The organism is Dactylosporangium sp. NPDC049140, from assembly GCF_040648435.1.
Map to the genome: position 1 here is coordinate 57672 of NZ_JBEZDS010000025.1, position 56858 is coordinate 114529.

The window sequence follows — 56858 nt, forward strand, 5'->3', positions numbered from 1 at the left end:
AGGCCGGGGTCGACCTCGATCGACACGCGGCCGTCGACGCCCTTGCTGGCGTCGGCGGCGGGCTTCATCACGTCGCAGGCCCAGCGCACGTCGTACGTCATCATGGTGCGCATCGCCTCGTTGACGGCCGCGTCGCGCAGGGCCAGGTCCTTGACCTGGCCGGCGTAGTCCTCGGCGGCGCTGAGGGCCTTGGCGAAGATGGTGGGGTTGGTGGTCACCCCGACGACGTGCTGCTCGCGGCGGAGCTTGTCCAGCCCGCCGCTGCTCAGCCGCTGCCGGGAAAGGTCGTCAAGCCAGATCGCCACGCCAGCGGCGGCGAGCTCGGCCAGCCGATCGGAACTCATCGCGGTCTCCTTAGAACTTCAGTTGCCGGTGGTGCTGCCGGTGATCTCGCCGACCTTGGCGAGAGAGGCGTGCGCGGCCGCGACGACCTTGTCGACGGTGAAGCCGAACTGCTCGAACAGCACCGTGTAGGGGGCGCTCGCGCCGTAGTGCTCGATGCTGACGGGGACGCCGGCGTCGCCGAGGATCTTCTGCCAGGACATCGCAATGCCGGCCTCGACCGTCACGCGGGCCTTCACGCCCCGCGGGATCACCTGCTGCTGGTAGGCCGTGTCCTGCTCCTCGAACCACTCCTGGCACGGCATCGACACGACCCGGGTCGCGGTGCCCTCGGCCTCCAGGCGCTTCTGGGCCTCGACCGCGAGCTGCAGCTCCGAGCCGGTGGCGACGAGGATCACCTGGGGCTGGCCGTCGGAGGCGTCCTTGAGGATGTAGCCGCCCTTGGCCACGTTGTCGGCCGGCGCGTAGACGGTGCGGTCCAGGGTCGGCAGGTTCTGCCGGGTGAGCGCGAGCGCCACGGGCTGGTCCTTGCGCTCCAGCGCCGCCTTCCACGCCTGCGCGGTCTCGTTGGCGTCGCCGGGGCGGACCACCGCGAGGTTGGGGATCGCGCGCAGCGCCGAGAGGTGCTCGATCGGCTGGTGCGTCGGGCCGTCCTCGCCGAGGCCGATCGAGTCGTGCGTCCACACGTAGATCACCGGCTGGTGCATGAGCGCGGCCAGGCGCACCGCGGGGCGCATGTAGTCGGAGAAGACGAGGAACGTGCCGCCGTAGGGGCGGGTCGGGCCGTGCAGCTTGATGCCGTTGAGGATCGCGCCCATGCCGTGCTCGCGGATGCCGAAGTGCAGGGTGCGGCCGAACTCGTCGCCCGGGAACGCCTTCGTGGCGAACTCCGACGGCAGGAACGAGGGCTCGCCCTCCATCGTCGTGTTGTTGCTCTCCGCGAGGTCGGCCGAGCCGCCCCACAGCTCCGGGAGCACCGCGGCGAGCGCGCCGAGGGTGTCGCCGGAGGCCTTGCGGGTGGCCACGCCCTTCTCGCTGGCCGGGAACTCCGGCAGCGCCTTCTCCCAGCCGTCCGGCAGCGCGCCGGCGAGCAGGCGGTCGAGCAGCGCGGCCCGCTCGCCCGAGTCCTCGCGCCACTGGACGAGGCCCTTGTCCCACTCGGCGTGCAGCGTCTTGCCCCGCTCGATGGCGCCGCGGGTGTGCGCGAGGACCTCCTCGGTGACCTCGAACGTCAGCGCCGGGTCGAAGCCGAGGACCTCCTTGGTGGCCTTGACCTCGTCGGCGCCGAGGGCCGAGCCGTGGATCTTGCCGGTGTTCTGCTTCTTCGGGGCCGGCCAGCCGATGATGGTGCGCAGCGCGATGAACGACGGCTTGTCGGTCACGGCCTTGGCGGCCTGGATCGCGTCCCACAGCGCGTGGATGTCTTCGTGGTAGACCCCGTCGCCGGCGTCGTGGCCCTTGCGCCAGTCGACGACCTGCACGTGGAAGCCGTAGGCCTCGTAGCGCCTGGCCACGTCCTCGCTCTTGGCGACCTTGGTGTCGTCCTCGATCGAGATCTCGTTGTCGTCGTAGATGACCGTGAGGTTGCCCAGCTTCTGGTGCGCGGCGAGCGCGCTGACCTCGTGGCTGATGCCTTCCTCGATGTCGCCGTCGGAGCACATCACGTAGACGTCGTGGTCGAACAGGCTCTGGCCGGCCGCCGGCTCCGGGTCGAACAGGCCGCGCTCGCGGCGGGCCGCCATGGCGAAGCCGACCGCGTTGCCGATGCCCTGGCCCAGCGGGCCGGTGGTCGTCTCGACGCCGGCGGTGTGGCCGTGCTCGGGGTGGCCCGGGGTCAGCGAGCCCCACTGCCGCAGCGACTTCAGATCGTCGATGCTCAGCCCGTAGCCGGCCAGGTACAGCTGGATGTACAGCGTCAGGCTGGAGTGGCCGCAGGAGAGCACGAAGCGGTCGCGTCCGAGCCAGTTCGGATCGGTCGGATCGTGCTTCATCACCTTCTGGAAGAGAAGGTAGGCGGCCGGTGCCAGGCTCATCGCGGTGCCGGGGTGCCCGTTGCCGGCCTTCTCGACGGCGTCCATCGCCAGCACCCGGACCGTGTCGACGGCGCGCCGGTCGACGTCGGACCAGGAAAGCTCGGGACCCTTGACCTCTTCATCGCTCACGGCGGTGCTGCTCCTGTCGAAACGGCGAGGTGCGTACAGTCCTCGACGGGGGTTATTCAGGCTTCGAAGGGTTATCAGGTCGACCCTACCCACGTTCGGGTGGCCCCACGCGCAGTCGACCATGTTTCGGACATCGGCGACACTGCCTGCGGCAACCGTAGTCGATTGGCGCATCCGGCCTCAGGGTCCCGGAGAGCCGCTATGCGGGCAAACCTGGATCGGTTCAGCTCTGAGCGAAAACCCGCGCCGGTCCGGGGCCGTGCCGGACGGTCTCCCGGGGGCGCCGTCCGACCTGCCCTGATCCTGTTCTACGATGCGGGAGCCCGCTGATCTCGGCGGTGTCCCTCGCTCCGCCGCATGGCTTCGCCCCGGGAAGGTGGCAAACCAGACGTGACGCAAATCGTCGACCACGGTGTCGCTGACCAGCTCACGTCCGCCCCGGTCCGACCGACCTCGGCGGCCGCGCTGGCCCGGGTGCAGAAGGCCCAGAACCCCGGCTTCGGCGCGGTGCTCAAGGCCTATGTCTCGCTGACCAAGCCGCGCATCGTCGAGCTGCTGCTCGTCACGACCGTCCCGGTGATGTTCCTCGCGGACAAGGGCCTGCCCTCGCTGTGGCTGGTCCTCGTCGTGCTCGTCGGCGGCTCGCTCGCGGCCGGCGCCGCCAACGCGCTGAACTGCTACATCGACCGCGACATCGACCAGCTGATGAAGCGCACGTCGCGGCGGCCGCTGGCCACGCACACGGTCTCGCCGCGCAGCGCCCTGATCTTCGGTCTCACGCTCGCCGTCGTCTCGACGGTGCTGATGGCCACCTTCACCAACCTGCTCGCCACGCTGCTGACGGCCGGCGCGATCGCCTACTACGACCTCGTCTACACGATGTGGCTCAAGCGGACCACGCCGCAGAACACCGTCTGGGGCGGCGCGTGCGGCGCGGCGCCGGTGCTCATCGGCTGGGCCGCGGTCACCGGCGGGCTCTCGTGGACGGCCTGGGTGCTCTTCGCCGTCGTGTTCCTGTGGCAGCCGCCGCACTTCTACGCCCTGGCGATCAAGTTCAAGGCCGACTACGCCCGGGCCGGCATCCCGATGCTCCCCGTCGTGCGCAGCCTGCGCCGCGTCGGGCTGGAGACGGTCATCTACAGCTGGCTCACGGTCGGCGCCTCCATCGCGCTCTGGCCGATGGGGATGACGCCGCTGTACGGCGTGGTGGCGGTCGTCACCGGCGCGCTGCTGCTGGTCGAGGCCCACCGCCTGCACGGCCGCGCCCGGCGCGAGGAGCCGCTGAAGCCGATGCGGCTCTTCCACTGGTCGGTGACCTACCTGACGCTGCTGTTCGCCGCCGTCGCGGTCGACGTGTTCATCCAGTAACCCCGCAATTTTCAGGCCTCGCCGACGGCAATCGGGAATGGCCGCAACCCCCGGTGATATGGGGGCCTAAGCGAAAGTTAAGGCAGAAACGCCCGATTTTTTGGCACATCCGTTCAGGGGTCGCCCGGCGTGACCCATCTCTCGCTTTCGGTCGCACGGCGCCTCGAAAAAAATCCGGAAATTTACGGACATAGTCGGGCCAATCGATCGGTGTTGCCCTTAAACGCGTCAGTAAGAACGATCACAACGGGCCCCGAGTTCACCGGCGCGTCGCAATTCGTCCCTCTACTGTGGCCCTCATGGCAGATGGTTCCGATACGACGATGACCCTGAACCGCCCGGCCCCGGGCGGCCTGATCGCGGGCCTCAAGTCCTTCGCGGACGATCACGGGGGCGCGAAAGCGGTCATCGAGTACGTCGGCCGGCGCGGTGCTCGCATCGTGCTCGTCGGGGAGGACGGCGTCTGGGGCGACCAGTTCGCCGAGGGCACGGACATCGCACGCTCCGCCTGCACCCAGGCCGGCGTCACGATCGAGAACGCGTGGGAGCGCGAGCTACTCGAGCACATGCGGCCGAGCAACGACCTCTGGCGCTCCATGGGACGCCGCACGCTGTCCCGTTAGGACCCGAACCCGCCCGTCGCGGGTATCTTCGCTGCGTGAACCAAGATCGTTCCTTTGTCAACGCGACCCGGGCCGCCGCCCGGGTCGCTCTCGTTACCTGCGCCGACCTGCCGGAGCTCGACGACGACGACCGGGCCCTGATCCCGGCCCTCGCCGCGCAGGGCGTCACCGCCGAGCCGGTGGCGTGGGACGCCCCCGGCGTCGACTGGGCCGCCTACGACCTGGCCGTGGTGCGCAACACGTGGGACTACGCCAAGCGCCGCGCCGAGTTCGTGACCTGGGCCCGCTCGGTGCCGCGGCTGGCCAACCCGGCGAAGGTCATCGAGTGGAACACCGACAAGCGGTACCTGCGCGAGCTCGCCGCGGCCGGCATCCCGATCGTCCCCACCACCTGGGTCGAGCCCGGCGACGCGTTCGTGCCCGAGGGCTCCGGCGAGATCGTGATCAAGCCCGCGGTCAGCGCCGGCAGCATCGACACCGGGCGGTACGACCTGGCCACCCAGGCCGGGCTGGCCGTCGCGCAGGTCCGCGCGCTGCAGGCGGCCGGGCGGCTGGTGATGATCCAGCCGTACCTCGACGCCGTGGACACCGCGGGGGAGACGGCGCTGCTGTACGTCGACGGCGCGTTCAGCCACGCGATCCGCAAGGGTGCCATCCTCACCGGCCCGTACGTCGAGGGCGGCCTGCTGTACCAGAACGAGGACATCTCGGCGCGCACCCCGTCGGCGGCGGAGCGCGCGCTCGGCGACCGCGTGCTCGACGCGCTGCCGGTGCCGCCCGGCGACCTGCTGTACACCCGCGTGGATCTCCTGCCCACTCCGGACGGCCCGGTGGTCATCGAGGTCGAGCTGGCGGAGCCGTCGCTGTTCTTCGGCCATGCCGAGGGCTCGGCCGAGCGGTTCGCCGCGGCCGTGCGGCGCCGGGTCGCGCTCAGGTAGGCCGCGCCCGTGCCGATGTGACAGCGGTGACGTGACGCATCGGCGCGGGCCTGGCCCTCGTGCCCGGCCTGGCAGGCCGTGGCCGGCGGGGCCGGGTGCCATCGCGTCAGCGCGACCGTCACCAGGCTGAGCTCCCAGGTCGTGCTCAAGAAGTACGAGTCGCCGCCCCCTCGGAGCCGGAGGTGGCCCGCGGCAACGCGACAGTCATGCTGTAGGGCATGGGCACCCACCGCGCACCAGAGCTGACCGAGCCGAACCTGCTGACGTACCACGACGCCGCCACCGGCGAGCACACGGCGCTGAGCGCGACCGAGCTGGGCGGCTGCGCGGCCCAGGTCGCCGGCCTGCTGCGCGAGGGCTGCGGGATCGCCGAGGGCGGGCGGGCCGCGGTCATGCTCCCGCCGCACTGGCTCACCGCCGCGGTGCTCATGGGCGCCTGGTCCGCCGGGCTGCAACTGTCGCTGCAGGGCAAGGCGACCGGCGGCCTGCCGGTGCTCGAGCCGGGCGCGGACACGCCCTACGACGTGCTGTTCGTGGCCGGCGACCGGATCGGCTCGTGGCTTGAGCACGTGCCCGACGCCAAGCAGCGGTTCTCCGTGTTCGCCGAGGAGGCGCCGGAGGGGTACCGCGACCTCGAGGCCGCCCTCGACGAGTTCTCGCCGCACCTGCCCCCGCCGGCGCGCACCCGGGCCGGCGACGCCGCCACGCCGGACGGCACCAGCTACGGCGCGTGGGGCGCGATCGCCATCGAGATCGCCGGGCAGATCGGGCTGCGGGCGGGGGACCGGCTGCTCGTCGACGCGGCCGTGCACGAGCACCCGCTGAAATGGCTGCTCGCCCCGCTGTCCGCGGGCGCGTCGGTGGTGGTCGCGGCCAACGCCGGCCCGGAGGTGCTCGCCGCCCTGGCCGAGTCCGAGCGGGTGACCCACAAGCTGCAATGACAACCTTCTGGTTGTTAAAACACTCGGTTGTCGGTACCGTCGGGGCATGGTTGTCACCGACGAGCTGAGCCTCGTCTTCGCGGCGCTGGCCGACCCGACGCGCCGGGCCATCCTGGAGCGGCTGGCCGAGGGCGAGGCGACGGTCCACCAGCTGGCCGAACCCTTCGCGATGACCCAGCAGGCCGTTTCGAAGCACCTCAAGGTGCTGGAGAAGGCCCGGCTCATCTCGCGCACCCGCAGCGCCCAGGCCCGCCCCTGCGCGCTGGAGGGCGAGCGCCTGGCCGAGGCGGCCGGCTGGATCGAGCGGCACCGGGCCCTGTGGGCGGACCGCCACGACCGCCTCGCGTCCTACCTGGAGCAGCTGTGAGCGACCTGACGTTCAGCCGGGTCCACCGCGCCTCGCCGGAGCGGCTGTTCGACTGCATGACCCGGCCCGAGCACCTCACGCACTTCTGGGGCCCGACCGGCACCACCACGCCGCTGGACGGGATCGTCGTCGAGCTGCGGCCCGGCGGCCGGTTCGAGACGACCATGGTGGGCGGGGACGGCTCGGCGTACACCATGCGGGCCCGCTACGCCGAGATCGACCGCCCGCACCGGCTCGTCTGGATCGAGCCCGACGTCGAGGGCGGGATGCGCACCGAGATCACCTTCGCCGACCTCGGCGACGGGCGCACCGAGGTGACCACCCACCAGACAAACGTCCCCGAGGCCTATCTGAGCGCGCAGGCGCGGGCCGGCTTCAACACCAGCCTCGACCGCTTCGACGCCTACCTGGCGACCCTGTAGGAGGTTCCATGCCCACCGTCACGTCCGCCGACGGCACGCCGATCGGCTACGAGGCCACCGGCTCCGGCCCGGCCCTGGTGCTGGTCGACGGCGCCTGCTGCTTCCGCGCCTTCGGCCCGATGCGCCCCCTCGCGGCCCTGCTCCAGGAGCATTTCACGGTGTACTGCTACGACCGGCGCGGCCGCGGCGAGAGCGGCTCCGTCCCGCCCTACGCCGCGCCGCGCGAGACCGAGGACCTCCAGGCGGTCATCGCGGCCGCGGGCGGCTCGGCCGGCGTGTACACCATGTCCTCGGGCGGGGCGATCGGCCTCGCCGCCGCCGCGCTCGGCTCCGGGATCGAGGCGCTGGCCGTCTACGAGCCGCCGTACGTCGGGCCCGACCCCGCCTACACGTCTCGGCTGCACGAGCTGCTCGCCGCGGGCCGCCACGGCGACGCCGTCGAGCTGTTCCAGCGCCGGGTCGGGATGCCGCCGGAGGCGATCGCCGGGTTCCGGGCCTCGCCCGGGTTCGCGGTGCTGGAGGGCATCGCGCCGACCCTCGCCTACGACGACGCCGTGCTCGCGCCCGGGCACCTGCCGCCCGAGGTGGCGGCGGCGGTCGCCGTGCCCACGACCCTGGTGGCGGGCGGGGCGAGCCCCGCGTTCCTGCAGGAGGCGGCGCGGGCGACGGCGGCGGCGATCCCGGGCGCGCGGTTCGAGGTCCTGGAGGGCCAGACCCACGGCGTGGACCCGGCGGCCCTGGCGCCCCTGCTGGTCAAGCTGCTGCGCTGAGCCGGATCGGCGCGTCAGGTGAGCCGTTTGGCCGCGTCGTGCGGCAGGTCGGACTCGATCCGGGCCGCGGTCTCCAGCAGCGGGGGGACGAGGTCGCGGCGGACTTCGGCGGCGGTGCGCCGGCTCGCCGCGGTCGACAGGTTCACGGCCGCGATGACCCGCCCGGCGCGGTCGCGGATCGGCGCCGCGACCGAGCGCAGGCCCTCCTCGAGCTCCTGGTCGACCAGAGCCCAGCCCTGCTCCCGGGCGCGTCCGATCTCGGCCCGCAGCGCTTCCGGGCCGGTCACCGTGCGCGGGGTGAGCGCCGCCGGCTCGACGCCCGCCACGTACCGCTCCAGCTCCGCCGGCCCCAGCCCGGCGAGCAGGACGCGGCCCATCGACGTGGCGTACGCCGGGAAGCGCGTCCCCACCGAGATCATCACGGTCATGATCCGCGAGGTGGGCACCCGCGCGACGTAGACGATGTCGCCGCCGTCGAGCACCGACACCGACGAGGACTCGTTCACCTGGGCGACGAGCGCCTCCAGGTGCGGCTCGGCGATGGCGGGCAGGGAGAGGCCGGAGAGGTACGCGTACCCGAGCTCGAGCACCCGCGGCGTGAGCGAGAACTGCCGGCCGTCGCTGCGTACGTAGCCGAGCTCGGCGAGGGTGAGCAGGAACCGGCGCGCGGCGGCGCGGGTCATGTCGGTGAGCGCGGCGACCTCGCTGAGGGTGAGCTCGGGGCGGGTGGCGTCGAAGGCCCGGATGACGGCGAGCCCGCGCTCGAGCGACTGCACGAAGTCGGCGCCCCGCGGATCGCTCACGAACCGGCCGCCTCATCCCCGGCCGCTTCGCCGCCGGTCGCCTCGTTCCCGGCGGCTTCATCTCCGGCCGCCTCGTCCAGGGCGGCCAGCACCCGGGTGGCCGTCGCGAAGGCCGCGTTGCCGGCCGGCGCGCCCGCGTACACGGCGGTGTGCAGCAGGATCTCGGCGATCTCGTCGCGGGTCACGCCGTTGCGCAGCGCCGCCTCGATGTGCATCGCCAGCTCGTCGTCGCAGTGCAGCGCGGTGAGCGCGGCGAGCGTGATGCAGCTGCGGGTGCGCCGGTCCAGCCCGGGCCGGTCCCACACGCCGCCCCAGGCCGCCCCGAGCACCCACTCCCGGAACGGCTCGCCGAACGCGGACGGCGGCCGGTCGGCCATCGGCCCGAGCACCTCGCGGCGCACGGCCGCGCCCCGTTCGCGGCGCGACCCGGGTGACCGGTCCGGTCGTCCGGGCTCGTGCGGGGCGGGCGGCCCGTCCGGTCGTCCGGGCTCGTGCGGGGCGGGCGGCCCGTCCGGTCGTCCGGGCTCGTGCGGGGCGGGTTCACGGCCGGGGCCGGTCACTGCTTCGTTCCGAAGGCGTCCAGGGCCCGGTCGACCAGGGGCCCGGTGCCGCCCAGGTCGCCCGTGAGGCCGCTGCGCTGCAGGTTGTCCCGCATCACGTCGGGGTGCACCAGCAGCCGCTCCAGCGCCGCCCGCAGCCACGACGCGGCCGAGCCGGTCGTGACCAGCAGTTCGCGCAGCGGCCGCCACTCCGCGTGCCAGGCGCCCGCCGCGCGCTCGTGCTCGTGGGGCATCGCGGCGAGCAGGTTGGCGACGAGGCCGGGCGCGGACGCGGCGCAGCCGAACGCGCACACGGCGGCGATCGGGTTCCGCTTGTGCGCCATGGTCGAGGAGCCGCCGGGGGAGGAGTCGGAGACCTCGTCGACCTCGTTCTGGGACAGCAGGGTGATGTCGCGGGCCACCTTGGCCACCGCCCCGGCCGCGCCGCCCAGGGCTCCGGCCAGCTCGGCGATGCGGGTGCGCTCGGTGTGCCAGGGCAGCGCGGGCTCGGTGAGGCCGAGCACCGAGGCCAGGCCCTCCAGCAGCTCGGGGCCGGCGTCGCCGAAGGGGGCGAGGGTGCCCGCGGCCCCGCCGAACTGCACCGCCAGCCGCTCCGCCCGCACCTGGTCGAGGCGGCGGCGGGCGGCGTCGAGGCCGGTCAGCCAGCCGGCCGCCTTGAGGCCGAAGGTGGTCGGGACGGCCTGGCGCAGGAGGGTACGGCCGATCATGGGCGTGTCGCGGTGCTCGCGGGCCAGCCGGGCGGTGAGGTCGGCGGCGGCGCGCAGGTCGGCCAGGAGCGGGCGCAGCGCCCGGGCGGCGACCAGCATGCCCGCCGTGTCGATGACGTCCTGGCTCGTGGCGCCCCGGTGCACCGCCTCGGCGTGCTCGGGCACGGCGCGGCGCAGGGCCTGCACCAGCGGTACCACCGGATTGCCGCTCTCGGCCGCCGCCCGCCCGATCGCCACGACGTCGAAGGCCTCGGGGCGGGCGCAGGCGGCGCCGATCGCGTCGGCGGCGGACTGGTCCAGCAGCCCGGTGAACGCCTGCACCTCGGCCAGCGCGGCCTCGACCTGCAGCATCGCGGTCAGCCACGCGTCGTCGGCGACCGCCGCGGCAACCTCGCCACGGGCCAGCACCTCGCCGAACAGGTTCGAAGTCGGTTCCATGCGTTCCCTGCTGTGAGTAGAGGGGCACGTAATGCTACCGAGCCGCCCGGTCGCGACCGGCCACGTTGCCGAACCTTGCGGGCGCCCGGGCATCGCCGAACAATTGTGCGCTATACGAACGCGGAGGTGCGAGATGAGTTTTCTGGTCGAGAAGCCGCTCGGGACCGGGACTAGGGACGTGATCGAGCCCGCGACCGGCGCCGTGCTCGGCACCGTCGGGCTGGCCGCGCCCGGCGACGTGGGCGCGGCCGCCGCGGTCGCGGCCGAGGCGCAGCGGGCCTGGGCCGCGACCCCGTTCGAGGAGCGGGCCGGGGTCCTGCGCCGCGCGGGCGCGCTGTTCGAGTCGCGGGCCGCGGAGGTGCAGGAGTGGCTGGTCCGTGAGGCCGGCTCGATCCCGCCCAAGGCCGGCGTGGAGACGCACGTCGCGGCCCAGGAGTGCTACGAGGCCGCCGCCCTGGCCTCCCGCCCGCTCGGCGACATCCTGCCCAGCGCCCTGCCCCGGCTGAGCCTGGCCCGCCGCTCGCCGGTCGGGGTGGTCGGGGTGATCGCGCCGTTCAACTTCCCGCTGATCCTGGCCATCCGCGCGGTGGCGCCCGCGCTCGCCGTCGGCAACGCCGTCGTGCTCAAGCCCGACCCGCGCACCGCGGTCGGCGGCGGGTTCGCGATCGCGGCCCTCCTGCGCGAGGCCGGGCTGCCCGAGGGCCTGCTGCACGTGCTGCCGGGCGACGCCGCGGTCGGCGCGGCGCTGGTCGCGGAGCCGCTGGTGCGGGTCGTGGCCTTCACCGGCTCGACGGCGGCCGGGCGCAAGGTCGCCGAGTTGGCCGGGCGGCACCTCAAGCGGGTCCACCTGGAGCTGGGCGGCAACTCGGCGCTCATCGTGCTGCCCGACGCCGACCTGGACCGCGCCGTCTCCGCCGGGGCCTGGGGTGCCTACCTGCACTCCGGCCAGATCTGCATGACCACCGGGCGGCACCTGGTGCACGAGTCGATCGCCGACGAGTACGTCGAGCGCCTCGCCGCCCACGCCGAGGCCCTGCCCGTCGGTGACCCGCACACCGAGCCGGTCGCGCTCGGCCCGCTCATCGACGCGGGGCAGCGTGACAAGGTGCACGCGCTGGTCACCGCGAGCGTCGACGGCGGGGCCCGGCTGGTCGCCGGTGGGCGCTTCGACCGGCTGTTCTACCGCCCGACCGTGCTCGACGGCGTGGGCCCGGACGCGCCGGCGTACGCGAACGAGATCTTCGGCCCGGTCGCGCCGGTGGTGCGGTTCTCGACCGAGGACGAGGCGGTCGCCCTGGCCGCGGGCTCGGAGCTGGGGCTGTCGCTGGGCATTCTCACCGGCGACGCGATGCGGGGGCTGGCGCTGGCCGAGCGGATCCCGACCGGGATGGTGCACATCAACGACCAGACCGTGAACGACGAGGCGGTGGCCCCGTTCGGCGGGGTCCGGGACTCCGGCACGGGGGCGCGCGCCGGCGGCTCCGGAAACATCGACGCGTACACGGATCTGCGCTGGATCACCATGCGCGGTTCGATCCCCGAATATCCGTTCTGACCGCGGACGGCGCCGGCCCCGGTGGCCGGCGCCGTGGCCGGTCAGAGGAAGTCGGTGAACCCGGGCCGAAATCGGTCATCGGGCTTGCCGAATGTCGTGAACGCCAGGCCGCCCCGCGGTTCGACGCCCGGCAGATGTTCGATCATGCGATCGTGTTCAATCACACACGCCAATGCTTGTGTGAGATCGGACTCGAGCTGGTGGACCGCCTCTTCGAGGTCCTCCTCCCGCCGTGACCAGTCGATGTCAGCCTCTCGCAGCTGCTGACCGGCCAGCTTCGCAACGGCCTCCAGGTCGGTGACCGCAACCTCCAGGCGGCAGTAGATCTGCATGATGAGCGGTTCCGTTTGCCCCATTGAAAGAGACTTGCACATCGGCCGTCCGGCACCATAGAAAGTGCAGATGAATTTACAACTTGGCAATGATGGGTAGGGCTGATGGTCGCGTTCATCCGCAATGTGTCGTTCGACGCCGGTGATCCTTTCGCGCTCGCGCAGTTCTGGAGCGGCGTCGTCGGGCACCCGGTGCACCCCGAGTGCGGGCCGGGCGACGCGGACGTCGTCATCGAACCGCCGGGCGGCCCGCGGCTGTACTTCCAGGGCGTCCCGGAGACCAAGACGGTCAAGAACCGGGTGCACGTGTGCCTCCAGCCCGGCGACCGTTCCCGCGACGAGGAGGTGGAGCGGCTGCTCGGCCTGGGCGCCACCCTGCTCGCCGACCACCGCAAGGGCCCGGACGACGGCTGGGCGGTGCTGGGCGACCCGGAGGGGAACGAGTTCTGTGTGACCCGGGCGGGCAGGTGAGGGTCCGGTGATGATCCCGTGGAGGCGGCCGCTGGAGCCGCCTTCCCGGGGCAGCATCGGGCCGTGCCTTCGACGCTGCCGACGCATCCGCTCGCCGTACTGCCGCTGAAGCTCTGGCGGCCCCGCTGGTTCGACGGGGTCGCCCTCGCGACCGGGGCGTGCGCGCCGGACTTCGCGTACGCCCTCGACGGCCCCGGCATCCGCATCCCCAGCCACACGATCCCGGCGCTGCTGTGGTGGAGCCTGCCGTGCGCGCTCGTGGTCGCCCAGCTGTGCCGCTGGGGCGCGCCGGCCGTGGCCGCTCACCTCCCGCCGTGGTTCGGCCTGCGCGACTACGGCGTGCTGGGCCGGGTGCGGCACCGGTGGTGGATCGCGGCGTCCTCGGCGCTGCTGGGCGCGGTCAGCCACCTGCTGTGGGACCTGGTGACGCACCCCGGGCCGGTCGCCGCGTGGTGGCCGATCCGCGAGGCCAGCGACACCGCGGCGTGCTTCCTGCTGCCGGTGTTCGTGGTGTACGTCGGGATGCGCCGCAAGCTCCGCGAGTGGCACGGGGCGCCCCCCGAAACACCGGTGCGCCCGGCGCGCTTCTGGGGCGTGACGCTCGCCGTGCTGGCCACGGGCTTCGCGCTCACGTGGGCGCTGGGCGATCGGCAGTACTACGCCGGGCACCTGCACGTGTTCTTCGTGCGGCTGATGGTCGCCGGGGCGCTGGCGCTGCTGGCCGGGGCTCTGGCCGTACAGTCGGCTGATGTTGCTGACCGAGCGCCTCTCGCTGCGGCCGTTCCGCGTCGCTGACGCCCCCGTGCTGTCCGCCTATCGGTCGGACCCCGAGGTGGCGCGGTACCAGGGCTGGGACGCCCCCTTCCCGATGGAGGCGGCGCTCAGGGTCGTGGCGGGGCTGGAGGGGCGCGACCCGCGGGCCGAGGGCTGGTTCCAGTACGCGCTGGAGCTCACCGACGGCGGCGCGCTGATCGGCGACGTCGGCGTGAACCGGCACGACGAGGGCCGCCAGGCCGAGATCGGGTTCACGCTGGCCCCGGCGTACCAGGGCCGCGGGTACGCCGCCGAGGCCGTCGGGCGCGTCGTCGGGCACCTGCTCGCCGAGGAGGGGCTGCACCGGGTGCACGCCTCGGTCGACGCGCGCAACGAGCGCTCGGCGCGGCTGCTGGAGCGGCTCGGCTTCCGCCGCGAGGGGCTGGAGGTCCAGAGCCAGTGGTGGAAGGGCGAGTGGACCGACGACGCTCGCTACGCCGTGCTGGCCAGCGAGTGGTCGCGGTCCTGAACCTCTTCCGCCGCCCCGGGCCGGGCCGTGACCCGGGCCAGGAGGTTGAGCGTCGCCGTCCAGACCAGGCAGGCGCCCAGCATGTGCAGGATGACGACCTGCCAGGGGAGGCCGGTGAAGTACTGCACGAAGCCGACCACGCCCTGGGCCAGCTCCACGGCCACGAGGATCGCCGCGGCCCGGGTGACCCGCAGCGGCGCCCCGAGCGCGCGCAGCCCGAACCACATCGCCACCGAGAGCCCCACGAGCACCATCACGGCGTCGGTGTGCAGCTGCGACACGGCCTCCGGGTCGAAGCCGGTGCGCGTGGCCTTGGTGTCCCCCGAGTGCGGCCCGCTGCCCGTGACGATCGTGCCCAGGACGAGTACCACCGCGGAAACCACCGTCACGAAGACCCCGGCGGTCCGCATGGCCCGCGGCGCCGTCCAGCGCGGGAGGTCTCCCCGGGTGCGGTCCCACAGCACGAAGACCAGCGCGATGAGCGCGATCGAGGCCAGGAAGTGCACCGCGACGGTCCACGGGTTGAGCGTCATCCGCACGGTGATGCCCCCGAGCACGCCCTGCGCGGCGATGCCGGCGAGCACCCAGGCGGCCCCGCGCAGAGCCTTCCGCGAGCGCGCCCGCTGCCGCCAGGCGGCCGCGATCGCCACGAGGGCGAACACGCTGAGCACGCCCGTGAGCGTGCGGTTACCGAACTCGATGACGCCGTGGTACCCCATCTCGCGCGTGGTCACGTACGAGTCGTCGGTGCACTGGGGCCACGTGGGGCAGCCCAGCCCGGACCCCGTGAGGCGCACGAGCCCGCCCGTGCACACGATGCCGATGTTCGCCACGAGCGAGGCGAGAGCCGCCCGCCGCAGCGTCGTCGGCCGGTCCAGCCACTCCTTCACCCAGCTCACGCGGCGATACTACGCGAGGCTACATATCGCGCCGGAACTGGTGCGGTTGGTGAGGGCGCCGCGCACGACGAGTCCGGATCTCTGTCGCTGGGGAAGGAGTGAAACGACCGCGAAACTCAGCTTAGGGTTACCTTCCGTGCGGTGGATCACCCGAGCGGTGGTTTGCCGTGGTCCCCCGATTTACGTAACGTTGGTGTTGTGAAAAACGGCGAAGCACTTGATGTGCGGACCCGTGATCGCCTCACCGAGCTTCTGCTGCAGGAGGGGACCGCGACCGCGACCGAGCTAGGGCAGGCCCTCGGGCTGAGCCCCGCCGGCGTGCGCCGTCACCTCGACGCCATGCACGCCGAAGGGCTGGTCGAGTGCCGTGAGCGGCCCGAACGCGGCCCGCGTGGGCGGGGCCGGCCCGCGCGCGTGTTCACGCTCACCGCGGCCGCTCGCGAGACGCTGCCGCACACGTACGACGGGCTGGCCACGGCCGCGCTGCGGTGGATCGCCGAGCACGGCGGGCCGGTCGAGGTCGCCGCTTTCGCCGCCGCGCAGGTCGCGGGGCTCGAGGAGCGGTGCCGGACGGCCATGGCCGAGGCCGGCAACGATCCGCTCGCGCGGGCCGAGGCCCTCGCGAGCGCCCTGACCGCGGAGGGTTACGCTGCCGGCGCGACGACGATCGCCACCGGCGGGCAGCTGTGTCAGCACCACTGCCCGGTGGCCCACGTCGCCGCGGAATTCTCCCAGCTGTGCGAGGCCGAGACCCAGGTGATCTCACGCCTCGTCGGCACGCACGTCCAACGGCTCGCCACCATCGCCAACGGCGACGGCGTCTGCACCACCCACATACCGGCCCGGGTCCAGCCCGGTGCCCGTCCCGATAGGCAAAGGATCGTGAGATGACGACTGCCGATCAGCTTGCCGGCCTCGGCCGGTACGAGTACGGCTGGGCCGACTCCGACACCGCCGGGGCCTCGGCCCGCCGCGGCTTGAACGAGGAGGTTGTGCGCGACATCTCGGCGAAGAAATCCGAGCCGCAGTGGATGCTCGACCTGCGCCTGAAGGGCTTGCGCCTGTTCGACCGCAAGCCGATGCCCGCGTGGGGCGCGGACCTGTCGCACATCGACTTCGACAACATCAAGTACTTCGTGCGCTCGACCGAGAAGCAGGCGGCGAGCTGGGACGAGCTGCCCGACGACATCAAGAGCACGTACGACCGGCTGGGCATCCCGGAGGCCGAGAAGCAGCGGCTGATCGCGGGCGTCGCGGCGCAGTACGAGTCCGAGGTCGTCTACCACAAGATCCGTGAGGACCTCGAGGAGCAGGGCGTCGTCTTCCTCGACACCGACACGGCGCTCAAGGAGCACGAGGAGCTCTTCAAGGAGTACTTCGGCACCGTCATCCCGGTCGGGGACAACAAGTTCGCCGCGCTCAACACGTCGGTCTGGTCCGGCGGCAGCTTCATCTACGTGCCGAAGGGCGTGCACGTGGAGATCCCGCTGCAGGCGTACTTCCGGATCAACACCGAGAACATGGGCCAGTTCGAGCGGACCCTGATCATCGTCGACGAGGGCGCCTACGTGCACTACGTCGAGGGCTGTACCGCGCCGATCTACTCGTCGGACTCGCTGCACTCCGCGGTCGTCGAGATCGTCGTGAAGAAGAACGCGCGCTGCCGGTACACCACGATCCAGAACTGGTCGACGAACGTCTACAACCTCGTCACCAAGCGGGCGGTCTGCCACGAGGGCGCCACCATGGAGTGGATCGACGGCAACCTCGGCTCCAAGGTGACGATGAAGTACCCGGCCGTGTACATGATCGGCGAGCACGCCAAGGGCGAGGTCCTCAGCGTCGCGATGGCCGGCGAGGGCCAGCACCAGGATGCCGGCGCGAAGATGGTGCACGCGGCGCCGCACACCTCCTCGACAATCGTGTCGAAGTCGATCGCCCGCGCGGGCGGCCGCACCTCGTACCGCGGCCTGGTGCAGGTCCTGGAGGGCTCGCACCACTCGAAGTCGACGGTCAAGTGCGACGCCCTGCTCGTCGACACGATCTCCCGCTCGGACACGTACCCCTACGTCGACATCCGCGAGGACGACGTCTCCATGGGGCACGAGGCCACGGTGTCGAAGATCAGCGACGACCAGCTCTTCTACCTCATGTCGCGTGGCCTCACCGAGGACGAGGCCATGGCGATGATCGTGCGCGGCTTCATCGAGCCGATCGCCAAGGAACTGCCCATGGAGTACGCGTTGGAGCTCAACCGGCTCATCGAGCTGCAGATGGAGGGCGCGGTCGGATGAGCGCTCCCGCCCTGGTTCCCCCGAAGACTCGTGCCCAGCAGGTCCGCTCATTCGACGTCAACGACTTCCCGGTGCTCAACGGCCGCGAGGAGGAGTGGCGCTTCACGCCGCTCAAGCGCCTGCGCGGCCTCGACACCGCTGTTTTCTCAGGCGCGACGGCTCCGAAGGTCGAGGTCGGTGAGCTGCCGACCGGCGCGACGGTGTCCACTGTGGACCGCAGCGACCCGCGGGTCGGCTCGGCCCTGACCCCGTTCGACCGCATCAGCGCGCTGGCGGCCGGCGTCGCCACCGAAGCACTGCTGATCTCGGTGGCTCCCGATGCCGTTCTGGAAACCCCCGCAGTTGTACGTCTTGTGGGTATCACGGCGGAATTGGCGGCCGGGCACACCGTGGTCGAGGTGGGCCGGTTCGCCGAGGCCGTCGTCGTGCTCGAACAGACCGGCACGGTCACGCTCGCCGACAACGTCGAGGTGCTCGTCGCCGACGGCGCCAAGCTCACCCTCGTCACCGTGACCGACTGGGCCGCCGACGCGGTGCAGGCGCAGCACGTGCGCTTCCGCATCGGCCGCGACGCCAAGGTCACGCACGTGCAGGTGACCCTCGGCGGCGACCTGGTCCGGCAGTACACCAGCGTCGACTACGCCGGCCGCGGCGGGGAGATCGACGCGTTCGGCCTCTACTTCGCCGACGCCGGCCAGCACATCGAGCACCGGCTCCTCGTCGACCACTCGGTGCCGGACTGCCGCAGCTACGTCGCCTACCGCGGCGCGCTGCAGGGCGACGGCGCGCACACGGTGTGGGTCGGCGACGTGCTCATCCGCGCGGAGGCGACGGGCACGGACACGTACGAGATCAATCGGAACCTCGTGCTGACCGACGGCGCCCGGGCCGACTCGGTGCCCAACCTGGAGATCGAGACCGGCGAGGTCGCGGGGGCCGGGCACGCGAGCGCCACCGGCCGCTTCGACGACGAGCAGCTGTTCTACCTCATGTCCCGCGGCATCCCGGACGAGCAGGCCCGCAAGCTGGTCGTGCGCGGCTTCTTCCACGAGCTGCTGGCCAAGATCCCGGTCGAGGAGCTCCGCGACCGGCTGGGCGCGGCGATCGACACCCGGCTGGAAGAGGCCGACGCGTGATCCGGGTCTGTTCTGTGGCTGATGTGGCCAAGGGCGAGGTTGTGCAGGTCACGGTCGAGGGGATCGAGATCGCGCTCGTGCACGCCGACGACGACAACTTCTACGCCGCCTACGACGAGTGCTCGCACGCGTCGGTCGCGCTGAGCGAGGGCGAGGTCGAGGGCTGCACTCTCGAGTGCTGGCTGCACGGCTCGCGCTTCGACCTGCGCACCGGCGCCCCGAGCGGGCTGCCCGCCACCGAGCCGGTCCCGGTCTACCCGGTCGAGGTTCGCGACGGCGACGTCTACATCGACCCGAACCCGAGCAACGGAGTAATCAAGTGAGCGAACTTTCGATCAGCAACCTGCAGGTCTCGGTCAAGCTGCCCGACGGTGAGCTCAAGCCGATCCTCGCCGGCGTCGACCTGACCGTCCGGGCGGGGGAGACCCACGCCATCATGGGGCCCAACGGCTCCGGCAAGTCCACGCTGGCGTACTCGATCGCCGGCCACCCGCGCTACGAGGTCACCGGCGGCACGGTGACCCTCGACGGCCAGGACGTGCTCGCGATGACCGTCGACGAGCGGGCCCGCGCCGGGCTGTTCCTCGCCATGCAGTACCCGGTGGAGGTCCCCGGCGTCTCGGTGGCCAACTTCCTGCGCACCGCCAAGACCGCCATCGACGGCGAGGCGCCGAAGCTGCGCACCTGGGCCGGCGAGCTGCGCGGGGCCATGGAGAAGCTGCAGATGGACCCGGCCTTCGCCCAGCGCAACGTGAACGAGGGCTTCTCCGGCGGCGAGAAGAAGCGCCACGAGATCATGCAGCTCGAGCTGCTCAAGCCGAGGATCGCGGTGCTCGACGAGACCGACTCCGGCCTCGACATCGACGCGCTGCGGGTCGTCAGCGAGGGCGTCAACCGGGTGCGCGAGCAGGGCTCCACCGGCCTGCTGCTCATCACGCACTACACGCGCATCCTGCGGTACATCAAGCCGGACTTCGTGCACGTCTTCTTCGGCGGCCGGATCGTCGAAGCGGGCGGCCCGGAGCTCGCGGAGCAGCTGGAGAACAGCGGGTACGAGCGCTTCCTCGCCGGCGCGGGCCCGGCTTCTCTCTAAGGGGTTCTGATGACCGGCCTCGATGTCGACTCGCTTCGCAAGGACTTCCCGATCCTCGACCGGACGATCAACGGCAAGCCGCTGGTGTACCTCGACTCGGGCAACACCTCGCAGAAGCCGCGCCAGGTGATCGACGCGATCCGCGAGCACTACGAGCGGCACAACGCCAACGTGGCGCGCTCCGTGCACACGCTGGGCACCGAGTCGACGGCGGCCTACGAGGGAGCCCGCGAACGGATCGCGGCCTTCATCGGGGCCCCGTCGCCGACCGAGATCGTGTTCACGAAGAACTCGACCGAGGCCATCAACCTGGTCGCGCACGCCTTCACCGCGGACGCGGACGACCCGCGCTTCCGGCTCGGTCCCGGCGACGAGATCGTCGTGACCGAGATGGAGCACCACTCCAACATCGTGCCGTGGCAGCTGCTCGCGCGGCGCACCGGCGCGACCCTGCGCTGGTTCGGGATCACCGACGAGGGCCGCCTCGACCTGTCGGACATCGACGAGCTCATCACGCCGCGCACCAAGCTCCTGGCGGTCGTGCACTACTCGAACATCCTGGGCACCATCAACCCGGTCGAGCTGCTCGTCGCCAAGGCTCGCGCGGCCGGCGCGCTCGTGCTGCTCGACGGCTCCCAGTCGGTGCCGCACGTGCCGGTCGACGTCGCCGCGCTCGGCGCCGACTTCGTCGCCTTCACCGGCCACAAGATGCTCGGCCCGACCGGCATCGGCGCGCTGTGGGGCCGCTACGAGCTGCTCGACGCGATGCCCCCGTTCCTCGGCGGCGGCTCGATGATCGAGACCGTGTCGATGACCGGCACCACGTTCATGCCGCCGCCGGCCCGGTTCGAGGCCGGCACCCCGCCGATCGCCCAGGCCATCGGCCTCGGCGCCGCGGTCGACTACCTCAGCGACGTCGGCATGGGCAACGTGGTCGAGCACGAGAAGGCCCTGACCGCGTACGCCCTCGACGCGCTCGGCTCGCTGCCGTACATCCGCATCATCGGGCCGACGTCCACTGTGGACCGGGGCGCCACGATCTCGTTCACGGTCGACGACGTCCACCCGCACGACGTGGGCCAGATCCTCGACGACGAGGGCGTGCAGGTCCGGGTCGGCCACCACTGCGCGCGCCCCACCTGCGTGCGCTTCGGCGTCCCGGCCACGACCCGCGCGTCGTTCTACCTCTACACGACCCACGACGAGATCGACGCCTTGGTCCGCGGGGTCGAGCGGGTCCGGAAGGTGTTCGCCTGATGCAGATCGACCAGCTGTACCAGGAGATCATCCTGGACCACTACAAGCGCCCGCACGGCCGGGGCCTGCGCGACCCCTTCGACGCCGAGGCTCACCACGTCAACCCGACCTGCGGCGACGAGGTGACCCTGCGCGTGTCGCTCAAGGCCGGCAGCGTCTCCGACGTCTCCTACGAGGGCATGGGCTGCTCGATCAGCCAGGCCTCGGCGAGCGTGCTGTACGACCTGCTCAAGGGCGCGACGGTCACCGACTCCCTACGTCGGCACGAGGCGTTCGCCGAGCTCATGGGCGGCCGCGGTCAGGTCGAGCCGGACGAGGAACTGCTGGAGGACGCGGTCGCCTTCGCGGGCGTCGCCAAGTACCCGGCGCGCGTGAAGTGCGCGCTGCTGCCCTGGATGGCCTTCAAGGACGCGCTGTCCCGGGCCTCCGCCTCGTCACCCGAAGTGTCCAAGGAGAACTCATGACCGCCGTGCTGGCCGACATCGAAGAGGCGATGAAGGACGTCGTCGACCCGGAGCTGGGCATCAACGTCGTTGACCTCGGCCTCGTGTACGGCATCCACGTCGACGAGGAGAACGTCGCGACGCTGGACATGACCCTGACGTCGGCCGCCTGCCCGCTGACCGACGTGATCGAGGACCAGACGCGCCAGGCCCTGTGCACCGGCCCGGGCGGCGGCCTGGTCTCCGACATCCGCATCAACTGGGTGTGGCTGCCGCCGTGGGGCCCGGACAAGATCAGCGACGAGGGCCGCGACCAGCTGCGGGCCCTCGGCTTCAACGTCTGACGCTGTACTTCCTCTGGGGGAGCTCCGCTCCACCCACGCCCCCTCGGGATCTGCGCCTGCGCCTTCCTGCCGAGGTGGGCGCGGGCGACGCAATTCGCTGGCGGATCGGCCTCGGCGACGGCATGATCGCCGCATGAGTCGAGGCCCATTCCCGTCGTCCGTATCGTCCCTTGCCGTCGGCGAGGGGTCGAAGCGACAGGCCGGCGTCCTGACGGAGGCGAGCCGCCAGCCGCTCGCATGAGCGCCGAGGTCGTCCTCAGCGGCCTCCTGGCCGGGTACGGTGTCGCCGTCCCCGTCGGGGCCATCGGGGCCCTCATCGTCTCGCTCGCCTCGCGGCACTCGTGGCGGGTCGGCGCGGCCGCGGCGCTGGGCGTCGCCACCGCCGACGGGCTCTACGCGGTCATCGCCGTCCTGGGCGGGGCCGCGCTCGCCGGGCTCATCGCGCCGATCTCCGGGGTGTTGCGCTGGGTGGCGTTCGCGGTACTGCTCGCGCTGGCCGGCAAGACCGCCTGGGACGCGCTCCGGCACCGCCACGAGGCCGCCGTGGCCCGGCCGACCGACGGGCGGCGGGCCTATCTGACGCTGCTCGGCCTCACGCTGCTCAACCCGGCCACGATCGTCTACTTCGGATCGCTCGTGCTGGGGCGGCGGGCCGACGACGGGCTCTCCGCGGGGGCCGAGGCGCTGTGGGTCGTCGCCGCGTTCGTGGCGTCGGCGAGCTGGCAGCTGTTCCTGGCGGCCGGCGGGTCGCTGCTCGGGCGGGTGCTCACCGGCGCCCGGGGGCGGCTGTGGACGGCCCTGAGCTCGAGCGCGGTCATCGCGGTGCTCGCCGTAATGCTCGTCATCCCAGGTTCTTGAGCGCCTCGCGGACCGACAGCGGCGACAGGCCGGGGTGCGCGGTCACGAACTCGCGCACCCCGGCCGGGTCGCTCTTGGCGTACTCGCGCAACGCCCAGCCGATCCCCTTGCGGATGAAGAAGTCCGGCTCGGCCGACCAGCGCTCGCAGTAGTCGAACAGGCGCGCGCGGTCGGTCCGGTCGCGGTACCGCAGCTGGTGGAGGAGTGCGGTGCGCACCAGCCACAGGTCCGTCCCCGGCGCCGTCCACGTGTCCATGGTGGACACGAGCGCCGGGTGCGCGGCCACCAGCGGGCCGCACACGTTCGCTGCCAGGGTGTCGACGGTGTCCCACCAGGACTTGGTGGTGATGAGCTCGCGCAGCACCGGTACCGCGGCCGGCGTGAGCACCGCGGCGTGCTTGCGCAGGTAGTCGCAGGCGAAGTACTGGTACTCCCGCTCCGGCAGCGCCCAGCACGCCCGCGCGGTGGCGAGCAGGTCGGCCTCGCCGGGGCGGGGCGTGCCGCGCAGCACGTCCAGGGTCAGCTCGCGGCGCGGCACGCTGGTGATGCCGAGGAACTCGAAGCGGTTCCGCATGTAGGCGCGCATCGGCGCGGCCTGCCCGGGATCGGCGGCCGCGCCGAAGATGTGCTCCAGTCGTTGCAGGATCACAGGTTGCTGGTGTTGAACGTGTCGCACTGGCGCGGGTCGCCGGTGTTGAAGCCCTGCTGGAACCACTTCTTGCGCTGCGCCGACGTGCCGTGGGTGAAGCCGTCCGGGTTGACCTTCTGGCCGGCCTTCTTCTGGATCGTGTCGTCGCCGATCGCCTCGGCGGTCTGCACGGCCTCGGCGATGTCCTGGTCGGTGATGGACTTGAACAGCGCGTCGCCCTGCGGGTCCTTGGTCTCCGTCGCGTGGTTGGCCCAGGTGCCGGCGTAGCAGTCGGCCTGCAGCTCCAGGCGCACGGAGGCCGAGTTCGCCCCCTGCTGCGCGCCCTGCTCGGCCTTGGCGTTGGTGCCGAGCAGGTTCTGGATGTGGTGGCCGTACTCGTGCGCGAGCACGTACGGCGCCGCGAACTCGCCCGATGCCCCGAAGCGGCTGTTCAGCTCGTTGTAGAAGGTCAGATCGATGTACACCTGGCTGTCGGCCGGGCAGTAGAACGGCCCGACGCCGGAGTCGGCCGCGCCGCACCCGGTGTTGACGGATCCGCTGAAGAAGTTGGTCTTCGCCACCTTGTACTGCTTGCCGAACGCGGCCGGCATCTCGGTCTTCCAGTAGGCCTGGACCGAGTTGATGTACAGCACGTTGCGGCAGTCGGCGTTCTTGAAGCGGTCCTTGTTCGACTTGTCGCACTGCGTGTTCAGGGCCGAGTTGTCGGGCTTGGCGTTGTCGCCGCCCCCGCCGCCGCCCAGCAGCCCGCTGCCGAAGAGGCCGCCGCCGCCGCAGAGCACCACGGCCAGGATGATCACCGTGACGATGATGCCGCCGCGGCCGCCGCCGATCGGGATCGGGATGCCGCCGAGGCCACCGCCTCCGCCTCCACCGCCGCCCGACCCGCGCAGGTCGTTGACCTGGCTGGTGTCAAGATCGGCGTCGTCGTTGAACTCCATCGCACACCTCGGGGGTAGGGTATCGACCGGCGTCTGCTCGAACGGCAAGTTACCCGTTGACCGTGTGACGTAATCGTGTGGCGGGCCTGCCGGGATCGCACGGTAGACTATCGGCGTGATCACGCAGAGGGAGTGACTCCGGTACGACACCAGGGGTCTGTCCTTTTTTCAGAAGAGAGAGCTTTCCGTGATCACGGCGAACGGCCTTGAGCTGCGCGCGGGCGCGCGCATCCTGCTCAGCGACATCAACCTGCGCATCCAGCCCGGCGACCGCATCGGTCTCGTGGGCCGCAACGGCGCCGGCAAGACCACGACCCTCAAGGTCCTCGCGGGCGAGGGCACCCCGCACGCGGGTCAGGTCGACCGGCGCGGCCCGGTCGGCTACCTGCCGCAGGACCCCCGCACCGGCGACCTCGAGGTCACGGCCCGCGACCGGGTTCTCTCCGCGCGCGGCCTGGACACCATCTACGCCGAGATGAAGGCGCTCGAGGAGCGACTGGGCGACGACGAACGGCTGATCCGGCGGTACGGCCAGCTGGAGGACCAGTTCGCCGGGCTCGGCGGCTACGCGGCCGAGGCCGAGGCCGCCCGCATCTGTGCCAATCTCGGACTGCCCGACCGCGTGCTCGCCCAGACCATCGGCACCATGTCCGGCGGTCAGCGCCGCCGCATCGAGCTGGCCCGCATCCTCTTCCGCGACGCGAGCGCCACCGGCGGCGGCATCCTGCTGCTCGACGAGCCCACCAACCACCTCGACGCCGACAGCATCACCTGGCTACGCGGGTTCCTGTCGAGCCACAAGGGCGGCCTGGTGGTCATCTCCCACGACGTCGACCTGCTCGACGCGATCGTCAACAAGGTGTGGTACCTCGACGCCAACCGCGCCACGATCGACTTCTACAACGTGGGCTGGAAGCTGTACCAGCAGCAGCGCGAGACCGACGAGAAGCGCCGCCGCCGCGAGCGCGCCAACGCCGAGAAGAAGGCCGGCGCCCTGATGGCCCAGGCCGACAAGATGCGCGCCAAGGCCACCAAGACCGTCGCCGCGCAGAACATGGCCCGCCGCGCCGAGCGCATGCTCGACGGCCTGGAGGAGACCCGCGTCGCCGACAAGGTGGCGAAGGTGCGCTTCCCCGAGCCCAAGTCCTGCGGCAAGACGCCGCTGACCGCGCGCGGCCTGTCGAAGTCGTACGGCTCCCTCGAAATCTTCATGGACGTGAACGTCGCCGTGGACCGCGGCTCGCGCGTGGCCATCCTCGGCCTCAACGGCGCCGGCAAGACCACGCTGCTGCGCATGCTGGCGGGCGAGCTCGACCCCGACACCGGCGAGGTGATGCCCGGGCACGGCCTCCAGCGCGGGTACTACGCCCAGGAGCACGAGCAGCTCGAGGTCGACCGCACCATCCTGCAGATCATGCGCTCGGCCGCCCCGGACCAGAACGACACCGAGCTGCGCAAGATCCTCGGCGCCTTCCTGTTCACCGGCGACGACGTGGAGAAGCCGGCGGGCGTACTGTCGGGCGGCGAGAAGACCCGCCTGGCGCTCGCGACCCTGGTCTGCTCCGGCGCCAACGTCCTGCTCCTGGACGAGCCGACGAACAACCTCGACCCGATCAGCCGCGAGCAGGTGCTGGACGCGATCGCTCGGTACCCCGGCGCGATCGTGCTGGTGACCCACGACCCGGGCGCCGTGCAGGCCCTGAAGCCGGACCGCGCGATCCTGCTGCCGGACGGCGTGGAGGACGCATGGAGCGACGATCTGCTGGAGCTGGTCGAGCTCGCCTGACGTAGGCGCTCGGACGCTTTCGCGGGCGTCGTAACGTGCCTCGCGTTGCTGGGCGCTCCTACCTGCTCCGACCTGCGGCGAAGTGCCGGACGCTCCCACGTGCGACGCAGTGCTCGGCACTTCTGCGTGCCTCGCGTTGCTGGGCGCTCCTACCTGCTCCAACCCGCGACGAAGGCTGGACGCTCCCGCGTGCGAACGAAATGTCGAGCGCTCCGCGCCACGACATTTCGGATTTATACCCCGACAGGCGATAAGTCGGTTCTCACCAGGGCGTGACAAGCACTCCCTCGACGATCACCGCCACGAGCGCCCCGATCCCGGTCAGCAGCAGCGGCGCGGGTGGTGGTTCGCCGCCGGGGCGCTCCGGGGCCACCGCCGCCACCGTCAGCCACGGGAAGAACGGCAGCCAGGCGTGCTCGACCCCGCCCCGGGCCAGACCCGCGGCGATCGAGAACACCACGGCCGCGCCCGCGCCCACGAGGAACGGCCACATGGCGGTGTTGCGGAGCTTGCGCGCGCTGGCGTACAGCGGCGGCCCGGCGGCCAGCAGCACCACGACCACGCTGATGGCGCTCCACCACAGCACGGAGCGGTACGGCGCCACGCGGGCCGCGTAGTCCGTCTCCGCGGCCACCAGACCATCGGACCAGCCGAAGCCGAGCAGCTTCGTGCCCAGGACGGGCAGCAACGCCCCCACGCCGCTGAGGACGTTGAGCGAGGCGCGGCGGCGCGCGAAGTACACACAAACCAAGGAGAGGCCGAGCCAAGGCGCGGAGTAGGAGAACAGCGCGGCCACCCCGACCAGGAGGCCGGCCAGCCCCGCCCAGCCCGTGGCCGCCCACCCGCGCACCCGGCGCCGGCTCGCGCGCAGGCCGGAGACGATCGCGGCCGCGCCCAGCACGGCGACGAGCCCGTCGAGGCTGACCGCGGTCCAGATCGCGTAAGGAGCGAGAACCAGCACCGGTAGGTACCGCCGGGCCGCCTCCTCGCCGACCGAGTCGCGCACCGCGGCGAGCACGAGGGGAATCGTGAGCACCGATACGGCGGTGATCAGGAAACCGAGCAAAATGTGGTCCTCGACGCCGATTCGTTGCAGCGCCCACAAAAAGAGCACGGGGCCCGGAGGATGGCCCCGGGAAGCTACCGAGTGGTACGCGGCGTCGGCCGTGAAATGTCTGAGGTATTCCAGTGGCGAGTCACCCACCTGGCGTACGTCGCCCAAATATTCCTCGGGCGAGCCCAAGGCTTTCGTAAGGCCCGACCATCCATCGACAAGCGCCAAAGTGATTGCCCACAGCAGACCCACGGTGTACCCGAAAAGCTGAATTTCGCGCCACCTCAGCCGGGCGAACGCCGGCGCCGCGGCGGCCCACAGGGTGCCGGCGGCGATGACGGGCGCCAGAATCGAGCCGGGACCGACTCTGATCTTGTACCTGCCGAGGAAGGGGGCACTGGCGGTGCCCAGACGCGCGTCCAGCTGCACCGCGAGCGCGGCCAGCGCGAGGCCGCCGAGGGCCAGGAGCAGCCAACACAGTGCATCGAGACGCTCACGGTGCGCAGTGCGCGGTCGGTCCACGGACGGTTCGCTCATCACGGCGCATCACGGTATCGGGTAGGCGACAATGCTCAGCGTGTCGGTTGGCGCCCCGTCGATATCTAGCGCATGATCGTTCGAGGCGGTCTAATAGGTGGGACCGCACCAACCGCTCAGTCTGGGACGTGAGGGATCAGCATGGCAGCCACCGCCACCACCAGCACCGAGAAGGGTCGCCGGATCATCGGCGCCGAAAGGCAGACGCTGGCGAAGGACCTCGTGAAGCGGTACACCAACGGTGAGAGTATCCGTGCACTCGCCGCTTCCACCGGCCGTTCCTATGGATTCGTGCACCGGGTGCTGACCGAATCCGGCGTTCAGCTTCGTCAGCGTGGCGGCGCCCGTCGCCGCAAGAAGGCGTGAGCGCCAACGCCTCCTCGGCAAGCGCCGCACCCGGATCGGGTGAGGCGAGATTCGACCTCGACGGGCCGGTCGCGACGGTGACGTTGTGCCGGCCCCAGGTCCTGAACGCGCAGACCCCCGAGCTGTGGGCTGATCTGCGAGAGTTCGGTCGGACACTGCCGGGTGACGTGCGCGTCGTCATCGTCCGTGGCGAGGGACGGGCCTTCTCAGCCGGGCTCGACACCACCTCCGCCACCAAGATGCTCGGCGAGATCGCCGCCGGCTCCGAGTCCGACGCCGACGCCCGCATCGCCGGATTCCAGGAGGCGTTCTCCTGGCTGCGCCGGCCCTCGCTGATCTCGATCGCCGCGGTGCAGGGGCACGCCATCGGCGGCGGCTTCCAGCTCGCCTTGGCCTGCGACTTCCGGGTCGCGGCCGACGACGTCTCGTTCAGCATGGCCGAGATCAAGCTCGGCCTCGTGCCCGACCTCGGCGGCACCAAGCGCCTGGTCGAGCTGGTCGGCTACGCCCGGGCGCTCGAACTGTGCGTCACCGGGCGGCGCGTGACGGCCGCCGAGGCCTCCCAGATCGGCCTGGCCAATGTGGTGGTACCGCGGGCAGAGCTCGACGACGCCGCCAAGGACCTCGCGTCCGCCGTTCTCGCCGGCCCGCGCGACGCGGTGATCGAGATCAAGGCGCTGCTGGCCCGGGCCGCGGGGCACACGTTCGCCCAGCAGGAGGCCGCGGAGCGCACGGCCCAGCGGCGGCGCATCGCGGACCTTACCGGCCGGGGCGAATGACCTAGGTCGAAATACCTGGTCGCGACCGGGAAGCGGCGGCGCCCTCGAAAAGTTGTCGTACCTGCCGGGCACAATCACACCCGGCAGGTACTTCGGGCTTCGGGGGTGTGCGGCAATGTCTTCGCCGATGAGCAGCATGACGGGGTGGGAGACCCTGCGCTCGCTGCGCAAGGCCGACGAGCTGGCCGGCAAGAAGCTCGGCCGCGACACGACGAGGCGGATCCTGCGCTTCGCCCGCCCCTACCGGCGCGACATCCTGGTCTTCCTGATCACGGTCGTGATCGGCGCCGGCATCGGGGTCGCGACGCCCTACCTCGCCGGCGACGTCATCAACAAGATCAGCGGCGGCCGCCCCGACGCCGGCACCGCGGTCGTGCGGATCGCCCTGCTGATCGGCGCCCTCGCGATCGTCGACGCGCTCCTGTCGCTCGTCCAGCGGTGGTATTCCGCCCGGATCGGCGAGGGCATCATCCTGTCGCTGCGGCGGTTGGTGTACGACCACGTGCAGCGCATGCCGCTGCAGTTCTTCACCCGCACGCAGACCGGCGCCCTCGTCAGCCGGCTCAACAACGACGTGCAGGGCGCCCAGCGGGCCTTCACCTCCACCCTGTCGGGCGTGGTCAGCAACGTCATCCAGCTCGTGCTCACCGCGGCCGTCATGCTCACCCTGTCGTGGCAGATCACGCTCATCTCGCTCGTGATGCTGCCGCTGTTCATCCTGCCCGCGCGCCGGGTCGGCAAGCGGCTCGCCGCGATCACCCGCGAGGCCTACCAGCTCGACGCGAAGATGAACGCCACCATGACCGAGCGCTTCGGCGTGGCCGGCGCGCTGCTCGTCAAGCTCTTCGGCCGCCCCGACGACGAGGCCGCCCGCTTCGGCGAGCGCGCCGGGCGGGTGCGCGACATCGGCATCCAGACGGCGATGTTCAGCCGCGTCTTCTTCGTCAGCATGCTGCTCGTGGCCTCGCTGGCCCAGGCGCTCACCTACGGCCTGGGCGGGTGGCTCGCCGTGCACGGCCGCATCACCGCGGGCACCGTGGTGACCCTCGCGCTGCTGCTGACCCGGCTCTACGGGCCGCTGACCGCCCTCTCCAACGTGCGCGTCGACGTCATGAGCGCACTCGTCAGCTTCGAACGCGTCTTTGAGGTGCTAGACCTTGCGCCGGCGATCGCCGAGCGGCCCGAGGCGCGCGAGATCCCCCGCGGCGCGGCGACGGTCGAGTTCCGCGACGTCCACTTCCGGTACCCGTCCGCCGCCGAGGTCTCGCTCGCCTCGCTCGAGGACGTCTCCGCGCTCGACCGCACCATCACCGACGAGGTCCTGCGGGGCGTGACGTTCTCCGTCGCGCCCGGCCGGATGGTCGCGCTGGTCGGCCCGTCCGGCGCCGGGAAGTCCACGACCGCGATGCTGCTGCCACGGGTGTACGACGTGACGTCCGGCGCGGTGCTCGTGGGCGGCATCGACGTACGCGAGGCCACGCTGCAGTCGCTGCGCGACACGATCGGCGTCGTCACCCAGGACTCCCACCTGTTCCACGAGACGATCGCCGAGAACCTGCGCTACGCCCGGCCGGACGCCACCGACGACGAGCTGTGGACGGCCCTGCGGCGCGCGCAGGTGGGCGACCTGGTCGAGTCCCTGCCCGACGGCCTCGACACCGTCGTCGGCGAGCGCGGGTACCGCTTCTCGGGAGGCGAGAAACAACGCATCGCGATCGCCCGCCTGCTGCTCAAGGCCCCGTCGATCGTGATCCTGGACGAGGCGACGGCCCACCTCGACTCCGAGTCGGAGGCGGCCGTGCAGCGCGCCTTGTCGGAGGCCCTGACCGGCCGCACGGCCCTGGTGATCGCCCACCGCCTGAGCACCATCCGCGACGCCGACGAGATCCTGGTGGTCGACGGCGGCCGCATAGTGGAGCGAGGCACCCACGACACCTTGGTAGCCGCGGGCGGCCTGTACGCCGAGCTGTACCGAACCCAGTTCGCCGTGCTCGACTCCCCGCTGCCCCACCCAACCCCAACGGCAACCCCCTGACGCCTACAGCTCGCCCGCCGGCCTCCGCAACCGTCCTCGCCACCCCGCCGCGCCCCGGGCCCAGGCACGGCGCGCGAGCCGAGCCTAGGCACGGCGCCCTGGCCGAACGGCACGCGAGGCCAGGCCCCGCACACGCGCTCAGGCACGACGCACGGGTCCAGGCGCGGCGCACGGGTCCAGGCGCGGCCCACGGGTCCAGGCGCGGCGCACGGGCTCAGGCGCGGCGCACGGGCTCAGGCGCGGCGCACGGGCTCAGGCGCGGCGCACGGGCTCAGGCACGGCGCACGGGCTCAGGCACGGCGCACGGGTCCACGACGGCGCCTAGATCCACGACGGCGCACAGGTCCGCCGGCGTCAGGCCCACGCCCAGCGCCCTGGTCACTGCGCGCTGCCTGCATGCGGTGCTTCTCGGTCGCCGAACCGCCGCAAGGCCACGCAACGCCGACAGGAACGCCCTGACGGCTCCTCCACCGCTGCTGCTCGACCGCTCGTGGGGCGTGCACGACCCACGCCTCGGATGAATTCGTGACCGCTCGACGGCGCCATAGCCCATGCCGGCGCCCTGGCCACTGGTGTGCCGCCTGCGGGCTGTCCATCCGGCGTTGTCCCAGCCCAACGCCGATCGCAGCGCCTGGCAACGTCTTCGGCCGCCCGCGGCGCTGTGGGCCGCGCACTATCCACGCCGCCGCCGGGTTCGTGGTCGCCCGTCGGCGCCGGGATCCACGCACGGCCCGTAGCCAGAGCGCGGGCGGCCTGCACATGACGGGTCTGCCGTCGTTGACCTCCTCGCCACCCAATCGCCCGCGAGGCCCTGACGGCTTCTTCGCCCGCCGCGGAGGGTCAGGCTGTGCGATCCACGCCGACGCCACGACCGCGTTGTTCGAGCTGAGCGCGGTCCGCGGTGTCGGAGTCAGGGCGCACGGTCGTGGTGGAATGGCCGAGGCTCAGGACAACAGCGGCCAGGCGAGCTGGTCCGTCGTCGCCTGCAGGGCCGGGGTCTGCGGGTAGTCCTGGCTCGGGAGCACGGCGCGGATCGCTCGCATCCAATCGTGGTACGTCGCTGTGGGTGGTAGGCCCGCCAGGGCCGAGAGCGCCACGTACGTGAAGGCGCCGTTGGGGCGGTCGTCGAACGTGGCGTCGTAGGAGTACTCGGTGTCGAGGCAGCCGGCCAGGAGCAGCGCGGTCGGGCGTTGATCCGCCGGCCTCGTCGCGTGCGCCGTCACGGGGAGCGGGATCGTGGTGGCGGGTCGCGGGGCCGGGGACTGCATGAGCCGCGGGACCTGTTGCGGTGGCAGGAACGCCGACGGGGGCAGGAAGCGCGTGCGTGACGGGTGGTTCAGCCTGGTCAGGGTGCCCGAGTGGCAGGAGTCGGAGATCAGGACGGTCCGCACCCCGGGCGCGGCCAGGGCGAACAGGTCGTGCAGCTCGTCGTCCAGCAGGACGCCGTTCTCGGCGATGTCGTGCGGGCAGATGGCCTCGTCGCGGTGGTCCGGCTCGTCGCCGTCGGTGTCGGGGATCCAGGTGCCGTGGCCGGAGTACGTGATGATGACCGCGTCCCCGTCCGTTGCGGTCGTCAGCAGTTCTCTGATGCCGGTGCGGATCGCGGCGCCCGAGGCGGCGCCGTCCAGCAGGCGGCGTACGTCGAAGCCGCGTGCGGTGAGCGCGGCGGCCCAGTCGTCGGCGTCGTTGCGGCAGCCGGCGAGGTCGTTCTCGGTGCCGGGATAGTCGTTGATCCCGATGCACAGTGCGCGTTTCATGGTTCCCCCGTGACTCGAATGCGGACCTTACGCATCGATGGCGTCACAGAGGGTGGCCGCGGTTGGGCAGCCGGGTGCCGCTGGAACGGCGCCCCTTGCTCAAACGCACAAATTGGACAACTACGGCGATGGCGGCTGCGGACGGTGAACGGGGGGCCGGCGCGAAGGTGGGGGACGTCGGAACTCGATGTCGTCCCAGGCGATCCGGTCGGGTGGGCGGGCGGCCGGGTGTGCGGGATCGGGGCCGGGGCACGAGGGGACCGGGTCGGCCAGGGCGAACACCCGCCGCAGGTCGGCCAGCAAGGACTCGTCTGGATCGTCGGGGGCGGTCATGGCCGGGCGCAGGCGGGGTCCGTCCGGTCGGTGTCCGCCGTGGGTAACCGCGTGAATCGTGGCTGCATGGGTGTGTCTCCGTCCCCGCTGGTGGCGCCGCGAGCTGGGGGGAGGGCGGCGCCGTTTCGTGACATGAGGACGGGGTGGTTGTTCCTGATACAAGGTGGGGCAGATCGTTCGGATCCTGTCGTTCGTGTCCGTTCGATCAAGCGCTGTTGACAGGCAAAGTGGCGTTGACCTTCGGATTCCGTCGTGGCGAAGGTGTCGTTCGGGGGCGGTCGTTCGGGTTCGTACTGTCTGGAATCGGGCACTGTCAGATTGCGACGATGCTCCCGCCGTCCACCGGGATCGCGGCGCCGGTCAGGTAGGACGCGGCGGGGGAGAGGGCGAACGCGGCCACCCGGCCGAACTCGTCGGCGGTGCCGATCCGGCGCAGCGGTACGGCCGCGGCGGCCTCGGCCTCCGCGCGCGCCGGGTCCGTGGCGGCGTCGAAGAGCTCGCGGTTGCGGTCGGTCAGGAAGCGGCCGGGGAGCAGGGAGAAGACCCGGATGCCGCGCGGGCCCAGCTCGCCGGCGAGGTCCTTCGCCACGCCCGCGAGGCCCGGGCGGAGGCCGTTGGAGATGCTGAGGTTACGCAGCGGCTGACGTACCGACGAAGAAAGCACCAGACCGATTGCCGCGTCGTGGCCGGGCTCCCGGGTGCCGATCGCCGCGGCCAGCGTGCGGGCCAGGCGCAGGGTGCCCAGGAAGATGGTCTGGAACGCGGACTGCCAGGCCTCCTCGGGGGTCTCCAGGACGCCGCCGTGCGGTGGGCCGCCGACCGAGATCAGGGCGCCGTCCAGGCGGCCGAAGCGGGTGCGGGCGGCGGCCACGAGGCGGTCGCCGGTGTCGGGGGCGGCCAGGTCGGCGGTCAGGCCCTCGGCGCGGTCGGGGCCCAGGGCCTCGACGGCGGCCTTCACGGTCTGCGCGGTGCGGCCGGAGACGACCACCCTCGCGCCGTCGGCGGCCAGGGCCCGGGCGGTCGCGAAGCCCAGGCCGCGGGAGGCGCCGGTCAGGACGTACACGCGGTCGGTGAGGCCGAGATCCATGCCCGTGATCGTATGGGAGCGAAGGGTCAGCGCCGGCGCAGGCGGGTCCACAGGCTCCGGCGGCGGGGGACCGGGGCCGACTCGCCGTCGTACGACAGCTCCGCCTCGCGGGCCTCCAGCTCCTCCCGGGCCAGCTCCGGCAGGGCCGCGCCCACCGAGCGGGCGAAGTCCCAGCCGTCGCGCAAGGAGCCGTTCGGCGGGTGCGTCGCGGCCCACGCGGCGAACGTCGCCGGCCAGTCCCGGCCGTACGACGCGGCCAGGAACGGCCACCGCTGGGCCACCTCGCCCGCGCGCTTGCGCCGCAGCGCGGTCCTCGTCGCCTGAACGGCCGCCTCGTCGAAGCCCGCCGGGAGCTCACCGCCGGCCACGAGGGCGACGACGAGAGCCTGCTGCCGGGCGGCGAGGCCGCCGCCGGCGGCGACAGACGCCGCCGGGTCGGTCACGTGATCGCCGGCCATCCGGCCGCCTCCGCTATCGCGTCCAGCTCGGCCGTCAGGGCCGCCGCCGGCGGGTAGTCCCCGTCGCGCTCCAGCATCAGGGCCGGCGGCGTGGTGCGGGCGCACAGGTCCTTCACCAGGGTCAGGACCTCCGGCGGGATCGCGTCCGTGTGGGTGTCGTGGTAGAAGCCGCCGTGCTCCATGCCGCCGGCCACGTGGACGTACGCGATCCGGGACAGCGGCAGCTCGTCGAGCAGGGCGGTCGCGCTCTCGTGCCGGTTGCGGGCGTTGGCGTACACGTTGGCGATGTCGAGGAGCAGCGCGCACCCCGTGCGGTCGAGGATCTCGGTGAGGAACTGGGCCTCGGTCAGCTCCGCGTCCGGCCAGTCGAACAGGGCGGCAATGGGTTCCAGCGCCAGTTGTACCCCACCGAGCGCGGACTGGGTGCGGCGGACGTTGGCGACGATCGCGTCGACCGACTCGCGGGTGCGCGGGACCGGCAGGAGGTGCCCGGCCTCGAGCCCGCCCGCACGCACGAACGCGATGTGCTCGCTGACCAGGGGCGCGTTCAGGAGCCGGGCGCACTCGTAGAGGTGGGCGGCACGCTCGTCGGCGATCGGCTCGGCGCCGCCCATTGAGAGCTTGACGCCGTGCGGGATGACGGTGACCCCGCGCCCGACGAGCTCGGCGAGCGCGTCGGGCACGGGCGCGTGCGGGTGCAGGGACTCGGCCACCACCTCGGTGAAGCGCAGGCCGGGCAGGGCGGCGACGTAGCCGGCGATCTCGGGGCGCCAGCCGATGCCGACGCCGTACTGCGGGCCGGTCATCCCCCACATCCTCCGCCGCCGCAGCTGGAGCCCCCGCCGCAGCTGGAGCCGCTCGAGCACGACGAGGAGCTGCTCGAGCAGGACGAGGAGCTGGAGCAGGAGGAGCCGGAGCTGGAACCGCTGGAGTAGTACCCGGAGCCGGTCTGGGCGATGTTGCGCTGCAGCTCGGCCTCGGCGGCGAACGACGGGTCGGCGAGCCAGAACGCGCCGGCGCCGAAGAGGCCCACGCTCAGGGCCGCGGCCTCGGGGCCGTAGGTGGACCAGGACGGCTTCTGGCTCGGCGAGAGATGGCGCACCGCGGCGCGCATCCGGTTGAGCTGCTTCTTGCCGGCCGCGGAGACCCGCGGCACCGACAGCAGCGCGAAGGCGACCACGGCCACCGGGACGATGAGCAGCACGAGGTTGGTGACCGGCCGGTTGTTGCTGACGCCGGCGAAGACGCGGAAGATGCCGAGCGCGACGACGGCGAAGACGACCAGGGCGCCCATGCGTACGGCGCGGCGGGCCTCGGCGTCGAGGATCCAGCCGCCCTGGGCCAGGTCGGCCTCGGCGCGGTCGAGCACGGAGCGCACGCTCGCGTGGGTGAGCAGGCCGGTCATGTTGATGCTGTTGCGGGCGAGCGCGTAGACGGCCCGGTCGAGCTCGGAGGCTCCGGTGGGCGGAATCGCGGTCTGGTGGAGGTACCCGCGCTTGTCGCTCTCGATGCTGCCGGCGGTGCGGAGGGCGGCGAGGGAGCTGTAGACGGCGAGGCGGCGATCCCCGTTGATCAGCGCGGCCTGGGTCGGGGTGAGGTCGCGTGCGTTGCGCAGTGACGGGCCGCCGGTGATGGAGCGCCGCCAGATGAGCACGCCGATGATCGCAACAGCGGCGAGGCCGAAGTACAGCCACAGGAACTGCGGGCCCGGGATGCCCCAGGTGTCACCCGGCCCCGCCACGATCGATGTCGTCATGCGCTCAGTGTGGGTGCGGCTGTCGAGCGTTTCACCTCGCCATTCGGACACTTGAGGAAACCTTGTGGCCGACGGCGACCGGTCAGTTACGCCGGACCGCCGCCTCGACCAGGCTGAGCACGGCCTCCAGGTCGGCGACCGGGCGGCCGGTGGCCAGGTGCAGGACGAGCCCGTCGTAGGCGAGCTCCAGGAACTGGGTCAGGATGCCGATCGGCACGTCGTCGCGCAGCACGCCGGCCTCGAGCTGGCGCTGGAGGCGCTCGCGGGTGGCCTCGGCGACCGCCTCCGAGCGGGCGGCCCAGCGCTTGGCGAACTCGGGGTCGGTGCGCAGCCGCCGCGACACCTCGAGCTGGCTGCCGAGCCAGCCGCCGGTGTCGGAGGCGTCCGCCGCGGCCAGCAGGTCGCGCATCACCTGCACCAGGCCGTGCTGGGCGACCGTCGATACCATGGTGGCGGCGTCGTCCTCGGCGACGGCCAGGAAGAGCGAGTCCTTGTCCCGGAAGTGGTGGAAGATCGCGCCGCGGGACAGGCCGATCTCCTCCTCGAGCCGCCGCACGGTCGCGCCTTCGTAGCCGTGGCGGGCGAAGCACGTCCGGGCGCCGGTGAGGATCTCCCTCCGGCGCGCGTCGAGCTGGTCCTGGCTCACCCTGGGCACGCCTCGATTATGCAAGCCGTACATACGGTTTGCGAACAGGGTCGTTTCGCCCGTGTTTCTTCCCGGCGTTTGGCCCGGGTTTGCACCAATTTATCGGGCCTCCCGCGAACATGAGGATCTGTTCGATATCGGACTGGTCACGTACCCTGCCCGCGTGCCCCTGTTGTTGCTCAGCCTGGACGACACCCTGTTGGACAGGGCCGGGGCGTTCCGCGCGTGGGCAACGGGGTTCCTGGACGAGATCGGCGCCCCTGAGTACGACCTGGAATGGCTGCTCTCCGTCGACGCGGACGGCATGGGGTCGGCCTGGGACGTCGCCGAGGGGCTGCGCGACCGTTACGGGCTGCGGTACAGCGCGCTGGACCTCGTGGAGGAGATCCGCCAGGCGATCATGGACCGCATGCGGCTGGACCCGCTGACCGCGTGCGCCCTGGCCATCGCCGAGGACTCCGGGTGGGTGCCGGTCGTCGTCACCAACGGCGAGTCCCGCCAGCAGGAGGAGAAACTGCGGAAGACCGGCCTGGATCGGTACCTCGCGGACTGGGTCATCTCCGAGGAGGCGGGCGTGCGCAAGCCGAACCCGCGCATCTTCGCCATCGCGGCCGAGCGGGCCCGGATGCGCCTGTCGGGCGCGTGGATGATCGGCGACAGCCCCGAGGCCGACATCGGCGGGGCGGACGCGGCCGGGATGCGCAGCGTCTGGCTGCACCGCGGGCGGGCCTGGGTCGAGGGCCGCTACACGCCGACCCGGACGGCCGACGGCGTGATCGCCGCGATCGCCGAGGTCATGGCCTCGCGCTGAAAATCGGTTGCGCCCGCTCCGGACCCGTTGCACACTGGCGACAACTCCGAGTCGGAAGGGGGTTGGTTTACATGGCTGCCGTCAAGGCGCGCTTTCGCATGCCCGTGAACCTTCTTCCTTCCTTGACTCAGGAGAACTCGCGTTGCGCGACCAAAACTTTGCTTCATCACGCCGTCGCTTCGATGACGACGACCCGAACTTCCTGAAGCGCCTCTCCCACGACTTCGACACCGCGTGGGACTCGTCGGACGACCCGTCCGGCGACGAGCGGTACTCGTCCTGGGACACCCCCGGCGTGCTGCACGGCCCCGAGCCCCGTCCGGACTGGGTGGTCACCGAGCTCTCCGCCCGGGACACCGAGCTCGGCGTGCTCAAGACCGGCAAAGAGGCCGACGTCCACCTCGTCGAGCGTGCGGTGCCCGACGGGCCCCGCACGCTGCTGGCGGCCAAGCGCTACCGCGCCGCCGAGCACCGCATGTTCCACCGCGACTCCGGGTACCTCGAGGGCCGCCGCGTCCGCGCGTCCCGCGTCACCCGCGCCATGGAGAGCCGCACCGCCTTCGGGCGCGAGGCGCTCGCGGGGCAGTGGGCGGCCGCGGAGTTCGGCGCGCTCGGTCAGCTGTGGGCGTTGGGGGTCAGCGTGCCGTACCCCGTGCAGCTGCTCGGCACCGAGGTCATGCTCGAGTTCGTGGGAGCGCCGGACGGTACCGCCGCGCCCCGGCTCGCCCAGACCCGCCCCTCGCGGGCGGAGCTGGAGTCGCTGTGGTGGCAGCTCGTCGACGGGCTGCGGGTGCTGGCCCGGGCCGGCCTGGCCCACGGCGACCTGTCCCCGTACAACCTGCTCGTGGACGGGGAGCGGCTGGTCTTCATCGACCTGCCGCAGATCGTCGACGTGGTGATCAACCCGAACGGGGCCGAGTTCCTCGCCCGCGACGTGGCAAACGTGGCGCGCTGGTTCACGGGCAAGGGCTTCCCGGTCGACCCCGAGCCGCTCGTCGTGGAGTTGCTGCACGACGCCGGCATCCGCTGAGAGAACAGACCGCGGCTCGCCCGATTCGTGAACGGGCGAGCCGCGGCGGGGCGGACCCGGCGGCGAGGGTGGTCCGCCGTGCCGCTGATCGGGAGGGCCTCAGCCCAGGTGAACGGCCGCGCCGTCGGCGGCCACGTCGGTCTTCGAGGCCTTCACGAACACGAAGACCACGATCGCGGCCAGGACCAGCAGCGCCGATCCCCACCAGAACGCGGTCACGTACCCGTGCACCATCGCGTGCGCCTGGAGGGCCTTGAGCGCGGCCGGGTCCGGCGGGCCGCCCGCGGACGCGGGGAGGTGGTCGCGGCCGTACGCCGTCGCCGCCGTGATCGCCACCGTGTTGAGCAGCGCCGTGCCGAGCGAGCCGCCGACCTGCTGCGAGGCGTTCACGACCGCGCTGGCCGCGCCGGCGTCGTGCGGGTCGACGCCGACCAGGGCGATGTTGCCCAGCGGCACGAACGTGCAGCCCAGGCCGAAGCCGAGGATCAGCAGCGCGGGGAGCACGGTGGTGGCGTACGGCGTGTCGACGCCGATGCGGGTCATGAGCACCATGCCGACGGCCGCGACGACGCCGCCGAACGCCATGATCGGCTTGGGGCCGAGGCGGGGGAGCAGGCCGCTGGCCAGGCCGGCCGCGGTGACCACGCCGATCGAGACCGGCAGCGAGTGCACGCCGGACTTGAGCGGGGTGTAGCCGAGGACCAGCTGGAAGTACAGGGTGACGAAGAAGATCGCGCCGATGAACCCGGCGCCGATCAAGGTCGAGGACAGGTAGGCCCCGCCGCGGGTGCGCTGGGCGATGACGCGCAACGGCAGCAGCGGGTTGCGGATGCGCGCCTCGACGACCACGAACAGCGCCAGCAGTACCAGGGCGGCGCCGACGAGCCCGAGGGTGACCGGGGAGCCCCAGCCGTACTTCAGGTTCATCTGCGCGTCGGTCTCGCCGGCCTTGGTGAACCCGAACACGAGCAGGCTCAGGCCGAGCGTGGCCAGCACCGCGCCGGGGATGTCGTAGCGGGTGTTGCCGTGGGCCTTGCTCTCCGGTACGACCGGAACGGCCAGGGCGATCGCGATGAGCGCCACCGGAATGTTGACCAGCAGGCACCAGCGCCAGTTCGCGTACTCGGTCAGCAGGCCGCCCAGCACCAGGCCCAGCGCCGCGCCGCCGCCGGCGATCGCGCCGTAGACGCCGAAGGCCCGGGCCCGCTCCCGCGGGTCCACGAACAGCACGCTGAGCAGGGCCAGCGAGGCCGGGGCGAGCAGCGCGCCGAAGACCCCCTGCAGCCCGCGGGCCAGGAACAGGGAGGTGTCGTTCCACGCGGCGCCGCCCAGGGCCGAGGCGAGCGCGAAGCCGATGATGCCGACGACGAAGGTGCGCTTGCGGCCCCAGTAGTCGGCGATGCGGCCGCCGAGCAGCAGCAGGCCGCCGAAGGTCAGGGTGTAGGCGGTGACCACCCACTGCTGGTTGGAGTCGCTGATGCCGAGGTCGGCCTTGGCGTGCGGCAGGGCGACGTTTACCACGGTCGCGTCGAGCACGACCATGAGCTGCGCGGCGGCGATGATCGCCAGCGCGAACCAGCGTTTCGGGTACGCGTGCAGCGGGGTGGAGACGGCGGCCGGCGCGCCGGCCTCGTGCTTCCCCCCGGTGGATACGTGACTCATCCGGGACCTCCCTGAATCATTGAAGGTCTACCGGGAGGTCCCGTCGCGGATTTGCCGAGGTCCGTATTTTGAGATCGTGATCACGGAATAATGAGCAGCTTTCCCGTGGTCCGCCGGCCCTCCAGCGCCGCGTATGCGTCCGCGACCGCATCCAGCGGATAACGCCCCGTGACGGCCGGGTCGACAATGCCCTGCGCGACCCATCCGAACAGTGTTTCCGCGCGTTCGAGCAATTCCGCGCGGGAGGCGATGAAATGCCCCAGCGTCGGGCGGGTGAGGAAATAGGAACCGGACATCAGGCGCAGCGGGTCGAATGGCGGGACCTTGCCGCTGGCCGCGCCGAACAGTACCAGCGTGCCGCGCGGGCGCAGGGCCTGCAGGCTGGTGTCGAACGTGTCCGCGCCGACGCCGTCGTACACCGCGTCGGCGCCCGCGCCCCCGGTGACCTCGCGCACGGCGTCCAGCGCCTCGTCGTAGGGCACAGCGCGTACCGCACCCGCCGCCTTGGCCAGGTCACGCTTCTCCGGCGTGGAGGCGGTCGCGACCACCCGGCCGCCGAGGTGCGTGACGATCCGGGTGAGCAGGTGCCCCATCCCCCCGGCGGCGGCGTGCACGAGCACCGCGCAGCCCGGCCGGGCCGCGTACGAGTCGTGGGTGAGGTAGTGGGCGGTGAGGCCCTGCAGGATGACCGCGGCGGCCTGCTCGGTGGTGAGCTCCTCCGGCACCGGGACCAGCCGGTCGGCCGGGACGAGCGCCTGCTGGGCGTGGCTGCCGGGGATGCCCGTCCAGGCCACCCGGTCGCCCGGGGCCAGGCCGTGCACGTCGCCGCCGAAGGACAGCACGGTGCCCGCGCCCTCGCTGCCCAGCACCGCCGGCAGGGGCACCTGGTAGGTGCCGGTGCGCTGGTACACGTCCATGTAGTTGACCCCGCTGGCCTCGACCAGCACCAGCGCCTCCCCGGGGCCGGGCCGCGGGTCGGGTCGGTCCTGCACCCGCAGTACCGAACGATCGCCGTACTCGCCGAACACCACTGCTCGCATTGCGTTGCCTCCTCGGTTTGTCGGGTTCCTGTCTACCCCAAACCGCCGATCGGTTTTGTCGTACCGCTGCCGTAGCATCCGGGCAGTCGTTTGGAGGTGAGCACGCGTGGGCCCGACCCCGACCCATCGTCTCGCGATCGATCTCGGCACGTGCCACACCGTCGCCGTCGTGCAACGCGGTGACGAGGCCCCCCGGGCGCTGCTCTTCGACGGCTCACCGGTCATGCCGTCGGGCATCTACGCCGACGAACAGGGCCGGCTCAGCGTGGGCCGGGACGCCGAACGGCTCTCCCAGCTCGCCCCGGAGCGCTTCGAGCCGTATCCGAAGCGCAGCGTCGACGAGGGCTCGGTGCTGCTCGGCGCGACCGAGGTCACGGTCGTGGAGATGCTTGCCTCGCTGCTGCGCCGGGCCGCCGAGGAGTCGCTGCAGGCCGGGGTCAACCCGGTCGGCTCGACGGTGCTCACCTGCCCCGCCGACTGGGGCGGCCAGCGGCGCAACGTGCTGCTCGAGGCGGCGCGGGCGGCCAACCTGGGCCCCGTGGTGCTCGTCGACGAGCCGATCGCCGCCGCGACCTACTGCCTGCGGGTGCTGGGCCAGCAGGTCGCCCCGCTGCAGAGCCTGGCCGTGTTCGACTTCGGCGGCGGCACCCTTGACGTGTCGGTGGTGCGCCGCGAGTTCGACGGGCTGCGCGTGCTCGGCGTCGGCGGCCTCGACGACCTCGGCGGCGTCGACATCGACGCGGCCCTCGTCGGCCACCTCGGCCAGCTCATCAACCTGCGCCACCCGGAGCTGTGGCAGCGCCTGGCCAACCCCGACACCACCGCGGCCAAGCGCGACCGGCGCGAGCTGTGGGCGGAGGTCCGCGCGGCCAAGGAGATGCTGTCGCGGACCGCCTCGGCGCCCGTGCACCTGCCCGGCACCGACGAGGCCCTGCACCTCACGCGCGAGGAGCTGGAGCGGGTCGCCGGGCCGCTCATCGACCGCGCGGTGGACGAGACCCGCCGGGTGCTCGAGCGCGCAGGCGTCGACGTGCGCCAGCTCGCCGGCATCTTCCTGGTCGGCGGGTCCAGCCGCATCCCGCTCGTGGCGAGCCGGCTGCACGCCCGCTTCGGGGTGGCGCCGGTGGTGCCGGAGCAGCCCGAGCTGCCGGTCGCTTACGGCGGCATGCTGGCCGTCGGCACCGCGACCGGGGTCCAGCCTCCGCCGATCAATCCTCCGGCCCCGCCGCGGCCGGCGCCCCCGCGCCCGATGTCCCCGACCGGGTCGCCGATGTCGCCGACCGGCGCCCCGACGTCCCCGACCTCGCCGACCGGATACCCGGTGTCCGGGGTGCCCGCGTCCGGGCCGCCGGGCACGGCCTACCCGGTCTCGATGGGCTTCCCGGCCTCGGCGCCCGCCTCACCCGCCGCCGGGCCCGCCTCCCCGGCCGGCCGGCCCATCAGCCCGCAGGCCCCCGTGCCGCCGCGGATGATGCCGCAGCCGCCGAACATGCCGCCGAACGCGCCGCCGTCGTACGGTGTCGGCGTCCCCGTGGTCGTGCGCCAGCCGCGCCGCCGCACCGGCCCCTGGATCGCGCTCGTGATCGTGCTCGCGATCATCGGCGGTTGCGTGTACGGCGGAAACCAGCTCTTCGGCTGGATGGGCGACCAGTTCGAGTCCGTGAAGAACGGCATCCCGGGCCTGGACTCCGGCCCCGGCGGGCCGGGCCAGGTCGACGGGCTCAAGGGCGGCGAGCCGATCCAGCTCAGCTCCGACGGCGCGATCGCCGCGGTGGCCGGCAACGGCAACATCTACACCGCGCAGGTGAACGCGGGCGCGACGGTCGTGGCCGGGTACGAGACGGCGGGCAAGCAGACCTGGAACGTGCAGCTGCAGATGGAGCCGGCCAAGATCGCGCTGCGGGTGGTGGGCAGCCTGCTCATCGTCGACGGCGAGGACGACGTCAAGCTCGGCGGCGACGGCAAGCAGGAGTCGCGCTCGGTCATCGACCTGGCCACACACACGGCGAAGTGGACCAAGGCGTGGACGAGCCGGATCGACCTGCTGTACTCGGGCACCGAAGCCGTCGTGGAGAACCGCGACTGGAAGAAGCCGTCGATCGAGCGGGTCAACCTCGCCGACGGCTCGACGAAGTGGACCGCGGCCGCCGGTGACGGCCAGCGCATCAACGGCGAGCGCGGGGCGAAGCCGTCGCTGCGCTGGCCGACGTCCGACACCCCGGCCGGGCTGATCGTGCCGACCTACGGGCTGTCGTTCTCCCGCTATGTGCCGTTCCAGGAGTCGCTCACCGCCGACGCCGGGTTCGCGGTGCAGCTGCTCAGCGACACCAAGGCGGCGACGATCGACCTCAACACCGGCAAGCAGACAGCGAGCGGCACCTACAGCAAGGGCATCACCAACGACTCCTGGCTCGTCTACAACGACCTGGCGATGTTCCGGCCCGACACCGACGGCACCGTGATCGCGTACAACATCCGCAACTGGCAGAAGGCTTGGGAGTACCGCGCGACGGCCGGCACCGACATCGACGACCTGCGCCCGTGCGGCGAGAAGATGATCTGTGTCGCGGGCAAGCAGAACTCCGGCAAGGACGTGCTCATCGCCATCGACAGCACCAACGGCCAGGCGAAGTGGACGCGGCAGTCGATCCGCGACCGCAGCGGCACCATCTCCGGCACCGAGCAGCCCACCTGGGTCGTGATGGACGGCAAGCTCGTCGGCGGCCACGGCGTGTTCACCTCGGTCGGCGACGCGGCCGTGCTCGACCCGTCCAACGGCAACGACCAGGTCGAGCTGGGCAAGGGGCTGGGAAACCAGGACGCCCTGGCCGGCTACGGCAACAAGGTCGTCATCGAGAGCGTCGTGCCCGGCACCGGCACCTGGAACGCGTACATCTACGGCCTCGACGGCAAGGCGATCGGCTCGGGCGGGGTGCCGACGCTGCTGCAGGCGGTGTCGCTGAGCAACGACTCGATGGTGCTCGTCGACAGCGACAACGCGAAGGTGTACCGCTTCCAGATCCCCGCGGGCAAGTAGCGCACACGGCGACGGCGGCCGTCCGGACCGGACGGCCGCCGTCGGTGTATCCGCGGGCCTGGGTTACGCGGCGATCATCTTGCGCAGCACGTACTGCAGGATGCCGCCGTGCCGGTAGTAGTCCGCCTCGCCGGGGGTGTCGATGCGCACGACCGCGTCGAACTCGACGCCGCTGTCGGTGCTCACCTTGACCGTGCGCGGGGTGCTGCCGTCGTTGAGCTGCTCGACGCCGGTGACGGTGAACGTCTCGGTGCCGGACAGGCCCAGCGAGTCGGCCGTCTCGCCCGCCGGGAACTGCAGGGGCAGCACGCCCATGCCGATGAGGTTCGAGCGGTGGATGCGCTCGTACGACTCGGCGATGACGGTGCGCACGCCCAGCAGCGCGGTGCCCTTGGCGGCCCAGTCGCGCGAGGAGCCGGAGCCGTACTCCTTGCCGGCCAGGATCACCAGCGGCACCCCGGCCTCGGCGTAGGCGACCGAGGCGTCGTAGATCGTGGTCTGCTCGCCGTTGAGGTGGTTGACTGTCACGCCGCCCTCGGTGCCCGGCGCGAGCTGGTTGCGCAGCCGGATGTTGGCGAACGTGCCGCGGATCATGACCTCGTGGTTGCCGCGGCGGGAGCCGTAGGAGTTGAAGTCCCGCCGCTCCACGCCGTGCTCGGCGAGGTACTTGCCCGCGGGGGAGTCGGCCTTGATCGAGCCGGCCGGCGAGATGTGGTCGGTGGTGACCGAGTCGCCGAGCTTGGCCAGGACCCGGGCGCCGCTGATGTCGTTCACCGGCGACGGCTCGGTGGCCATGCCCTCGAAGTACGGGGGCTTGCGCACGTACGTCGACTCGCCCGCCCAGTCGAAGGTGTCGCCGGTCGGCGTGGGCAGCGAGCGCCACTGCTCGTCGCCGGCGAAGACGTCGGCGTAGCGGGTCGAGAACAGGTCGGCCCCGAGCGCCGAGGCGATGGTGTCCTCGATCTCCTTCGGGTTCGGCCAGAGGTCACGCAGGTACACCGGCTGCCCGTCCGACCCCGTGCCCAGCGGGTCGCTGGTGAGGTCGATGTCCATGGTGCCGGCCAGGGCGTACGCGACTACCAGCGGCGGGGAGGCCAGGTAGTTCATCTTCACGTCCGGGTTGATCCGGCCCTCGAAGTTGCGGTTGCCCGACAGCACCGACACGACGGTCAGGTCGTGCTCGTTCACGGCGGCGCTGATCGGCTCCGGCAGCGGGCCGGAGTTGCCGATGCAGGTGGTGCAGCCGTAGCCGACGAGGTTGAAGCCGAGCTTGTCGAGGTACGGGGTCAGCCCGGCCCGATCGTAGTAGTCCGTGACCACCTTCGAGCCGGGGGCCAGGGTCGTCTTCACCCACGGCTTGCGGGTGAGGCCCTTCTCCACCGCGTTGCGGGCCAGCAGCGCCGCGCCGATCATGACCTGCGGGTTGGACGTGTTGGTGCACGAGGTGATGGCGGCGATGACTACCGCGCCGTGGTCGAGCTCGTAGTCCTCGACCCGCACCGGCTTCGAGGTGCGGCCGTTGGCGCCGGTCGCGGCCGAGACCAACTCGTGCGGGCGGTCGCCGTTGGTGCTCTGGTGGTTGGCCGGCGAGTCGCTGGCCGGGAACGACTCGGCGCTGGCCTCGTCGGTCGGGCCCTCGACGCCGTCGCCGACGTAGTTGTCCAGCACCGAGCGGAACATCGTCTTGGCGCTGGCCAGCGGCACCCGGTCCTGCGGGCGCTTCGGGCCGGCGAGCGACGGCTCGATGGTGCCCAGGTCCAGCTCGAGGCGCTCGGAGTACTCCGGCTCGGCGGCCGGGTCGTGCCAGAGGCCCTGCTCCTTGGCGTACGCCTCGACGAGCGCGACCTGGGCCTCGTCGCGGCCGGTCAGCTTCAGGTACTTGATGGTCTCGTCGTCGATCGGGAAGATCGCCACGGTCGAGCCGTACTCGGGGCTCATGTTGCCGATCGTGGCCCGGTTGGCCAGCGGCACCGCGCTCACGCCCGGGCCGTAGAACTCGACGAACTTGCCGACCACGCCGTGCTTGCGCAGTATCTCGGTGATGACGAGCACCAGGTCGGTGGCGGTGGTGCCCTCCGGCAGCTCGCCGCTGAGCTTGAAGCCCACGACCCGCGGGATGAGCATCGACACCGGCTGGCCGAGCATCGCGGCCTCGGCCTCGATGCCGCCGACGCCCCAGCCGAGCACGCCCAGGCCGTTGACCATCGTGGTGTGCGAGTCGGTGCCGACCACGGTGTCCGGGTAGGCCTGGCCGCCGCGGGCCATGATGACCCGGGCCAGGTACTCGATGTTCACCTGGTGCACGATGCCGGTGCCCGGCGGGACGACCTTGAACTCGTTGAACGCGGTCTGGCCCCAGCGCAGGAACTGGTAGCGCTCCTTGTTCCGCCCGTACTCCAGCTCGACGTTGCGCTCGAACGCGTCCGGCCGGCCGAACAGGTCGGCGATGACGGAGTGGTCGATGACGAGCTCGGCCGGGGCGAGCGGGTTGACCCGCTTCGGGTCGCCACCGAGCTCGACGACGGCCTCGCGCATGGTGGCGAGGTCGACCACGCAGGGCACGCCGGTGAAGTCCTGCATCAGCACCCGGGCCGGGGTGAACTGGATCTCGACGCTCGGCTCGGCCGACGCGTCCCAGTTGCCCAGCGCCCGGATGTGCTCGGCGGTGATGTTCGCGCCGTCCTCGGTGCGCAGCAGGTTCTCGAGGAGGATCTTCAGGCTGTACGGCAGTCGCCCGGCGCCCTCGACCTGGCCGATCCGGTAAATCTCATAGCTCGCGTCACCGACGCTCAGCTGGCTCTTTGCTCCGAAGGAGTCGAGGCTCGCCACGGCGTGTGCTCCTCTTCCGTCAAGTCGTGTTTCCAATACGCCAGTCTTCCCCAGCACGCGCCGGGGCCAGGCAAGGGGGTGTCGCTGTCGTCGCTCAACCAAACCGTACGTCCGTCTTGTTAAACGCGCAAGGCCGTCTCAGCCCTTGCCGTGGCGTGCTCTGTGCGCCGGGTTACGAGCCTGGGTGAGCGCGCGTGCCAGCTCAGCGCGGTCGCCGGTGGCCGTTCTCGGCACCCGGCGCAGGTCGGGCTCGGCGCACCGGTGCAGCCGCGTCGAGCGGGGTGCGGAGCCACTCCCTGGGCCGGTGCCGGGGCTTCCTGGGCCGGTGCCAGAACTCGCTGGGCCGGTGCCGGGGCTTCCTGGGCCGGTGCCGGAACTCGCTGGGCCGGTGCCGGGGCTCCCGGGCCAGTTGGATCTGCTCGGCGGCCCGCAGGGTGCGCCGGCCGAGTTCGAGCACCAAGCGAGCAAACGCCCGCACGCGCCGTGCACATCACCGACAACGGCGAGCACCCGCTCACGGCCGACGAGCACCACACCGCCAGGTTCGGTCAGAGTCGGCACATCCGCGCCGCGCGTTCGCGCATCTTCAGCTTCGTGCGCAGCGTCCGCCTCGTGCACGACTTCCGGTTCGTCCGTCGCGCGCTTTTGGGCACTTTCTGTTCCCAGCGCGCCATTTCGCTCGCGCGTGGCGTCCGTGTGTGCGGTGTCCATGTGTGCGTTGTCCATGCGTGCGTGTGCGGTGTTCGTTCGCGCGGCCGCTGGTTCTCGCATGGCGTCTGGTTCGTGCGTGTTGTCCGTGCGCTTGGTGCGCGTGTGTGCAGGTGCCCGGTTGTGGTGTGCGTTTGTGTGGTGTGCGTGTGTGCAGTCGCTGGTTCTCGTGTGGCGTTCGGTGCAGTCGGTGGTTCTCGTGTGGCGTTCGGTGCAGTCGGTGGTTCTCGTGTGGCGTTTGGTTCGTGCGTGTTGTCGGTGCGCTCGGTGCGCGTGCGCGTGCGCGTGTGCGGCTGCGGCTGCGGCTGCGGTGTGCGTTTGCGTTGTGCGCGTGTGCGCAGGTTGTCCCGCTGCAGTGTTCGTTTCGTGGTGCGCGCTTGTGCGGCTTTGGCCGGCCGCGGTGTTCTGGCCTCTCGCGGGGCCCGGGATGCGCAGTTCCCAACGGCCGGTGGGGCCTCGCCTACAGTTCGACGATCTCCCGGCCGTCGGGGCCGGGGCGGAAGCCCGCGTCGCGCAGGATGCCCAGCAGGCCCGTCGACGGCAGCGCCTCCAGGGTGCGCGCGGACGTGGCTCGCAGGGCGTCCACCAGCGCCACGACGACCTGCACGGCGCGGTCGCGCTCGCCCGGGGCGGTCGCCACGCCCGCCAGGCGGACGGTTACCGGGTCGGGGCGCAGGGCCGCCAGGGCCGCCGCGGGGGCGGAGTCGTCGTCCGCCGGGTCGACCAGTTCCCACCACTGCACGGTCGTGTCGCCCGCGAGCGCGGCGTCCCACTGGCGGGCCGTCGTGCGGGTGAGCTCCAGGCGGGTGATCGGCACCCGGCGTACCAGCAGCAAAGCAGTCACATTCCCAGCATCCGCCGGGAGCCTTGCAAACGCCTTGCCAACGGCAGGCAACCCGGTCAGGCGGCGACGCCGGTCAGGCGGGTGTACTCCGCCGCGGTGCCGATGGCGCCGCGGTGGTCCGGGTGCTCCACGTAGTGCTCGACGACCGTGCCCAGGAAGACGGGCTCGACGGCCAGGAGGTCCAGCGGTATCAGCAGCCAGCCGGGCTCCGGGCGGCCGGGGCGGCGGATGCTCAGGGCCAGCTTCGGCGAGCGTACCGGGATCGGCAGCGGGTTGGCCGGCACCCGCACCAGGTCGTCCCAGGCCAGCACGCGGCGGCCGCCGGCGCGGATGTTCAGGCCCGCCGGGCTGACCACGATCCGCGGGCCGCGCAGCAGGGGCAGCGCGGCGCCGGCGATGACCAGGGCGGCGCCCGCGTTGACGCCGAAGCGGGTGGTCGGGGACAGGGCCGGGTCGCCCTCCAGGAACACGGTGCCCAGCAGGGCCCAGCCCATGGTCAGGCGGCCCATCAGGACCGGGGAGCCGGGCACGACGAACGCGTCGCCGCGCACGCGCAGTGCGGCCGGGGGCGGGTGCAGGATCGGGCGGAAGACGACGCCGAAGACGATGAACGCGGCGCTGAGCACGAAGATCGGGGCGAACAGCAGCGCGGCCGCGGCCCACAGCGGGGTGTTCGCGGGAGTGACGCCGAACTCGTACGCGACCCGGAGCACGACGATCAGCAAGGCGACGCCGACGGCCGCCGCCTTGCTCGCCAGCACGTACCGGCCGAACCGCACGGGCGTCACGCCGCCCAGTCTACGAACCCGGTGCGAAAGTCGGCGACCGTAGAACGGATGGGCGTCACACGGCCAGGTCGACGAAGCGGGTGCGCAGGTCCTCCACGGTCGGCATCGACACCGCGCCGCCCGGGGACTCGCAGACCCACCCGGCGACGTGTACCGCGACCCGGGTGAGGGTCGCCCACCCGCCGAGGTCGTCCGGCTTGCCGTGGGCGAGGATGCCCCAGCTCAGGCCGGCCATGGTCGCGTCGCCCGCCCCGGTGGCGTCGACCGGGGCGATGCGGGGGGCGGGTACGAGTACCGTCGACGAACCCTTCGCCACGAGGGCGCCCTGGGCGCCGAGCGTGACGACGACCGCGTCCGCGCCGCAGGACAGCAGGCGGGCGGCGGCCTGCTCGGGAGACTCGTCCCAGAGCGCCGTGGCGTCGGCCGAGCTCAGTTTCACCAGGTCGGCGGTGGCCGCGAACTCCTCGACGACGTCCGGGTTGAGCCCGACGATCGGGCGCACGTTGGGGTCGAAGACGCGGACCGGGCCGGGTACCGCCCAGGCGCGGCGGGCCGCGGCGAGCACGGGCGGGGCGAGCAGGCACATCGAGCCGCAGTACAGCAGCCGCGCGCGGGCCACGAGCCGCTCGTCGACGGCGTCGGCGTCGAGCAGGCCGTAGGAGGGCGGCTGGCCGTAGAAGCGGAAGGTCGGCTCGTGGCCCTGGAAGGTGGTGACGGCGAGGGTGGTGGGGACGTTCGGGACCGTGACGGCTCCATCGGTACCGACGCCGGATTTATCCAGAAAGTCCAGCAGGCGGTGGCCGAAGGGGTCGTCGCCGAACGAGCCCAGGAAGTGCACGTCGGCGCCGAGCCGGGCGATGCCGACGGCCACGTTGAACGGCGCGCCGCCGACCGCGGGGCGGTAGACGAGGTCGGCCCCCGCCGTGGACTCGAGCAGGTCGATCAGCGCCTCGCCGATCACCACGCCGTACCCAGTCATGGGAGCACCTCCTCGGTCGGGACGCCGGCAAAGCCGGGGCGCATGGTTCCGGTCACGAAGACGGCGTGCCACACGCAGAAGACGAGCACCGTCCACAGCTTGCGCGAGTGGTCGGCCTCCTTCTTACGATGGCTCTTGAGCAGCCCGCGCACCACGTCGAGGTCGAGCAGATCGCCGGCGCCGGAGGTGTCGAGCAGACCATGGGCCCAGTCGTACATCTCCCCGCGCAGCCACGGCCGGATGGGTACCGGGAAACCCAGCTTCTTGCGGTGCACGATCGGCTCCGGGACCACCCCCGCCAGGGCCCGCCGCAGCGCCACCTTCGTCTCCTGCGAGCGCGGCGGCACCTTGAGCTCGCTCGGCAGGGTCGCGGCGACCTCGAACACGGCGCGGTCCAGGAACGGGGTGCGCAGCTGCAGGGAGTGCGCCATGGTCATGCGGTCGGCCTTGACCAGGATGTCGCCGCGCAGCCAGGTGTACAGGTCGATGTACTGCATCGTGGTGACGTCGTCGAGCGCCCCGGCCTCCTTGAACACCGGCGCGGTGACGTCGGTGTGGCGCACGTCCGGCTCGTAGTGGCGCAGCAGCGCGGCCTTCTCCTCGTCGGTGAAGATGCGCGCGTTGCCGTAGTAGCGCTCCTCGATCGGGGTCGTGCCGCGCTCCAGGAAGCTCTTGCCCTTCACACCCTGCGGGATGACCCGCGACACGGCCCGCAGCCCGCGCTGCATCGAGCCGGGCAGGTGGCTGACGCCGGCCAGGGACAGCGGCTCGCGGTAGATCGGGTACCCGCCGAAGAGCTCGTCCGCGCCGTCGCCGCCGAGGACCACCGTCACGTCCCGGGCCGCGCGCTCGGCCAGGAAGAACAGCGGTACCAGGGCCGGGTCGGCGACCGGGTCGTCGAGGTGCCACACGATGCGCGGCAGGGCCCGCATGAAGTCGGTCGCGCTGACCACGGTCGCGGTCAGCGGGACGCCGAGCGCGCGGGCGGACTGCTCGGCGACGTCGATCTCGGAGTACTGCGCGCCCGGCCCGGCCGCGTCGTAACCCACGGTGTAGGTGCGCAGGCCCGGGTCCCGCTCGGCCGCGAGCGCGACGATCGCGGTCGAGTCGATGCCGCTGGACAGGAACGCGCCCACCTCGGCGTCGGCCTGCATGTGGGCGTGGACGCTCTCGCGCAGCGCCTCCCCGATCCGGCGGACGACGGCCTCCTCGTCGGCGACGGGCCCCGGGCGGAAGGTCAGTTGGCTGTACCGCCGGTTGGCCAGCGGCCCGCCCGGGGTGTACACGAACGACTCGCCCGCCCCGAGCCGGCGCACCTCCGGGTGCATGGTCGCGGGCTCCGGCACGTACTGCATGGTCAGATAGTGCTGCAGGCGTACCGTGTCGACCGCGTTGTCCCTGGTGAACGGCAGGAGCGCCTTCTTCTCGCTCGCGAGGTACACGCCCTGGGGCGTCTGCAGCTGGAACAGCGGTTTGATGCCGAACGGGTCGCGGGCGCCGAACGCGCGCCGGGCCGAGCCGTCCCAGATCACGAACGCGAACATGCCCCGGAGCCGGCTCACCGCACTCGGGCCCCAGTGGTGGTACGCGGCCACGATGACCTCGGCGTCGGTGCCGGTGGCGAACTCGGCGCGCCGCTCCTCCTCGAGCTCGGCCCGCAGCTGCGCGGCGTTGTAGACGGCGCCGTCCAGGACGATGAGGTACCGGCCGGCGGTGACCCCGGTCGGCGGGTACTCGATGGGCTGGGTCTTGTCGGATTTGTCGGTCAACTGCAGGTCTTCGGCGCCGAAGATGACGTCGTCGTTCCCGACGATCCGTTCGTCGTCGGGCCCGCGGTGGCGCATCAGCCCGAGCGCGTCGGCGATCGCGTCCCGCTGCGCCGCCGCGCCGCCCCGCGCGCTGACGAACGTGAGAAGACCCGCCATGGCAAGCATCCTCGCACGGGGTACGGTCGCAGGTGCATCACGAAAATCGCGGCGTTCGGAAGTGGGGTCACAATGGCGGAGGAAGCAGTCGGCACGCAGTCCCACGACCCTGACTTCCCGGAGCGTTACCGGGAGTTCATGCGCACGGGCTGGCGCGACACCGCGCTCGACGTGTCGCCGCGCGTGGAGGCGCCCGACCACGCCAAGCGCCGCTCCGAGCTGTCGGCCGCGTTCCCCGGCGAGACCCTCGTCATCCCGTCCGGCGTCGAGCACGTGCGCTCCAACGACACCAACTTCCGGTTCCGGCCCGGCTCCGAGCACGTGTGGCTGACCGGCGAGCACGACCCCGAGTCGGTGCTCCTCCTGCGCCCGACCGACGGCGGTCACGACGCCGTCCTGTACGTTCGCCCGCGCTCACCCCGCGACACCGACGAGTTCTTCACCGACCGTGACCACGGCGAGCTGTGGATCGGCCGCCGGCACACGCTCGCCGAGAAGTCCACCGAGCTGCAGCTCCAGACCGCCCACATGGACGAGCTCGCCAAGGCCCTCGACGACAGCGCGCCCGGCCGCACCCGCGTCCTGCGGGGCTTCGATCCGTCGGTCGATGCGGCGGTACGCAGCACCGACCCCGCCCGCGACCAGGAGCTCGCCTGGGTCCTGTCCGAGCTGAGGCTGGTCAAGGACGCGTGGGAGCTCGAGCAGCTCCAGGACGCGATCGACGCGACCGTCCGCGGCTTCGAGGACGCGGCCCGCGCCCTCCCCGCCGACCGCCCGATCAGCGAGCGCCTCCTGGAGGGCATCTTCGCCCTGCGGGCCCGCCACGACGGCAACGACGTCGGCTACGACTCGATCGTCGGCGCCGGCGCGCACGGCACGATCCTGCACTGGATGCGCAACACGGGCCGCACGGCGCCGGGCGAGCTGCTGCTGATGGACATGGGGGTGGAGAACCGCAACCTGTACACCGCGGACGTGACCCGAACCGTGCCCGTGTCCGGCTCCTTCACACCGCTGCAGCGCGAGGTGTACGACATCGTCTACCGCGCCCAGCAGGCCGGCATCGACACCATCCGCCCGGGCGTCGCCTTCGACGACGTGCACCAGGCGTGCATGCGCGCCCTGGCGGAGGGCCTCGCGTCCCTCGGCGTCCTTCCCGTGAGCGTGGACGAAGCCATGGACAAGAGCAACATTTTGTACCGCCGCTGGACGCTGCACGGCTTTGGTCACATGCTCGGCTTGGATGTGCACGACTGCGCGGCGGCGCGCAAGGAGCGGTATCGGGAGGGGTCCCTCGACGCGGGGTACGTCCTGACCGTCGAGCCCGGCCTGTACTTCCAGCCGGAGGACGAGCTGGTGCCGGCCGAGCTGCGGGGGATCGCGGTGCGCATCGAGGACGACGTGCTGGTGACGCCGACGGGGGCACAGAACCTGTCGGCGGGGCTGCCCCGGACGGCGGCGGACGTGGAGTCCTGGCTGGCGTCGCGGCGTAGTGAGGAGTTCCGCCTTCCGAGCTGAGCGTCCTGGCTGATTTCCAGTCTGCGCCTTCGACCGGCTGTCCGGTTGTGCTCGCTCGGTCGTGCCTGCCCCGGTTTGTGCGCAGTGCGGTAGCGGGCCGGTGGTGTGCTGCGTGCGCTCGCGTTCTTTCCTGTCTGCGCGCTTGCCCTCTTCCGCTTGCGCGTTTGCGGTCGTTTCCGGCTGTGTGTTTGTTGTCGTCCTGACTGCGTGTTTGCTGTCTGCCGGCTGCGTGTTTGCCGCCTTTGCGGCTGCGTGTTTACTGTCTGCCGGCTGCGTGTTTGCCGCCTTTCCGGCTGCGTGTTTGCTGTCCTCCGCCTGCGCGTTTGCTGGCTGCGCGGTTGCTGCCTGCGCGGTTGCTGCCTGCGCGGCTGCGCGTTTGCTGTCGTTCTCTGTCGGATCGGTGACCGTGTTACCGGCCGGGCAACCCTCGGCAGTCACGATGCGGCCATGAACGCTCTGATCGTGCTCGGCATCGCTGTCGTGCTGGTGATCGTGCTTGTCTGGTGGGCCTTGGCCACGTACAACTCGCTGGTCAAGGCCCGCACCCAGGTCGAAGCGTCCTGGGCCCAGATCGACGTGCAGCTCAAGCGCCGCCATTCGCTCATTCCGAACCTCGTCGAGACGGTGAAGGGGTACGCCGCGCATGAGCGGGGGACCCTCGCGGACGTGGTCGCCGCGCGCAACGCCGCCGGCGGTGGTCTCGACCCGGCCCAGCGGGCGCAGGCCGAGGGAGTGCTCACCCAGGCGCTCGGCCGGCTGTTCGCGCTGGCCGAGGCGTACCCGGACCTGAAGGCGAACCAGAACTTCCTCCAGCTGCAGGGCGAACTGGGCGGAACCGAGGAGAAGATCGCGTACGCGCGGCAGTTCTACAACAGCGCCGTGCAGACCTACAACCAGAAGATCCAGACGGTGCCGAGCAACATCGTCGCGGGCGTCGGGGGGTTCCGGGTGCGGCCGTACTTCGAGGCCGCCGGTGGAGAACGCGCCGACGTCAACGTGCGGTTCTGAAGGTTTCGATGGGAACGGGCACGATCGATCCGCAGCTCGTGGTCGAGATCGGGATCGGCGCCGCTGGACTAGCTGTGTGGTTTGCAGCTTTTTGGGCGGCTTTGTACGCCACTCGGCCCCCCGTGATCGCGGCGCCGCCGGCTACGCAGGACTTCGGCGGTGACGAACCGCCGGCCGTGGTCAGCCTCATCACGGGGCGGTGGGAGCTGACCGAAGACGCCGCCGAGTCCACGTTGATCGATCTTGCCGCCCGCCGGATGCTCGAGTTTCGCCAACCCGGCAACGATCCGCTGCAAACGACCGTTCATGTGCGCAATGAGCAGCCCACCGGGCTGAACGCTTACGAGCGCATGATGTTCGAACGTGTCCAGACGCTGGCTATGAACGGCGTGGTGCCGCTCACCGCGCTCACGTTCCGCGACGTCGCCGAGGCGCAGGGGTGGACGAAACGGTTGAACGCGGCGATCGTCGCGGACGCGCGTTCGCGCGGATTGTCGCAGCGGCGGTTCTCGTCCGCGGTTGTCGCTTCGCTCACCATCCTTGCGGGGATTCCGTCATTTGCGCTCGGCATCGCCGTGTTCCTGCACAGCCGCAGCGGCGGTTCGTTCGTTGCGGTCGTGTTCATGTGGTTCGCGCTCGCATATCTCGCCGGCAAGTCGCGCGGCGAGCGCGACACGCCGGAGGGGCGCGCGGTCGCCGCGCGCTGGCTCGGCCTCAAGGCGTTCCTGCGCGCGCACGAGAGCTTCGCCGACCTGCCGCCCGCCGCCGTGACCGTGTGGGACCGCTACCTGTCGTACGGCGACGCCGTCGGCGCCACCCGCGTCTGCGCCGCCGTCATCGACCTGGGCATGGGCAACCGCCGCCGCGTGTGGAGCTCGTTCGGCGGCACCTGGCACCGCGTCCGTGTCCGGTACCCGTCGTTCTGGCCCCGATACGGACAGAAAGCGGCACGCCTGACCGTCAAAGGTTGCATCGCACTGGCCATCGCCGCGCTGATCGTGCGCTACAACGCGATCGCGTTCGACTTCACCCCCGACTCGGTGTCGAGCTGGGTCACCCTCGCCGTGCGGGTGCTCATTCTGTGGCCGCTGCTGTACGGCGGGTACACCCTGCTAGGAACGGTCGTCGACGTGCTCACGCCGGTCACGGTGACCGGCGAGGTGCTGTGGGTGGAGACCTGGCGGTCGAAGACGCAGGGTGAGGACGGGCCGACGATCCCGCTGCTGCACTATCTGGCGGTGGACTCGGGCGCGTCCGGGCGCACCGTCGCCTGGGCCTGCCCCTCGGACGTCGCGAGCCGAACTGACGTCGGTGACGTCGTCACGCTGACCGCGCGCCGCTGGACCCGCCGCGTTCTCGACCTGCGCGTGGAAACGAGCGGACGTGCGCGATCGCAGACGTACGGCGAGGAACAGACCGACGCACTCATCCTGCGCGCGATGAGCGCGGGCGCCCCGGCCCTGGCCACCGCGGTACGCCCGACCCGGGTCGCGGCCGCCGAGCTGGTCACCGCGCAGGAGGCGGGCCGGGTGCTGGGGCGGCCGGTGACGCTCACGGGCAGTGACCGCGGCGTGGCGGTGGGCCCGATGACAATGGCCGAGTTCCGTGCGGCCGACGGCTCGGCGCTCGTCGTCACGGTCGTAACCGGCGACACGGCCGAACTCGCAATCCGCGCGCACCGCGGCGGTTCCCCTGTTGCGAGCGTGGGCGAGGAGGCGTTCGCGTCCGGGCAGTGGGTGGCCGCGAGGCAGGGCCGGACGGTGGTCAGCCTGGAACAGCGCAGCCCGGGCCCGATCCATCAGCCGTACCTTGTGTGGCTGCTCGGACTGGCGGTCGGCCGCCTCACCTGAGGGTGCGCGGTCGTCGGTTGCGCGGTCGGTCGCTTTGCGCGGTCGGTCGGTTTGCGCGGTCGTCGGGTGCGCGGTCGGTCGGTTTGCGCGGTCGTCGGTTGCGCGGTCGGTCGGTTTTGCGCGGTCGTCGGTTGCGCGGTCGGTCGGTTTTGCGCCGTCGTCGGTTGCGCGGAGGTTGTCCGCTTGTGCTCACTGTCGGCGTGCTCGCTTGAACGTGCGCGGTGTCGAACTGCGCGCTGCTGC

General features: G+C 71.8%; 53 protein-coding genes (1 of these 53 only partly in view). 30 read left to right on the forward strand and 23 right to left on the reverse strand.

All coding sequences use genetic code 11. From position 1 onward, the window contains the following. Together tal and tkt are read right to left on the reverse strand one after the other, a co-directional pair. Positions 1 to 344: the 5' portion of a transaldolase gene (gene tal / locus AB0B76_RS33075; RefSeq protein WP_360382758.1), read on the reverse strand. Its footprint begins 766 nt before the window's first position; 344 of the gene's 1110 nt are visible here — the first part of the coding sequence; its start codon is at positions 342 to 344; its stop codon lies beyond the left edge, outside the window. A gap of 18 nt (positions 345 to 362) precedes the next feature. After that, positions 363 to 2504 (reverse strand): transketolase, encoded by a 2142-nt coding sequence (gene tkt, locus AB0B76_RS33080; protein WP_360382760.1) that lies wholly within the window; start codon positions 2502 to 2504, stop codon positions 363 to 365. Positions 2505 to 2861: 357 nt separating this feature from the next. Here tkt and AB0B76_RS33085 point away from each other — a divergent pair, with 357 nt between their 5' ends. The 7 genes from AB0B76_RS33085 to AB0B76_RS33115 all read left to right on the forward strand — a co-directional run bounded on the left by AB0B76_RS33085 (position 2862) and on the right by AB0B76_RS33115 (position 7933). Further along, entirely contained in the window at positions 2862 to 3872 is a 1011-nt protein-coding gene (locus tag AB0B76_RS33085) for a heme o synthase (RefSeq protein ID WP_360382762.1), read from the forward strand. Positions 3873 to 4171: 299 nt separating this feature from the next. Further along, the gene (locus AB0B76_RS33090; protein ID WP_360382763.1) at positions 4172 to 4495 is read left to right on the forward strand and encodes a hypothetical protein; all 324 of its coding nucleotides are present in this window, start codon (positions 4172 to 4174) and stop codon (positions 4493 to 4495) included. Positions 4496 to 4530: 35 nt separating this feature from the next. Then, on the forward strand, positions 4531 to 5433 hold the full coding sequence (locus tag AB0B76_RS33095) for a hypothetical protein (protein ID WP_360382765.1): 903 nt from the start codon (positions 4531 to 4533) through the stop codon (positions 5431 to 5433). Positions 5434 to 5651: 218 nt separating this feature from the next. Then, a complete protein-coding gene (locus tag AB0B76_RS33100) occupies positions 5652 to 6374 on the forward strand; it encodes a TIGR03089 family protein (protein WP_360382767.1) in 723 nt (240 codons plus the stop codon). Between the two features lie 46 nt (positions 6375 to 6420). After that, positions 6421 to 6741 carry a metalloregulator ArsR/SmtB family transcription factor gene (locus tag AB0B76_RS33105; protein WP_360382769.1) on the forward strand — a complete coding sequence of 107 codons (321 nt, stop codon included), beginning with the start codon at positions 6421 to 6423 and terminating at the stop codon, positions 6739 to 6741. Next, positions 6738 to 7163 carry an SRPBCC domain-containing protein gene (locus tag AB0B76_RS33110; protein ID WP_360382770.1) on the forward strand — a complete coding sequence of 142 codons (426 nt, stop codon included), beginning with the start codon at positions 6738 to 6740 and terminating at the stop codon, positions 7161 to 7163. The genes AB0B76_RS33105 and AB0B76_RS33110 overlap by 4 nt, the downstream gene beginning before the upstream one ends. 8 nt (positions 7164 to 7171) lie before the next feature. Beyond that, entirely contained in the window at positions 7172 to 7933 is a 762-nt protein-coding gene (locus tag AB0B76_RS33115) for an alpha/beta fold hydrolase (RefSeq protein WP_360382772.1), read from the forward strand. 14 nt (positions 7934 to 7947) lie between these two features. Here the strand turns inward: AB0B76_RS33115 and AB0B76_RS33120 are convergent, their stop codons facing one another. From AB0B76_RS33120 to pcaB, 3 genes are all read right to left on the reverse strand, one after another. After that, positions 7948 to 8736, reverse strand: coding sequence for an IclR family transcriptional regulator C-terminal domain-containing protein (locus tag AB0B76_RS33120; RefSeq protein WP_360382773.1), 789 nt, complete (start codon positions 8734 to 8736; stop codon positions 7948 to 7950). Further along, on the reverse strand, positions 8733 to 9137 hold the full coding sequence (locus AB0B76_RS33125; RefSeq protein ID WP_360382775.1) for a carboxymuconolactone decarboxylase family protein: 405 nt from the start codon (positions 9135 to 9137) through the stop codon (positions 8733 to 8735). The genes AB0B76_RS33120 and AB0B76_RS33125 overlap by 4 nt, the downstream gene beginning before the upstream one ends. A 155-nt stretch (positions 9138 to 9292) precedes the next feature. After that, a complete protein-coding gene (gene pcaB / locus AB0B76_RS33130; protein WP_360382776.1) occupies positions 9293 to 10441 on the reverse strand; it encodes a 3-carboxy-cis,cis-muconate cycloisomerase in 1149 nt (382 codons plus the stop codon). A gap of 133 nt (positions 10442 to 10574) precedes the next feature. Between pcaB and AB0B76_RS33135 the strand changes: the two genes are divergently transcribed. Further along, positions 10575 to 11996, forward strand: coding sequence for a benzaldehyde dehydrogenase (locus AB0B76_RS33135; RefSeq protein WP_360382778.1), 1422 nt, complete (start codon positions 10575 to 10577; stop codon positions 11994 to 11996). A 41-nt stretch (positions 11997 to 12037) separates the two neighbouring features. On the opposite strand, the gene AB0B76_RS33140 is transcribed toward AB0B76_RS33135, so the two are convergent. Then, complete coding sequence (locus AB0B76_RS33140; protein WP_360382780.1) at positions 12038 to 12328, reverse strand: hypothetical protein; 291 nt, start codon at positions 12326 to 12328, stop codon at positions 12038 to 12040. Positions 12329 to 12433: 105 nt separating this feature from the next. Here AB0B76_RS33140 and AB0B76_RS33145 point away from each other — a divergent pair, with 105 nt between their 5' ends. The 3 genes from AB0B76_RS33145 (at position 12434) to AB0B76_RS33155 (ending at position 14081) form a co-directional block, all read left to right on the forward strand. Continuing rightward, a complete protein-coding gene (locus AB0B76_RS33145; RefSeq protein ID WP_360382782.1) occupies positions 12434 to 12799 on the forward strand; it encodes a VOC family protein in 366 nt (121 codons plus the stop codon). Between the two features lie 63 nt (positions 12800 to 12862). After that, positions 12863 to 13594 (forward strand): DUF4184 family protein, encoded by a 732-nt coding sequence (locus AB0B76_RS33150; RefSeq protein WP_360382783.1) that lies wholly within the window; start codon positions 12863 to 12865, stop codon positions 13592 to 13594. Next, positions 13548 to 14081, forward strand: a complete 534-nt coding sequence (locus tag AB0B76_RS33155; RefSeq protein WP_360382785.1) for a GNAT family protein — start codon at positions 13548 to 13550, stop codon at positions 14079 to 14081. The genes AB0B76_RS33150 and AB0B76_RS33155 overlap by 47 nt, the downstream gene beginning before the upstream one ends. Here the strand turns inward: AB0B76_RS33155 and AB0B76_RS33160 are convergent. Further along, the gene (locus tag AB0B76_RS33160) at positions 14045 to 14980 is read right to left on the reverse strand and encodes a COX15/CtaA family protein (protein WP_360382787.1); all 936 of its coding nucleotides are present in this window, start codon (positions 14978 to 14980) and stop codon (positions 14045 to 14047) included. The genes AB0B76_RS33155 and AB0B76_RS33160 overlap by 37 nt on opposite strands. A gap of 198 nt (positions 14981 to 15178) precedes the next feature. Here AB0B76_RS33160 and AB0B76_RS33165 point away from each other — a divergent pair, with 198 nt between their 5' ends. The 9 genes from AB0B76_RS33165 to AB0B76_RS33205 all read left to right on the forward strand — a co-directional run bounded on the left by AB0B76_RS33165 (position 15179) and on the right by AB0B76_RS33205 (position 22405). Further along, positions 15179 to 15871: a winged helix-turn-helix transcriptional regulator gene (locus tag AB0B76_RS33165; RefSeq protein ID WP_360382906.1), complete on the forward strand. Its 693-nt coding sequence runs from the start codon at positions 15179 to 15181 to the stop codon at positions 15869 to 15871. Then, positions 15868 to 17274 (forward strand): Fe-S cluster assembly protein SufB, encoded by a 1407-nt coding sequence (gene sufB, locus AB0B76_RS33170; RefSeq protein WP_360382789.1) that lies wholly within the window; start codon positions 15868 to 15870, stop codon positions 17272 to 17274. The genes AB0B76_RS33165 and sufB overlap by 4 nt, the downstream gene beginning before the upstream one ends. Next, positions 17271 to 18410 carry a Fe-S cluster assembly protein SufD gene (gene sufD / locus AB0B76_RS33175; RefSeq protein ID WP_360382790.1) on the forward strand — a complete coding sequence of 380 codons (1140 nt, stop codon included), beginning with the start codon at positions 17271 to 17273 and terminating at the stop codon, positions 18408 to 18410. Before sufB ends, sufD begins: the two co-directional genes overlap by 4 nt. Further along, the gene (locus AB0B76_RS33180; RefSeq protein ID WP_360382792.1) at positions 18407 to 18733 is read left to right on the forward strand and encodes a non-heme iron oxygenase ferredoxin subunit; all 327 of its coding nucleotides are present in this window, start codon (positions 18407 to 18409) and stop codon (positions 18731 to 18733) included. Before sufD ends, AB0B76_RS33180 begins: the two co-directional genes overlap by 4 nt. Next, entirely contained in the window at positions 18730 to 19503 is a 774-nt protein-coding gene (sufC, locus tag AB0B76_RS33185) for a Fe-S cluster assembly ATPase SufC (RefSeq protein ID WP_360382793.1), read from the forward strand. The genes AB0B76_RS33180 and sufC overlap by 4 nt, the downstream gene beginning before the upstream one ends. Positions 19504 to 19512: 9 nt before the next feature. Next, positions 19513 to 20760, forward strand: a complete 1248-nt coding sequence (locus AB0B76_RS33190; protein ID WP_360382795.1) for a cysteine desulfurase — start codon at positions 19513 to 19515, stop codon at positions 20758 to 20760. Then, positions 20760 to 21224 carry a Fe-S cluster assembly sulfur transfer protein SufU gene (gene sufU / locus AB0B76_RS33195; RefSeq protein ID WP_360382797.1) on the forward strand — a complete coding sequence of 155 codons (465 nt, stop codon included), beginning with the start codon at positions 20760 to 20762 and terminating at the stop codon, positions 21222 to 21224. The genes AB0B76_RS33190 and sufU overlap by 1 nt, the downstream gene beginning before the upstream one ends. Beyond that, complete coding sequence (locus AB0B76_RS33200) at positions 21221 to 21547, forward strand: metal-sulfur cluster assembly factor (RefSeq protein ID WP_360106255.1); 327 nt, start codon at positions 21221 to 21223, stop codon at positions 21545 to 21547. Before sufU ends, AB0B76_RS33200 begins: the two co-directional genes overlap by 4 nt. A 237-nt stretch (positions 21548 to 21784) precedes the next feature. Beyond that, positions 21785 to 22405: a LysE family transporter gene (locus AB0B76_RS33205; RefSeq protein ID WP_360382798.1), complete on the forward strand. Its 621-nt coding sequence runs from the start codon at positions 21785 to 21787 to the stop codon at positions 22403 to 22405. Here the strand turns inward: AB0B76_RS33205 and AB0B76_RS33210 are convergent. Together AB0B76_RS33210 and AB0B76_RS33215 are read right to left on the reverse strand one after the other, a co-directional pair. Further along, on the reverse strand, positions 22389 to 23054 hold the full coding sequence (locus AB0B76_RS33210; protein ID WP_360382800.1) for a DNA alkylation repair protein: 666 nt from the start codon (positions 23052 to 23054) through the stop codon (positions 22389 to 22391). The genes AB0B76_RS33205 and AB0B76_RS33210 overlap by 17 nt on opposite strands. After that, positions 23051 to 23992, reverse strand: coding sequence for a neutral zinc metallopeptidase (locus AB0B76_RS33215; protein ID WP_360382801.1), 942 nt, complete (start codon positions 23990 to 23992; stop codon positions 23051 to 23053). Before AB0B76_RS33215 ends, AB0B76_RS33210 begins: the two co-directional genes overlap by 4 nt. A gap of 187 nt (positions 23993 to 24179) precedes the next feature. On the opposite strand from AB0B76_RS33215, the gene AB0B76_RS33220 reads away from it, so the two are divergent. Next, positions 24180 to 25778, forward strand: coding sequence for an ABC-F family ATP-binding cassette domain-containing protein (locus AB0B76_RS33220; RefSeq protein WP_360382803.1), 1599 nt, complete (start codon positions 24180 to 24182; stop codon positions 25776 to 25778). 262 nt (positions 25779 to 26040) lie between these two features. Here the strand turns inward: AB0B76_RS33220 and AB0B76_RS33225 are convergent, their stop codons facing one another. Beyond that, positions 26041 to 26892 (reverse strand): hypothetical protein, encoded by an 852-nt coding sequence (locus AB0B76_RS33225; RefSeq protein ID WP_360382804.1) that lies wholly within the window; start codon positions 26890 to 26892, stop codon positions 26041 to 26043. 618 nt (positions 26893 to 27510) lie between these two features. On the opposite strand from AB0B76_RS33225, the gene AB0B76_RS33230 reads away from it, so the two are divergent. The 3 genes from AB0B76_RS33230 to AB0B76_RS33240 all read left to right on the forward strand — a co-directional run bounded on the left by AB0B76_RS33230 (position 27511) and on the right by AB0B76_RS33240 (position 30549). Next, positions 27511 to 27735, forward strand: a complete 225-nt coding sequence (locus AB0B76_RS33230) for a helix-turn-helix domain-containing protein (protein ID WP_223102223.1) — start codon at positions 27511 to 27513, stop codon at positions 27733 to 27735. Further along, on the forward strand, positions 27732 to 28514 hold the full coding sequence (locus AB0B76_RS33235; protein ID WP_360382807.1) for an enoyl-CoA hydratase/isomerase family protein: 783 nt from the start codon (positions 27732 to 27734) through the stop codon (positions 28512 to 28514). Before AB0B76_RS33230 ends, AB0B76_RS33235 begins: the two co-directional genes overlap by 4 nt. Positions 28515 to 28629: 115 nt before the next feature. Next, the gene (locus AB0B76_RS33240) at positions 28630 to 30549 is read left to right on the forward strand and encodes an ABC transporter ATP-binding protein (protein WP_360382808.1); all 1920 of its coding nucleotides are present in this window, start codon (positions 28630 to 28632) and stop codon (positions 30547 to 30549) included. Between the two features lie 944 nt (positions 30550 to 31493). Here AB0B76_RS33240 and AB0B76_RS33245 read toward each other — a convergent pair. The 6 genes from AB0B76_RS33245 to AB0B76_RS33270 form a co-directional block, all read right to left on the reverse strand. Next, a complete protein-coding gene (locus tag AB0B76_RS33245) occupies positions 31494 to 32306 on the reverse strand; it encodes a caspase family protein (protein WP_360382810.1) in 813 nt (270 codons plus the stop codon). A gap of 646 nt (positions 32307 to 32952) precedes the next feature. Continuing rightward, positions 32953 to 33726 (reverse strand): SDR family oxidoreductase, encoded by a 774-nt coding sequence (locus tag AB0B76_RS33250; protein ID WP_360382812.1) that lies wholly within the window; start codon positions 33724 to 33726, stop codon positions 32953 to 32955. A 26-nt stretch (positions 33727 to 33752) separates the two neighbouring features. Then, positions 33753 to 34184 (reverse strand): hypothetical protein, encoded by a 432-nt coding sequence (locus AB0B76_RS33255; protein WP_360382814.1) that lies wholly within the window; start codon positions 34182 to 34184, stop codon positions 33753 to 33755. Further along, entirely contained in the window at positions 34166 to 34990 is an 825-nt protein-coding gene (locus AB0B76_RS33260; protein WP_360382816.1) for a DUF692 domain-containing protein, read from the reverse strand. The genes AB0B76_RS33255 and AB0B76_RS33260 overlap by 19 nt, the downstream gene beginning before the upstream one ends. Further along, positions 34987 to 35940 (reverse strand): TIGR04222 domain-containing membrane protein, encoded by a 954-nt coding sequence (locus tag AB0B76_RS33265; RefSeq protein ID WP_360382817.1) that lies wholly within the window; start codon positions 35938 to 35940, stop codon positions 34987 to 34989. The genes AB0B76_RS33260 and AB0B76_RS33265 overlap by 4 nt, the downstream gene beginning before the upstream one ends. An 82-nt stretch (positions 35941 to 36022) precedes the next feature. Next, on the reverse strand, positions 36023 to 36595 hold the full coding sequence (locus tag AB0B76_RS33270; RefSeq protein WP_360382819.1) for a helix-turn-helix domain-containing protein: 573 nt from the start codon (positions 36593 to 36595) through the stop codon (positions 36023 to 36025). Positions 36596 to 36749: 154 nt separating this feature from the next. Between AB0B76_RS33270 and AB0B76_RS33275 the strand changes: the two genes are divergently transcribed. Next, positions 36750 to 37397, forward strand: a complete 648-nt coding sequence (locus AB0B76_RS33275) for an HAD family hydrolase (protein WP_360382821.1) — start codon at positions 36750 to 36752, stop codon at positions 37395 to 37397. Between the two features lie 142 nt (positions 37398 to 37539). Beyond that, positions 37540 to 38427, forward strand: coding sequence for an RIO1 family regulatory kinase/ATPase (locus AB0B76_RS33280; protein ID WP_360382823.1), 888 nt, complete (start codon positions 37540 to 37542; stop codon positions 38425 to 38427). Between the two features lie 99 nt (positions 38428 to 38526). Here the strand turns inward: AB0B76_RS33280 and AB0B76_RS33285 are convergent, their stop codons facing one another. Further along, a complete protein-coding gene (locus tag AB0B76_RS33285) occupies positions 38527 to 40089 on the reverse strand; it encodes an MFS transporter (RefSeq protein ID WP_360382824.1) in 1563 nt (520 codons plus the stop codon). A gap of 80 nt (positions 40090 to 40169) precedes the next feature. Then, the gene (locus tag AB0B76_RS33290; RefSeq protein WP_360382825.1) at positions 40170 to 41129 is read right to left on the reverse strand and encodes a quinone oxidoreductase; all 960 of its coding nucleotides are present in this window, start codon (positions 41127 to 41129) and stop codon (positions 40170 to 40172) included. A gap of 169 nt (positions 41130 to 41298) precedes the next feature. On the opposite strand from AB0B76_RS33290, the gene AB0B76_RS33295 reads away from it, so the two are divergent. Then, complete coding sequence (locus AB0B76_RS33295; RefSeq protein ID WP_360382827.1) at positions 41299 to 44166, forward strand: Hsp70 family protein; 2868 nt, start codon at positions 41299 to 41301, stop codon at positions 44164 to 44166. Positions 44167 to 44229: 63 nt separating this feature from the next. On the opposite strand, the gene acnA is transcribed toward AB0B76_RS33295, so the two are convergent. The 5 genes from acnA to asnB form a co-directional block, all read right to left on the reverse strand. Beyond that, on the reverse strand, positions 44230 to 46995 hold the full coding sequence (acnA, locus tag AB0B76_RS33300) for an aconitate hydratase AcnA (protein WP_360382829.1): 2766 nt from the start codon (positions 46993 to 46995) through the stop codon (positions 44230 to 44232). A 1168-nt stretch (positions 46996 to 48163) separates the two neighbouring features. Continuing rightward, positions 48164 to 48547, reverse strand: a complete 384-nt coding sequence (locus AB0B76_RS33305) for a hypothetical protein (RefSeq protein ID WP_360382831.1) — start codon at positions 48545 to 48547, stop codon at positions 48164 to 48166. A 56-nt stretch (positions 48548 to 48603) separates the two neighbouring features. Beyond that, positions 48604 to 49335 carry a hypothetical protein gene (locus AB0B76_RS33310; RefSeq protein ID WP_360382833.1) on the reverse strand — a complete coding sequence of 244 codons (732 nt, stop codon included), beginning with the start codon at positions 49333 to 49335 and terminating at the stop codon, positions 48604 to 48606. 55 nt (positions 49336 to 49390) lie between these two features. After that, positions 49391 to 50314 (reverse strand): carbohydrate kinase, encoded by a 924-nt coding sequence (locus AB0B76_RS33315; RefSeq protein ID WP_360382834.1) that lies wholly within the window; start codon positions 50312 to 50314, stop codon positions 49391 to 49393. Then, positions 50311 to 52239, reverse strand: coding sequence for an asparagine synthase (glutamine-hydrolyzing) (gene asnB, locus AB0B76_RS33320; RefSeq protein ID WP_360382835.1), 1929 nt, complete (start codon positions 52237 to 52239; stop codon positions 50311 to 50313). The genes AB0B76_RS33315 and asnB overlap by 4 nt, the downstream gene beginning before the upstream one ends. A gap of 72 nt (positions 52240 to 52311) precedes the next feature. Between asnB and AB0B76_RS33325 the strand changes: the two genes are divergently transcribed. The 3 genes from AB0B76_RS33325 to AB0B76_RS33335 all read left to right on the forward strand — a co-directional run bounded on the left by AB0B76_RS33325 (position 52312) and on the right by AB0B76_RS33335 (position 56615). Then, on the forward strand, positions 52312 to 53757 hold the full coding sequence (locus AB0B76_RS33325) for an aminopeptidase P family protein (protein WP_360382837.1): 1446 nt from the start codon (positions 52312 to 52314) through the stop codon (positions 53755 to 53757). Positions 53758 to 54204: 447 nt separating this feature from the next. Continuing rightward, positions 54205 to 54765: a LemA family protein gene (locus AB0B76_RS33330; RefSeq protein WP_360382839.1), complete on the forward strand. Its 561-nt coding sequence runs from the start codon at positions 54205 to 54207 to the stop codon at positions 54763 to 54765. A gap of 122 nt (positions 54766 to 54887) precedes the next feature. Beyond that, positions 54888 to 56615 (forward strand): hypothetical protein, encoded by a 1728-nt coding sequence (locus AB0B76_RS33335; protein ID WP_360382841.1) that lies wholly within the window; start codon positions 54888 to 54890, stop codon positions 56613 to 56615. Positions 56616 to 56858 lie beyond the last annotated feature (243 nt).

Coding starts and splice junctions, on each gene's coding strand:
- AB0B76_RS33250 (WP_360382812.1), bottom strand. CDS start 33,726: ATGGATCTCGGCCTCACCGACCGCGTGTACGTCCTGACCGGCGCCTCC.
- asnB (WP_360382835.1), bottom strand. CDS start 52,239: ATGGCGGGTCTTCTCACGTTCGTCAGCGCGCGGGGCGGCGCGGCGGCG.
- AB0B76_RS33085 (WP_360382762.1), top strand. CDS start 2,862: ATGGCTTCGCCCCGGGAAGGTGGCAAACCAGACGTGACGCAAATCGTC.
- AB0B76_RS33200 (WP_360106255.1), top strand. CDS start 21,221: ATGACCGCCGTGCTGGCCGACATCGAAGAGGCGATGAAGGACGTCGTC.
- AB0B76_RS33190 (WP_360382795.1), top strand. CDS start 19,513: ATGACCGGCCTCGATGTCGACTCGCTTCGCAAGGACTTCCCGATCCTC.
- AB0B76_RS33290 (WP_360382825.1), bottom strand. CDS start 41,129: ATGCGAGCAGTGGTGTTCGGCGAGTACGGCGATCGTTCGGTACTGCGG.
- AB0B76_RS33090 (WP_360382763.1), top strand. CDS start 4,172: ATGGCAGATGGTTCCGATACGACGATGACCCTGAACCGCCCGGCCCCG.
- AB0B76_RS33105 (WP_360382769.1), top strand. CDS start 6,421: ATGGTTGTCACCGACGAGCTGAGCCTCGTCTTCGCGGCGCTGGCCGAC.
- sufB (WP_360382789.1), top strand. CDS start 15,868: ATGACGACTGCCGATCAGCTTGCCGGCCTCGGCCGGTACGAGTACGGC.
- AB0B76_RS33255 (WP_360382814.1), bottom strand. CDS start 34,184: ATGGCCGGCGATCACGTGACCGACCCGGCGGCGTCTGTCGCCGCCGGC.
- AB0B76_RS33205 (WP_360382798.1), top strand. CDS start 21,785: ATGAGCGCCGAGGTCGTCCTCAGCGGCCTCCTGGCCGGGTACGGTGTC.
- sufD (WP_360382790.1), top strand. CDS start 17,271: ATGAGCGCTCCCGCCCTGGTTCCCCCGAAGACTCGTGCCCAGCAGGTC.
- AB0B76_RS33325 (WP_360382837.1), top strand. CDS start 52,312: ATGGCGGAGGAAGCAGTCGGCACGCAGTCCCACGACCCTGACTTCCCG.
- AB0B76_RS33155 (WP_360382785.1), top strand. CDS start 13,548: ATGTTGCTGACCGAGCGCCTCTCGCTGCGGCCGTTCCGCGTCGCTGAC.
- AB0B76_RS33245 (WP_360382810.1), bottom strand. CDS start 32,306: ATGAAACGCGCACTGTGCATCGGGATCAACGACTATCCCGGCACCGAG.
- AB0B76_RS33140 (WP_360382780.1), bottom strand. CDS start 12,328: ATGCAGATCTACTGCCGCCTGGAGGTTGCGGTCACCGACCTGGAGGCC.
- AB0B76_RS33265 (WP_360382817.1), bottom strand. CDS start 35,940: ATGACGACATCGATCGTGGCGGGGCCGGGTGACACCTGGGGCATCCCG.
- AB0B76_RS33260 (WP_360382816.1), bottom strand. CDS start 34,990: ATGACCGGCCCGCAGTACGGCGTCGGCATCGGCTGGCGCCCCGAGATC.
- AB0B76_RS33240 (WP_360382808.1), top strand. CDS start 28,630: ATGTCTTCGCCGATGAGCAGCATGACGGGGTGGGAGACCCTGCGCTCG.
- AB0B76_RS33135 (WP_360382778.1), top strand. CDS start 10,575: ATGAGTTTTCTGGTCGAGAAGCCGCTCGGGACCGGGACTAGGGACGTG.
- pcaB (WP_360382776.1), bottom strand. CDS start 10,441: ATGGAACCGACTTCGAACCTGTTCGGCGAGGTGCTGGCCCGTGGCGAG.
- AB0B76_RS33115 (WP_360382772.1), top strand. CDS start 7,172: ATGCCCACCGTCACGTCCGCCGACGGCACGCCGATCGGCTACGAGGCC.
- AB0B76_RS33145 (WP_360382782.1), top strand. CDS start 12,434: ATGGTCGCGTTCATCCGCAATGTGTCGTTCGACGCCGGTGATCCTTTC.
- AB0B76_RS33330 (WP_360382839.1), top strand. CDS start 54,205: ATGAACGCTCTGATCGTGCTCGGCATCGCTGTCGTGCTGGTGATCGTG.
- AB0B76_RS33215 (WP_360382801.1), bottom strand. CDS start 23,992: ATGGAGTTCAACGACGACGCCGATCTTGACACCAGCCAGGTCAACGAC.
- sufU (WP_360382797.1), top strand. CDS start 20,760: ATGCAGATCGACCAGCTGTACCAGGAGATCATCCTGGACCACTACAAG.
- AB0B76_RS33230 (WP_223102223.1), top strand. CDS start 27,511: ATGGCAGCCACCGCCACCACCAGCACCGAGAAGGGTCGCCGGATCATC.
- AB0B76_RS33100 (WP_360382767.1), top strand. CDS start 5,652: ATGGGCACCCACCGCGCACCAGAGCTGACCGAGCCGAACCTGCTGACG.
- AB0B76_RS33285 (WP_360382824.1), bottom strand. CDS start 40,089: ATGAGTCACGTATCCACCGGGGGGAAGCACGAGGCCGGCGCGCCGGCC.
- AB0B76_RS33315 (WP_360382834.1), bottom strand. CDS start 50,314: ATGACTGGGTACGGCGTGGTGATCGGCGAGGCGCTGATCGACCTGCTC.